Raw genomic sequence first — 55,123 nt, 5'->3', positions numbered from 1 at the left:
CAGCGCCGGATTGAGAATAAAGGCCAGATCCGTGTCTTCTGGCAGCTGCGCCAGTAGGCTGCGAGAGACCGTGGTCTTGCCCGTCCCCACCTCACCGGTGAGCAGGACAAAACCGCCATTTTCACCTAAACCATAGGTCAGGTGCGCCAGCGCCTCCCGGTGACGGGGACTGAGAAACAAAAATGCCGGATTCGGCGCAATAGAAAACGGGCTGTCGTTGAGCCCATAGAAGCCTTTGTACATGCGAGTGAACGTCGTCCTGAGATGTCGGCTCCAAGGTACGGCGATCCCCATGGCTTGTCAAAAGCGCCGCCGGGTATAATGATCCGGTTAAAATCAGAGGATCACAGTGTGAAGATCTACTTAGTCGGCGGCGCCGTGCGCGATGCGCTCTTGGGCCTGCCCATCAAGGATCGCGACCACCTCGTCGTGGGCGCCAGCATCACCCAGATGCAGCAACAGGGGTTTCGCCAGGTCGGCAAGAGTTTCCCGGTCTTCCTGCACCCAGACAGCGGCGAAGAGTACGCACTGGCCCGAACCGAACGCAAAACCGGCTACGGCTACGGCGGGTTTGATTTCGATGCCGCCCCCACCGTCACGCTGGAGCAGGATCTGATCCGGCGCGATCTGACCATCAATGCCATGGCCCGTGATAGCGAAGGCCAGTTGCACGATCCCCATGGTGGCATGGCCGATCTCAATGCCCGCATACTGCGGCACGTCTCCCCTGCGTTTGTCGAGGATCCGCTCCGGGTGCTGCGGGTGGCCCGCTTTGCCGCGCGATTCCACCACCTAGGCTTCACCGTCGCCGCTCAAACCCTGCGCCTGATGCAGCAGCTGAGCGACAGCGGTGAACTGGCGCACCTCAGTGCCGAGCGCGTCTGGCAGGAAACCGAGCGGGCGCTTGCCGAGCCTAACCCGGAGATCTACTTTGAACTCCTGCATCAATGCGGCGCACTGGCCGTACTGTTTCCCGAGCTCGCTGCGTTGCAGGGCGTAGCGCAACCGGAGGCGTATCATGGCGGCCTGGATGCACTGGCGCACACCCTGCTGGCACTGCAGCTTGCCGCCACCGAGCAGGCGCCGCCCAGCGTGCGCTTTGCGGTGCTGCTCCACGATCTGGGCAAGGCCCTCACCCCAAAAAGCGAATGGCCCCGCCATATCGGCCATGAGAGCGCCGGGCTGAAGCCGGTCAAGGCCCTGTGTGAGCGCCTGCGTGTCCCCAATGAGTGGCGCGATCTGGCCCTGCAGGTGTGTGCCCAACACCTCAATGTGCATCGTGCCCTGACGCTGAAACCCAGCACCTTGCTGAAACTGTTTGATCGCTGCGATGTCTGGCGCAAGCCGGAGCGTTTCAGCCACACCCTGGACGCCAGTCGGCTGGATGCCATCGGCCGACCGGATCAGCAACAGGCTGCTTATCCGGCACAGGCTTACCTGCAAGGCGCTCTGGCCGCGGCCAACCGTGTATGCGTCAAAGCCATCGTCGCCGATGGCTTCAAGGGCCCCGCCATCCGGGAGGAGCTGAGCCAGCGCCGCCTGTTGGCCTTAGCCCAATTCAAAGCTCGCGAATCAAATTCATGACCGGGCACCGATTTTAAAGTCGACAGTGCATGTCTGGTTTCCGCGCAATTCACGGTTTTCTATCCACGAAAAAGGGCACCGCGCAGCGGTGCCCTTTTTTCAGATCCCTAAGGCGTTACACGAAAAACGCGAACAGGATGGCCGCCAGTGCCAAGCGATAGACCACGAACGGGAACAAACCCATACGACCAATCGCCTTGAGGAACAGATGGATACAGGCATAGGCGGAGAAGAAGGCCACGATCCCGCCCAACGCCAGCGGGAACCAGTCCACCGGCTCAGGGTTCTTCAACAGACCCAAAGACTCATAGCCGCTGGCCGCCAGAGTGATGGGGATGGACAGCAGGAAGGAGAAACGCGCCGCAGACAGGCGAGTCAAGCCCAGCAACAGGGCCGCGGTGATGGTCGCGCCGGAGCGGGACGTCCCTGGGATCAATGCCAGCGCCTGCGCCAAGCCGATCAGCAGCGCCAACTGCCAGGTCAGATCCTTCATCTCTCGACGCTCACTGGCGGTCGAGTCGGCGTACCACATCAGCAAACCGTACAGCAGCGTGGTGCAGGCGATCACCGTGGTCGAGCGCAGCTCGGTGGAGATAATGTCGCTGAACATCAAGCCCGCCAGGCCGGCCGGGATGGTGGCCAGAATGATCAGCCAGGCCATCCGGCTCTCTTCGTTATGATGACCCGCCAAAGAGCGACCCCAGTTGGTCAGCAGACTCACCACATCCTTACGGAAATAGATGATCACCGCCGCCAGCGTACCGGCGTGGGTGATCATATCGAATGCCAGTCCCTGATCTTCCCAGGCCAGCAGCTGGGCTGGCAGGATCAGGTGGGCTGAGCTGGAGATGGGCAAAAATTCGGTCAGGCCTTGGATAATGGCCAAGACAATAGCCTGGATCGGATCCACGTACTTTATCCTTGTAAAATCAAAAAATTATTCTGGCCAGTGAAAGGCGATTGGCCACAACTTCTGCTGTTTAGGGTGATCCTGCCACAATTGCGCCAGGGTGTCTGTGACACCGGGTAGGATCCCCTCCGGCCATAGCTCCGACAGGGGCCACAGCACAAAATCGTTATGGAAGATCTCCGGGCGCGGCAGCTCAACCGGCTGCTGACACTGATGATCGCCGTACAGCAGCAGATCCAGATCCAGCGTCCGTGAGGCAAACTTCTTCGCCCCCCTTAAACGGCCGTGATCCTGCTCGATTTGCTTAAAACGGGCCACCACCTGCTCGATAGGCAGTTCGGTGTAGGCCTCCGCCACCAGATTGAGAAAGTTATCCCCTTCAAATCCGACCGCTTCGCTTTCAAACACGGTGGAGATCCGCACTCGGTCGAAGTCACGGGCCAGATCATCGAGGCCATTACGGATATGAATGTGGGCATCGATGTTGCTACCCAAACTGATAAAGATCCGATTCATGAGGCCCGTCGCTCGATCCGCACACCCACGGTGCTGGCATTGGCAACAGCCCCCGGCTTGGCCACACGCACCTGCACGCCCGGTGCGCCAAACCGCTCTAGGATCAGCGCCGCGATCTTCTCCGCCACCGTCTCAACCAACTCATGTGGCTGCTGCTCTACCAAGGCCGTCACCGCCTTGGACACGGTGTCGTAGCATAAGGCATGGGCATAATCGTCCGCTGCCGCCGCGGGTCGGTTGTCCCACTGGATAACTAAATCGATCAGCAATCGCTGGCGGATCTGCTTTTCCCACTCGAATACGCCGATCACGGCCTGGCATTCGAGCCCTTCGATAAACACCTGGTCGGTCATGTGCACTCTGGCGCTCCGGCTAAGGGTCAGATACCCTAGGTTGGCTTAAATCACGTGCTCAGCACGCGTTTGGGCGAAGGATCATAGCCTAACTGAACAAGGAAAAACATCGCAGCTCATGGCCTGGTTGACCGTTTTACTCTGTCTCGCCGCCTACCTGCTCGGCTCGGTTTCCAGTGCGATCCTGGTCTGCCGAGTTCTGGGGCTGGGCGATCCGCGCGATCAAGGCAGTGGCAACCCAGGTGCCACCAACGTGTTGCGACTGGGCGGCAAGGGCCCGGCCGCATTGGTGCTGCTGTTTGATATCCTCAAAGGCACCATCCCGGTCTGGGGCAGCTACTTCCTCGGCTTGCCACCGTTGGCGCTGGCCGCCATCGGCGTGGCCGCCTGCCTCGGCCATATCTATCCCTGCTTCTTTCAGTTCCATGGCGGCAAAGGCGTTGCCACCGCACTGGGGGCCGTCGCCCCGATCGGCTGGGACATGATCGGGGCCGTGATCGTCACCTGGCTGCTGATCGCCCTGCTCAGTCGCTACTCTTCACTGGCGTCGATCCTAACCGCCGTACTCACCCCCATCTATGCCTTGGCCTTCAAAGGGCAATACGCCATCGCCGTCGGCGTCCTGTGTGCCCTGATCCTCTGGCGGCACCACGACAACATGCGCCGCCTCTGGCAGGGAACCGAGCCCAAGCTCGGTCAGAAAAAGCCCTCATTGGAATAAAAAAGGCGGTGCCTGAGTTAACGGATGGTCGAGTTTTTCGTCTTCTATTTCAGCCTATTGCATCGACCTCACCCGCTAAGTCGCGTTAGCGCCGGCAAGCCATCTTTGTGAAACCATGGGGGCGAGCCCCTCTGCCGCCCCTAGCGCTGCGTTTCGCTGTGCCCTCGCTTATGCCGGCCTAAAAATGGCGTAAACCTCTAACTTCCCCTTCGGGCTTCGACCGTGATGTAAGCCACCGACAAAAAAAGGGGCAGCGGATGCTGCCCCTTCTTCACTCAAACTTCTGAGTCTCAGTCATTTTGTCCCGGTGGTTGCAGGTTATCCAGTGGCCAACGTGGCACACCTTTTACCGCCAGATCCTGCCCCTCACCGGCTTTGAGCCGCTGCATACCGGCATAGGCGATCATCGCGCCATTGTCGGTACAAAATGCCGGACGCGGGTAGAACACCTCACCGCCGCGCTTGGTCATCAAGGCTCCCAGTTGCGCCCGCAGGTGGCGGTTGGCACTCACGCCACCGGCGATCACCAGCCGATTCAACCCGGTCTGCTCCAGCGCCCGACGACACTTGATCGCCAAGGTATCGACCACCGCATCCTCAAATGCACGGGCAATGTCGGCCAGCGCGCTTTCATCGTGCGCAGCAATGGTGTTGGCCGCAAACGTCTTAAGACCGGAAAAGCTCATATCCAGACCCGGCCGATCGGTCATCGGCCGAGGAAACTTAAAGCGTCCACTGGCGCCCTGCTCAGCCAATTTCGACAGCAGGGGACCGCCGGGATAGTCGAGCCCCATCAACTTCGCCGTCTTATCGAACGCCTCGCCGGCGGCGTCGTCGATCGACTCTCCCAGCAATTGATACTGACCAATGCCATCGACCTGAACGATCTGGGTATGCCCGCCGGAGACCAGCAGTGCAATAAACGGAAACGCCGGTGGCGTCTCCTCCAGCATCGGCGCCAACAGATGCCCTTCCATATGGTGCACCGCGATCGCGGGTACGCCCCAAGCGTAAGCCAAGGCCCGACCGGCACACGCGCCCACCAATAAAGCCCCCACCAACCCCGGGCCTGCGGTATAGGCAACCCCATCGATGTCGTCCGGCGCCAGACCCGCGTTGCCCATCGCCTCACGAACCAAGGGCACCAATTTGCGAACGTGATCGCGCGAAGCCAGCTCCGGCACCACACCACCATAATCCGCATGCAGCTTCACCTGGCTGTACAGGGTATCAGCCAACAAACCTTGCTGGTCGTCGTAGATCGCGACCCCAGTTTCGTCACAGGAGGTTTCGATCCCCAGAATGCGCATGCTAAAATCTCTCGTTATTGCGAAATTGGCGCAATTCTAGCGCTGCTACACTCAACTGACCAGTCTTGCGCTCAGCGGACTTTACAAGTCCTATGTGTACGGAGTAGAATTTCGCACCATTTTGAATTGAGGCTGCTCAAAGATTGACCAGCCCTGAACCGAAAGTATTTCGAGGAAAACCGATGCCGGTAATTAAAGTCCGTGAAAACGAACCTTTCGACGTAGCCCTGCGTCGTTTCAAGCGCTCTTGTGAAAAGGCAGGTATCCTGTCTGAAGTGCGTCGTCGTGAGCACTACGAGAAGCCAACTACCGTTCGTAAGCGCGCCAAGGCTGCTGCTTCCAAGCGTCAAGCTAAGAAGCTGGCTCGCGAAAACGCACGTCGTACTCGCCTGTACTGATCATGACTCTCATCGAGCAACTCAAGGACGCCATGAAAATGGCGATGCGGGCCAAAGAAAAGGCTCGCCTGGGTACCATTCGCCTCGCCTTGGCTGCAATCAAGCAGGTGGAAGTGGACGAAGCGAAAACCCTCAGCGACGATGAGATCACCGTTGTTTTGACCAAAATGGTGAAACAGCGCCGTGACTCCATCAAGCAGTATGAGGACGCAGGTCGTCCAGAACTGGCGGAAGCCGAAGCGGCCGAAGTGGTTGTGTTGCAGGAATTCTTGCCACAACAGCTGAGCGCTGAGGAGATGGAAGCTGCAGTCGCTGACGTGATCGCAGAATCCGGTGCCAGCTCGATGCGTGACATGGGTAAGGTGATGGGCCTGCTGCAAGGCAAGCTCCAGGGTCGCGCCGATATGGCCGAAGTGGGCAAGATCGTTAAAGCTCAACTCGGTTAAGTCGCCGTCCCGATCACAGCAACAAGCCGTGCCTGATGCACGGCTTGTTTGTTTGTGATACATAAAATCGTTCCATTACTATCAAGGTAAGCATTTAGTGGCCGGTCGGATCCCAAGAGATTTTATCGATCAATTGTTGTCGCGCACCGACATCGTCGAGCTGATCGATGGCCGTGTAAAGCTGAAAAAAACAGGCAAAAACTACAGCGCCTGTTGCCCCTTCCATAACGAAAAAAGCCCCTCTTTTACCGTCAGCCAGGATAAGCAGTTCTATCACTGTTTCGGCTGTGGTGCCCATGGCAACGCCATCGACTTTATGATGGAGTACGACCGCCTGGAGTTCCCCGATGCCATCGAGGAGTTGGCCGGTCTGGCCGGAATGGAAGTGGTTCGCGAAGCCCCCGCCGGCGAGCTAGGCAAGCATCGCAATGCCCAGCCTTCGAGTCCACCGCGCGCCAAAGGCAGCGACGACCATTACAGCCTGATGCAATGGGCTGCCCGCTATTTTCAGCAGCAGTTGCGTCAGCACCCGGAGAAAGACCGGGTCATAGACTACATCAAAGGCCGTGGCCTGGACGGCGAGACCGTACAGCGCTTCGGGATCGGCTTTGCCCCCCCTGGCTGGGACAGCCTGCTGGCGCAAAAGCGCGGCGACAACCGTGCTCAGCATCTGCTGGCCGAATGCGGCATGCTGATCGAAAAAGAGGACAGCAACCGCAAATACGATCGCTTTCGCGACCGCCTGATGTTCCCGATCCTAGATCGACGGGGCCGGGTGATCGCCTTCGGTGGCCGGGTACTGGGTGATGGCACGCCCAAATACCTCAATTCGCCGGAAACCCCGATCTTCCATAAGAGCCGCGAACTGTACGGCCTCTATCAGGTGCGTCAGGCCCACCGTTCGGTCGAACGGATCTTGGTGGTCGAGGGCTATATGGACGTGGTGGCATTGGCGCAAAACGGCATCGATTACGCCGTCGCGTCACTGGGCACCTCCACCACCTCGGAGCATATCCAGACCCTGATGCGCACCGCCCAACACGAGGTGGTTTGCTGCTATGACGGCGATCGTGCCGGCCGGGATGCCGCTTGGCGTGCCCTAGAAACCGCGCTGCCCCAGCTCAAAAGCGGCAAGGCGCTTAAATTTATGTTCCTGCCCGATGGCGAGGATCCAGACACCCTGGTTCGACAGGAGGGCAAAACAGCCTTCGAACAGCGGATCGGCGAAGCGATGCCCTTGTCCGACTACCTGTTTAATCATGTCCGTCAGGAAGCGGATCTGTCCAACGATGAGGGCAAGTCCCGCTTCATCGCCCAGATCCGCCCTTTGATCGAACAGATCGCCGACGACGTATTAAAGGAAACCTTGTTGCAGCGGCTGGAAACTGAGCTAGGCTGGGGAGCCCGGCAGCATTTCAGTCAACCGGCCAAGCAAACAGGTCACCGACCGCTGAAACAGGCACAACAAGGGCGAGGCACGCCGGTACGCCAGGCTATCGCACTGCTGCTGAGTGAACCTGGATTGGGGTTCGAGCTCGAACGCCAGATCGCCGTGGAAAACCTGAACGTGAAAGGGATGACACTGCTACGCCAACTGCTCGATCTGTGTCGGGAGCGGACCTTAACCACCGCCCAACTGTTGGAGCGATTCCGCGAGCAACCGGAATATGCGGCACTGCGCAAGCTGGCCGGCACCCAGTTTGAGGTGGATGAAAACAAACAGCAGGTCTTTGTTGATCTGCTAAAAGGCTTTAACAAACAAATCCTTGAGCAGCATGCCGCGTTTCTACAGGCAAAAGGCTCCTTGAGCAAAGAGGAACTTCAGCAGCTCTCTCAGCTCCTAAAAGCATTAAGAACGTTTGAATAACACGCAAAGCTAGCGATGAAAAGCTAACCCCGTTATAATTGGCTATTTGCGCGTCTTCGGCCGCTTAGCCCAAGTTTTTAACCTTAAGTGGATGATATCAATGGATCAAACTCCGCAGTCGCAACTTAAGCTCCTGGTCGCCAAAGGCAAGGAGCAAGGCTACCTGACTTACGCCGAGGTGAATGATCACCTGCCATCGGATATGGTCGATTCCGATCAGATCGAAGATATTATCCAGATGATTAACGACATGGGCATCAAAGTCTTTGAATCCGCTCCGGATAAAGACGAACTGATGATGTCCGAGGACAACACCGACGAAGACGCTGCAGAGGCGGCGGCCGCCGCACTGGCCAGCGTAGAAGGTGAACTCGGTCGTACCACGGATCCTGTCCGCATGTACATGCGTGAGATGGGGACCGTTGAGCTGTTGACCCGTGAAGGTGAGATCGTCATTGCCAAGCGCATTGAAGATGGCATCAATCAGGTTCAATGCTCCATCGCCGAATACCCAGAAGCGATGGGGATCCTGCTGGAGCAGTGGGACCGCTACGAAGCGGAAGAGATCCGTCTGGCTGAGATCATCTCCGGTTTTATTACCGAAGAAGATGAAGCCCCAACCGCCACCCACGTCGGTTCTGAAGTGCCTAAGGAAGAGCAAGACAAGGACGACGAGGAAGAGGACGACGACGAGGAAGAGGAAGAGGGCAACACCGGCCCAGACCCTGTTCAAGCCAAAGAGAAGTTTGACGCACTGCGCCAACACTACGATCTGGCCCGTCAAGCCATCGACGATCACGGCCGTGATTCGCTCGAAGTGGCGATGATCATCACCAAGCTGTCCGAGTTGTTTAAAGAGTTCCGCCTGGTGCCTAAGCAGTTCGACATGCTGGTGAACAGCATGCGCTCCATGATGGATCGTGTTCGGGTTCAAGAACGCCTGATCATGAAGCTGTGTGTCGATCAGGCCAAGATGCCGAAGAAGAACTTTATGAAGGTCTTCGCTGGCAACGAGTCCGACGAAGTCTGGCTGCAAACCGAGATCGATGCCGGTAAATCCTACTCCGCCGCCTTGGCCGGACACCAAGACGAACTGTGCCGCTGCACCCAAAAACTGCAAGCGGTTCAGCAGGAAACGGGTCTGTCGATCGCCAAGATCAAAGACATCAACCGTCGCATGTCCATCGGTGAGGCGAAAGCCCGTCGCGCCAAGAAAGAGATGGTGGAAGCCAACCTACGTCTGGTGATCTCGATCGCCAAGAAGTACACCAACCGTGGTCTGCAGTTCCTGGATCTGATCCAGGAGGGCAACATCGGTCTGATGAAGGCGGTGGATAAGTTCGAATACCGTCGTGGTTATAAGTTCTCGACCTACGCCACTTGGTGGATCCGTCAGGCCATCACCCGCTCAATTGCGGATCAGGCCCGGACCATCCGTATTCCGGTGCACATGATCGAAACCATCAACAAGCTCAACCGGATCTCCCGCCAAATGCTGCAGGAGATGGGTCGCGAGCCGACGCCGGAAGAGCTGGCTGAGCGCATGTTGATGCCAGAAGACAAGATCCGCAAAGTCCTGAAGATCGCCAAAGAGCCGATCTCCATGGAAACGCCGATCGGTGACGATGAAGACTCCCATCTGGGTGACTTTATTGAAGACACCACGCTGGCGCAGCCGATCGACTCAGCCACTTCCGAGAGCCTGAAGATGGCCACCAACGAAGTGCTGGCCGGTCTGACCGCCCGTGAAGCCAAGGTACTGCGCATGCGTTTCGGTATCGAAATGAACACGGACCACACCTTGGAAGAGGTGGGTAAGCAGTTCGATGTAACCCGTGAGCGGATCCGTCAGATCGAAGCGAAGGCACTGCGCAAACTGCGTCACCCTTCTCGCTCCGAGATACTGAAGAGCTTCCTGGACGAATAAGCCCGTCTCAGAGCCCTAAAAAAGCCCCGAACTCTACCGAGTTCGGGGCTTTTTGTTGGCGTATTGGTGACTACCAGCGTCCCCGCGGGCCGTACTCCCGATCGTTGCCCAACGCCTTGCTGGTGGCGATCTTTCGATTACGCCCGACAATGATCCGGCACTGACTCAAGGTCTCAGCAGCCAACATAGCGCCGGGGCGGGGCACCCCATGACGCCGGAACAGTCGCTTGGTGGCCGCCACGGCATCCGGCGAACGGCTGACCAACTGCGCCATCCATGTCTGTGCCAGCTCCATCGGCTCCTCGGACAGTTCGGTCACCAGCCCCAGCTCGTGCGCCTTGCGCCCATCGATCTGCTCTGCCGTCATCGCCAACCACATCGCCTGATCCTGCCTCAGTTGCTCACGTAGGGCCAGGTTTCCGCCCATGTCCGGGATCAGCCCCCAACGCGCCTCCATCACCGACAGATCCGCATCCGGGGTGGCGATGCGAAAATCCGCCCCAAGGGCGATCTGCAACCCCCCACCCCAGATCCGGCCATGCAATACGGCGATCACCGGCACCGGCAGATCGCGCCAGCCGGTGCACACCTTTTGCGCCATGTTGGCTTGACCCGGCCACCACTTCCACAACAAACGCATCGCCAGTGTCGGCTTGGAAAATACCGATCTGGTGTCCAGTCCAGAGCAAAAATCGACCCCGTTACCGGAGAGGATCACACCACGTACCCCCCGCTGCCGCCGCAGCTGCTTCTGCACCGCGATGATCGCCTGAAACATCTTAAAGTCGATGGCGTTATGCTTCTCCTCCCGTGCCAGACGCACATAAGCCACTCCGGCCTCGATCTCACAACTTACTCGGCTTTCCATTGCCCTCTCCTTGTTTACTGCCTTACCGGTCACTTCATGACAACAGTCTGAAACTACAATAGAATCGGATCAAATGTGAGAGTATTTACTCCGGGAGGCAGGACGCTTGACCCAACACGTACTGATCTGTGATGACTCCAGACTCGCCAGCAAGCAGTTGGCACGCAGTTTGCCGGCTGATTGGCAAGCTGAGATCCACTTTGCCGCCCACGGTCGCGAAGCGCTGGCCCATCTGCAGCAGATCCCCACCGATCTGCTCTTTCTCGATCTCAATATGCCAGAGATGGACGGCTATACGGTGCTCAAGCACCTACAACACCAGCCCTTTGCCCCGAAGATCATCGTGGTCTCTGCCGACATACAAGCAGAAGCCCATCGCCGCGTTATGGATCTGGGGGCATTAGACTTTCTACGCAAACCCATCGGCCCGGCCCAATTGCAGGATGCGCTGCAGCGCTATCAGCTATTTGAGCCCGGACAATTGTTCCAACATCGGCTCAGTCAGGTCGGGATCGACGATGCATTGCGGGAGCTGTGCAACGTCGCGATGGGGCAAGCTGCCGCCAGCATGTCACAAGTGTTAGGGGCCTTTATCGAGCTTCCCATTCCCAAATTACGCCGCCTGCACGGCAACGAGCTGGAGATGTTGCTGGCCGCCTCCTTTCGCGATCCTGAGCTGATGATGCTGTCTCAGGGCTTTATCGGCCACGGGATCAGTGGCGAAGCCATCGTCCTGTTACAGCGGGGAAGCTATCAGACGGTGGGAACCCTGCTTGGGATCGATAACCTGGCTCAAGAGCAGGGCCGCCTAGAGGTACAAATGGAGCTGGGCAATCTGCTGTTTTCCGCCTTTCTCAGTGGTCTAGGCGAGCAACTTAATATTCCCTTCTGCCAAAGCCATCCGGTGTTGGTACGCGAGGCGCCCGCCTGCCAGTTCAGCAACTCAACACTGGCGGTGGAGATCAGCTACCGACTGACCGAGCAGGATATCCTGTGCGATCTGCTGCTGTTGCTGCCACAAAGCAGCCTGCCCAGGCTAGAGCAGAGCCTTTCTTTTCTGATGGAGTAACCGTGGATCAACAAGATTTTTCTCAGCTGCATTGGCTGACCCAACTGCTGCACGGGATCGAGGTTGGTTTGGTGGTGATCGACCGCGATTATCAGGTCCAACTCTGGAATGGCTTTATGGAGAACCACTCAGGCCTGAGCAGCAAAGAGGTACAGAGCCGCTCCCTGTTCAGCCTGTTTCCCGATCTGCCTCAGCAATGGCTGATCAGCAAACTGGAAGCGGCCTTCTTGATGGAAAGCCGCTCCTTTACCGTGTGGGAGCAGCGCCCCTGGGTGTTCCCATTCGCCAACCCACGCCCCGTGACCGGTGGTCTGTCGATGATGCACCAAAACATGACCATCCAACCGCTGACCAACAGTCAGGGCACGATCAGCCACGCCGCATTGCTGATCTATGACGTCAGTGTGCAAGCGCAGGATCGACAAAAGTTGAGCCAAGCTAACGATCGACTGGAACAACTCAGTCAGATCGATGCGCTGACAGGATTAGCCAATCGGCGCCAATGGCAGCGATTGCTGGCGCAGGAGTTTGACCGTTGCCGCCGCTACCAGCCTGCCAGTTGCCTGGTGGTGATCGACATCGATCACTTTAAGCAGGTTAACGACACTCTCGGTCACAGCATGGGGGATCAGGTACTCAACCGGCTGGGTGAGCTGCTCAAAGACAGCCTACGCAAAACCGACGTGGTGGCTCGATATGGCGGCGAAGAGTTTGTCCTGCTGCTGACCGAAACCCGACAGGAAGCCAGCATAAAACTGGCGGAGCGGCTGCGTCAGAGCGTCGAACAACTGGTCTTTGCCTTTATGCCCAGCTTGAAGATCACCATCAGCCTTGGGCTGTGCCCCTATCACCATGAGCTGGAGGGCACGGAGCAATGGTTTGAACTGGCGGATCAGGCGCTGTATAAAGCCAAACGACAAGGCCGGAATCGACTGGTCTGTTTCGAGCCCCACAACGGATAGCCCATGATCTTTACCATACGCCGCTACCAAGCGGACGACAGCGCCGCCATTGTGGCGATATACAACCACGCCATCCTGCACCATAACGCCACGTTCGAAGAGCAGCCTCTGAGTGCCGAGCAGATGGCGCAACGCCTCGATGAGATCGCAGCGCAATTTCCCGTGCTGGTCGCGCTCGCGGGGGATGAGCTGATCGGCTACGCCTATGGCAACCACTATAAAACCCGCAGCGCCTATCGCTTCTGCGCCGAAAGCAGTGTCTATCTGGATCCGGCCCATCAGGGCAGAGGCCAAGGCAGTGCGCTTTACCGTGCCTTGCTGGACGCGCTCGCGCAGCAGGGGATCCGTCAGGTACTCGCGGTGATCACCAGCCCCAATCCCGTCAGTGAAACCCTGCATCAACGACTGGGTTTTGAGCGACGCGGGGTACTTGAGGCGGTGGGCTACAAATTCGAGCGATGGCACGATGTGGCATTATGGCAAAAGACACTGGATCAACGGCCAAGCAAGCCAAACTGATCCTCCACACGCCGTCCCAGCCCCTGACGCCGCTGGGTATGGACGCTCTCCCAGCGCAGTAGTGCGCGTCGGTCGGTATGGCGGCGTCGCTGTTGCCCCCGTCGTTCGGTTCGCTCCGTCATATCGGTCTCCACAGAAAGACGCTAACTATAGACCAAGCGCCGGGGGGCACTCGTGCCTAGCCGAGATAAAAGCGGCCCACGCTGGCCACCAGCATCAAACCGATCAAGCCTAGGATCGGCCATTGCCGACCACGCAACACGTAAAGTCCCAAGATCACCAGCCCCATGTCGGCCCCATCCCGCACGGCACTGATAAACACAGGTTGATACAAGGCACTGAGCAATAAGCCCACGACGGCGGCGTTGATCCCCGCTGCCGCCGCGCCGATCCGCGGCCGTGAGGCCAACGCCTCCCAAGCGTGGTAAAACCCCAACATCAGCAGGATCCCAGGCAAGAAGATCGCCAGGGTCGCCACCGTTGCACCGAGCAAGGGACTCTGCGGATGCAGCTCGACGCCTAAGAACGCCGCCAAGGTAAACACTGGCCCGGGCATCGCCTGCGCCGCCGCATAGCCGGTTAGGAAACGATCGGCACTCATGGCCTCGCCCACCGTCTCCTGCAGCAACGGCAACACCACATGGCCCCCACCAAACACCAAGGCACCGGTTTGGAAGAAGTCAGCGAAACTCTGCCGCATCGGGCCCGCCCCCGGCCACAGCGCCAGCAGCAGGAGCAGACCAAACAGGATCAGCGGCCAGCGCAGCAAGGTCCCTTCAACCGGTTGGGCTCCCCCTTGCGGATAGCGGCTGGCGATCGCAGCGGCGATCAGCAACACCACACACTGGATCCACAAACTCGGCCAGGCCAACAGCACTATGGCGCTGAAACAGGCCAGGCCCCATTGCAACCGGTTGGTGCAGAACCGCTGCGCCATGCCCCACACCGCGTCTGCCACGACCACCACGGCCAACAGCTTCAAGCCGTGGATCAGCGTCAAGGTGAACGGCAGATCCATCAGCTCAGCGCTGAAGCGCGCCAGAGCATACATCAGCAGAAACGAAGGCAGCGTAAACCCAAGGAAGGAGGCGGTGGCCCCGACCGCACCGGCCTTGCGGTAACCTATTGCCGCACACACCTGACTGGAGCCCGGCCCCGGCAGAAACTGGCTGAGCGCCACCATACGGGCGAAGCTCTCCTCATCCAACCAACGATCCCGCTCGACAAACTGCTTACGGTAATAGCCGATGTGCGCCGCCGGACCACCAAAACTGACGCAGCCAAACAGGAAAAATCGATAGAAAATGGTCCAGAGGGTGATAATAGATGCGTTCATGATGCTTGCAATGGATTGGATTGCCTTAGATCTTAGGCATTGAGCGCACGCTGTCATGAAAATTATTTTTATCAGGACGTGTGACTGGATCTAGGTCAAAATGACCGCGGCTCAGCCCCATTTCGCATGCTGATTTCGCGCCCATCATGGACACATTACCGCTCTTCAGCATCTATCTCCTCTACGGCATGGCTTTCTTTGCCATGGGGATCGCCATCGGTTTTCGCGATCGAAGGCACAGTCGCCTGGCCATCGCCCCCCTGCTGCCGTTGCTCGGCGCTTTTGGCCTGTTACATGGCCTGCACGAATGGTCTGAGCTGTATCTGATCCTCTTTGCCGACTCGCTAGCGACACTTCCCTACCTGCCAGCCCTGCAAGTGATCAAACTCTGGCTCTCCTTTATTCTGCTGGGCTATTTTGCCTGGCGCATGTTGCCATTGACCGGTTGGCGCTGGTATCCGGCCCTCAAGAAGGGGCTGCTGCTGATCCTACTGCTGTTCGTGTGTGATCTGATCCTGCGTGCCCGCCAACAAGAAAGCGCCCTGTTCCTGGCCCAATCTGCCAGCCAGATCCGCTGGCTCTTCGGCTTGGGCAGCGCAACGCTGGCAGGGGCCGCCATGATCCAATACAGCCGTCACCTGCTGAGTCACGGCCAAGCCGCAGCCAACAGCCTGGCCTTCACCGGCGTGGCCCTGAAGGTAGGCGATCCGAAGATCCACACCTTCGCCATCGATCTGTACAACGAGCGTGGTCAATTCGTTCCCTCAGAAGAGCGTGGCACCGACATGTACCCGTGCCTGCGGCGCGTGTCACTCCGCCGAACAGGGCAAGGTGAAAAACCTGAAGGATAACTTCGACGGCAAGATGCACCCGCAAGGTGATCCCACCCTGCAAGGGCAAGCGGCCCTCCGCTCGCTGGTAATCCCCTGGCCTGCCCCTTGAGTCGGGCCCTTTTCGTCTCTAGCCCCTGATCCGATCCTCACTCCCCAACTGCCACCCGCCACGCACGATGGCGGCTGCACGCGCTCACCACAGTTAAAAAAACGTTACATTACATATGCATGGTTCTGTGATCAAAGTCACATCGAGCCCTGCGCGAGAATGATCCACATCAAAGTTCGGTGCCGTTCTGAGTCGTACTGTGGGGGCGTGATACAGAGGCAGTCGCCTCGGTGTGATCCACGGCTCTGGCCACCTTGAATACAAACCTTAGCCCGGTCGGAGTACAACCTTTTTCACAGGGAGTAGATGTAATGATGCAAACTCGGCGCACTCAATTGGCCACCCTCACCGCAGCGTTGTTGGCTGCTTCATTTGGCGCACAAGCCACCTCCGACGTGGACTTCTACGGCTCAATCCGTATGGGTTTGGACTATGTCGATGCCGGTAGCGACAATGATGCGATCAACGGCCGTGACTTCCTTAGCCGCATTGGTGTCAAAGGCAGCACCGACATCACCGATGGGATCAAAGGGATTGCCGTTGTTGAGTATGGACTAAGGGGTGAGGACAGCATCAACTTCAAGCAAAACGATAAGCCCACCTTCCGCCAACTGTTTGTCGGCTTAGACACCGACTACGGCAAGGTCACCTTCGGCTCGCAAACCGTGCTGTACTACACCTATGTCGGTAGCGGTTACTTCTCCGATGCCTTTGACTCGTTGCGGCTCACCGGAGTACGGGCCGACGATATGCTGCAGTATGAGTATGGCGCGGGCAACTTTAAGATCGCTTCTCAGGTTCAACTGAGTGGCCAAGATGGCGATGATGTCGACCAGTTCCAGTTGGCGGGTCAATATGGTGTCGGGCCATTAAAACTTCAGGCTGCGTTGGTGGCGGACACCAAAGGCGATGACAAAGGCAACAAGTACGGTGTGCGTGGCTGGTATGATGTAACCGACAGCATCACCCTGTCTGCCTTTTTCGACTTCGCCGAGGGCGACTTTGCAGGCGCGATCCAACCGGGCAACCTGAAGACCACAGACAACGATGGTGAAAGCATCAGTGGCGTAACTCAGTGCGAACTCGAAGATCGCCAAACCTCTGGCATTTATGGTGCGTACAGCTTTGGCGCCAGCAAAGTTCACGCCCGTTATGCACTGAGCAGTTGTGATAATTCCGGTGATGTCAGCTCCTATAAGGCGGAGTACACCTACAAGCTGAACAAGCAGATGAATCTGTGGGCCTCTTACGAGATCCTCGACGCCGATAATTCACGTAAAGTGACCAAAGACGACGTTACGTATGATGACTTCTCTCAGCTGCAACTGGGTGTCCGTTACGATTTCTAATCCGAACGTAGAGCGATGACAAACGGAGCGGCCTAGCCGCTCCGTTTTTGATCGGGGCGCTGCCCCTCGATGAAAATAACGCCGGTTGGCGGCGGCAGCGAACCTGCTATAATGCGCTCCCTTTTTTCTTTGGCGCTGGGTGTACATTCATGAACGAGGCTTATCAACAACGTTTCGGCGGCATCGGTCGCCTGTATGGTGCGGATGCCTTGGCCCTGTTTGCTCAGGCCCATGTCTGTGTGGTGGGGATCGGCGGAGTCGGCACCTGGGCAGCAGAAAGCCTGGCACGCTCCGGGATAGGTCAGATCACCCTGATCGATCTGGATGATATCTGCACCACCAACACCAACCGTCAGATCCACGCACTAAAAGGCACCATCGGCCAGTCCAAGGTGGCGATCATGGCCGAGCGCATTCGCGCCATTAACCCCGATTGTGTGGTCAATGAGGTGGAAGAGTTCGTTGATCTGGACAACCTCGATGAGGTCTTGCCAGCGGAGCTCGACTATCTGGTCGACTGCATTGACTCGGTCAAACCCAAGACCGCGCTGATCGCCCACTGCAAGCGTCGCAAGATCCGCATTGTCACGGTCGGGGGCGCCGGGGGCCAGTTGGATCCCACCCGAGTGCAGGTGACCGATCTGGCCAAGACCCATCAAGATCCGCTGGCAGCCAAGGTACGTAATCAGCTGCGGCGCGAATACAACTTCAGCAAAAATCCCAAGCGCCGCTTTCAGGTGGAGTGCGTGTTCTCCGATGAGCCCCTGCGTTATCCAGGCAGTGACGGCACCGTGTGTCTGACCAAAGCCGGCGCAGAAGGGCCAAAGGCGATGGATTGCGCCAGCGGCTTCGGTGCGGTCACCCACGTGACGGGCACCTTCGGTTTTGTCGCTGCCAGCCGCGTCCTACTCAAACTCACCGAAGCGATGCGACGACAGCAGGCACAAGACTCCGCCTAGAGCCTGAGCGCTCATCAAGTCAACGGCGCCCTAATGGGCGCCGTTGTTGTTTGTCGGCAGCCGTCCTGCTGGATATTGCGTTAATGAGGCGTATCATGAAGTTAACCGAGTGCTGCCGTAAGGAATGCGTCTCCCTCTATGTTGCTTTGTGTGCTGCTCAGTACCGCGCTGCTGGCTGGCGACGAGCCATCGCAACCCGTGGACCCCTCTCCCGCGATCGACGAGCCCGTCGAAGCGACCTCACTGCGCTGGTTTGATAAGGCCCATCGTCTGCTGTCGATCTCTGGCCAGGCGTCGGCTCAGTGGTTTGATGGCTTCTTTGGCCCTTCCGATGCCGCCGACAGTGCCGATGCCTGGCTCCGCCTGCGCCTGCAACAACAGCTGTTCGAGCGGGACAGCAATCAATTCAAAGCACGTCTGTCGGCCTCGTTTCATCTGCCGCAAACCAAACGTCGGCTGAAGCTGCTGGTGGAATCGGATCCCGACGGCGATCTGACCGATCTGCGGGATCTCAGCGACAGCAGCGCCAACAGCTCAACCCGTGCCGCTCTGCGCTGGACCCCTTGGGACTATCAAACCTGGGATCTGTCGTTCGATGCCGGGATCACCTTAGATTCGGGGCTGGATCCCTTCATTCGCAGCCGGGCGCGTCATTTCTATGCCTGGGATGAACGCACCGTTATCCGCCTCAGCCAGGAGGTCAAAGGGGAAGCGCAGGACGGCTGGAGCGAAACCACCCGCGTGGTGTGGGAACGCCTGTTCGACGACCATGGCTATCGCTTCAGCAGCCGGGCAAAATTCGGTGAGCAGAGTGCCGGGCTGGAGTGGAATGTCAGCTTACTGCGCGGCTTCAAGCTCAGTGACGTCAGTGGGATCGGCGTGTTCTATACCGTTTCCGGCGCCACGCGGGATCAAGAAGATCAGAGTGAGATCCACCGTCTTGGCCTCAACTATCGCCGTAACTTCTTACGCAGCTGGCTGTTCTATGAGCTTGAGCCGCAGCTCACCTGGCCCCGAAAGTACCAATACCAAACCAACTGGGAGCTGCGCCTTACGCTGGAGGCGCAGTTTGGCCAGCGCCGTTAGCCGCCTCGCTGTAGGATCGCCTCAACCACGGCATTGAGGCCATTCGACCGCGACGGACTGAGGTGATCCGCCAAGCCAAGTTGCGCAAACCACGCCGCCAGATCCAGCTGAGCCAACTGCTCGGCGCTGCGGCCGTTGGCGGCGGCCAGCACCAGCACCAACAGGCCGCGCACAATGCGCGAATCCGAATCGGCCAGAAAGTAGTGCCGCCCCGCCTGCTGATAATGATACAACCAGGTCGCACTTTCGCAGCCCGCAACAGCCGCCGCCGCTTGCTGCAGCTCAGGGGCAAGCTTAGCCATGCGGTTGCCCAGCTTCATCAAGATCCGATAACGCCCCTGCCAGTGCGGCTGCGCCATCAGCTCTTGGCTTAATGTCGCTTGGGTTAACTCGCGCCCGAGGGGGCTGCTGAGAAACAGGGACGGCTCAGGCGTCATCATATAAAAACTCCACATAATCGGTGAGGGCAGCGATAAAGCGATCGATCTCATCCCGGCAATTGTAGGCGGCCACCGACAAGCGGCAGGTGCCTTTGACCGCCAAGGCGGCCATCAGCGGCTGACAGCAGTGATGACCACAGCGGATGGCGATCCCCGCTTGATCCAACCAAACGCCCACATCCTGATGGTGCTCCCCGTCCACATTGAACGCCAGTGCGCCGGCGTTGTCCTCAAAAGCACTGTATAGGGTGATCCCATCCAGCTCACTGAGCCGCAGACGAGCGTACTCGAGCAAGGCGGTCTCATGGGCGATCAGCGCTTGGCGATCTTGGCCTTGCAGCCATTGCGCCGCTGCCGCCAGACCGATCGCCTCAGCGATGGCCGGGGTGCCCGCTTCAAACTTGAACGGCAGTTGATTGAAGCTGCTCTGGTTGAAGCTGACCTGATGGATCATCTCGCCGCCAAACTGGTACGGCGGCATGGCGTCGAGCAGATCCCGCCGCCCCCACAAGACGCCGATCCCGGTCGGGCCATACATCTTATGGCCGGAAAAGGCGAAGAAGTCGCAGCCCAACGCCTGCACATCGATGACATCGTGGGCGACGCTTTGGGCGCCATCGATGATGGTGATGGCCCCCGCCGCTCGGGCCATTGGCAGCCAGGATCCTAGCGGCGCTCGGGCGCCCAACGCATTGGAGATCTGAGTCAACACCACCACCTTGGGCTGATCGGCCAACAGTCGCTCATATGCGGCCAGATCCAGTCGGCCGTCGCGGCCCAGCGGGATGGGCAGCAACGTCGCGCCGGCGCGCAGCGCAGCCTGTTGCCAGGGCACGATGCTGGCGTGATGGGCCCACTCATCCACCAATACCGTGTCGCCGGGGCCCAGCACCATCGCGCCCAAACTGTTGGCCAGCAGATTCATCGCTTCTGTGGTGCCACGGGTGAAAATCAACGCTTCGCTGGCCGGCGCATTGATGAACTTCGCCAAGGTATGCCGCGCGCCTTCAAACGCCCGGGTGGCCCGGGCGGAGAGGCGATGGGCGCCGCGGTGCACATTGGCATTATCCTGGGCATAAAACTGCGCCATTGCGTCCAGCACAACCTGAGGCTTTTGGCTGGTAGCGGCGTTGTCCAGATACACCAGCCCCTCCTGCGCGAGGGCCGGAAACTGGCTACGAAGGGCATCGACGTCAAAGCTCATGGTGGACTCAGATCTCAAGTGATTCGGTGACAGGGCGCGAAGCATGCGACATGGACTCAGCATATGCAAGATCCTGACGCCTAGGTTCTCCGCGTACGCCGCAAGAGCGTGGCTAAGCGTTGCCTAACGCCTCGCCTCGATAAAGCTCCGGGTGTAACCACGGCGCCAACAGCAGACAGAGGGTATCGCGGTAGATCCCGGTGCGATCGACCAGGTGATCGGTCAACGCCCCGATGGCGCCGCCCTTCTGTTTGATATCGTTTTGCTGGAACAATGCGTCCATCAGCGGCCCCAACTCACCGCCCGCCTCAATGGCCCGGGCCACCGACTCCGGCAGCGGCAAGGTGCCGGTTCGCCCCACCTGTGTATGCAGGCCGTCACTGATGGCAATATAAGCAAAGGTGTAGGGCAGGCCCTGGATCCGATCATAGCCGCCTTCGATGGCGACATAGAAATCGGCGTCGACAACGGACTGGCGCAGGGCAGTCAGGCGATTTTCCGCCCCGAGGCGGGTTTCCGCCTCGGTCATCGGCTGCTCTGCCACGCCAGAAGCCACCCCAAGGCCCTCCAACTGCCATTGTGTCTGGCCAAACGCGCGAGCCAATGCACTGTGGGCGGCGTTGAGCTTAACCGGATTGCGGGAGGCGACGGCCAGTTTTTTCAGGGTCATACTTGAATGTCTTCGATCGGAAATGGGCCTGTTATTCTGCCATGCGCGCTGCGACAATGGCGCCAAATTGCAATCGAGTAACAAAAATGCTGACGATTTTGTTGTATCTGGCGCTCGGCGCCGCAGCGGGACTGCTGTCTGGCCTGTTCGGGATCGGCGGCGGCCTGGTGATCGTCCCGGTTCTGATCACCACCTTTGCGGTGCTGGACATGCCCGCCGAAGTGGCCATCCATATGGCGATCGGCACCTCGCTGGCCACCATAGTGATCACCTCGATGAGCGCGGTGTACGCCCATCACCAACGAGGCAACGTGGATTGGGATGTGGTTAAGCGCTTGGTACCCGGCGTCTTGATCGGTGCCTATCTAGGCGGACTGCTGGCCGATCAGTTCCCCGCCTGGCTGCTGGAACGTCTGCTGGCCTTCTTCCTGCTGGCCGTGGCGCTGCAGATGATCTTTGGCTTTAAGCCGGATCCGGATCGACGCCTGCCGGGCCCACTGGGGCTCACCAGCGCCGGCAGCGTGATCGGCGCCCTGTCCGCCCTGTTCGGCATTGGCGGGGCGACGCTGACCGTGCCCTTCCTGCGTTGGTGCTCGGTGCTAATGAACAAGGCCGTCGGCACCTCCGCCACCTTGGCGTTTCCCGTCGCCCTAGGAGGCGTCACCAGCTATATCCTCAACGGCTGGCAACATCCTGCCCTGCCGGAGTGGACCCTCGGCTACATCTATCTACCCGCCTTTCTCGGTATTGTCATCGCCAGCACCCAATGTGTCCGGTTTGGTGCCGCGCTCGGCACCAAGATGTCTCAAACCGTGTTGCAGCGCAGTTTCGCCGGACTGCTTACCCTACTGGGCCTGCGCCTGTTGCTGGGCTAACCCAGCACAAGTCGATCCAACCAACATCCATGCGCTATGTAGAGAGAATGCGCGGGAGTGACTAAGATCACAGATGCAAAACGCCAGAGTGACTCAACTCACGGTTATTTGGTCAGACCAATCGACTGGTTTTACCAGTTGCCGGGCGCAATTGTGATCTCGATCGCGAGTAATCTTTTTCAAGGTGATTCTGGTCACGTTATTTGATGGGGAAATCCCTATTCTTGCACCCGCTAACTCGAACTCTCTCATAGGTGAATTGAAATGCAGAACAACACCACTGCAACTAACGCCACTAAGGCGGTAGGTTTTACCAAGCAAGACTTTACTTGGTCCCTTTCCATGTTCGGCACCGCGGTTGGTGCTGGCGTCCTGTTCCTGCCGATCCGTGCCGGTCTGGAAGGCTTCTGGCCACTGATCCTGATCGCCCTGCTGGTGGGTCCAATGACTTACCTGGCGCACCGCGCTCTAGCTCGCTTCGTTTTGTCCTCTGACAAAAAAGGTTCTGACATCACTGAGGTGGTTGAAGAGCATTTCGGCAAGTCCGCTGGTCTGATGATCACTTTCCTGTACTTCTTTGCGATTTACCCAATCGTACTGATCTACGGTAACGCCATCACCAACACCATTGATTCCGTACTGGTGAATCAGCTGGGCATGGAATCTATGCCACGCTGGTTGCTGTCCGGTGTGCTGGTTGCCGCCATGATGAGCGTGATGATCCTGGGTCAGAAGCTGATGCTGAAGGCTACTGAGATGCTGGTATACCCACTGGTGTTCATTCTGCTGGCGATGTCGGTTTACCTGATCCCACACTGGTCTATGGATGCAATGAGTTTCTCTGCTGCACCGTCCATGAGTGCCTTGCTGATTGCGGTTTACCTGACCATCCCAATGCTGATTTTCTCGTTCAACCACAGCCCAGCGGTTTCCTCCATGGCTCTGGCTCAGCGTGAAGCGCACGGTGAAGACGCCGTTGCGAAGTCTGACATGATCCTGAAGCGCGCCTCTGGCATGCTGCTGGGCTTCGTTATGTTCTTCGTATTCTCTTGTGTACTGGCCCTGTCTCCAGAGCAGCTGGCACAAGCGCAAGAACAGAACCTGCCAATCCTGAGCTACCTGGCCAACGAGATGGAAAGCCCAATCATCTCCGTACTGGGTCCACTGGTTGCCTTCCTGGCTATCTTCTCTTCCTTCTTCGGCCACTACCTGGGCGCGAAAGAAGGCCTGGCCGGTATCGTTAAAAAAGCGGCACCGCAAGCAGTAGAAAGCATGGGTGAGAAGACCTTTGACAAAGCGCTGGTTGCGTTCTTCTTCTTCACCGTATGGGGCGTGGCCATCATCAACCCATCCGTATTGGGCATGATTGAAGATCTGGGCGCACCGTTCATCGCGGCCATCCTGTTCCTGATGCCAATGTACGCCATCAAGAAAGTGCCAAGCATGCAGAAGTACAGTGGCAAGCTGTCCAACGTATTTGTGACCGTGATGGGCCTGATTGCCATCTCTGCCATCGTCCGCGGTCTGCTGTTCTAAGCACGCCCTGACTCCTAAGCCGGGGTCGATGACCCCGGCTTTTTTTGACTCTATATTCCGAGGAATCCCTGATGTTCAGTGTTTTCGATATCTTTAAAATTGGCGTAGGCCCGTCCAGCTCCCACACCGTGGGCCCGATGAAAGCAGCAAAGCAATTCATCGACGAGCTGCGCGCCAAGGAGCAGCTGCGCGACGTCACTCGCATCAGCGTCGATATCTACGGCTCACTGTCTTTGACCGGCAAAGGCCACCACACTGACATCGCCATCATCATGGGTCTGGGCGGTAACAGCCCAGAGAACGTGGACATTGATGGCATTCCTGGGTTTATTGAGCGTGTCGAACAGACCGAGCGCCTGCCCGTTGGCATGCACTGTCATACCGTCGAATTCCCACGCAACGCAGTGACCTTCCATGAGGACACCCTGCCACTGCATGAGAACGGCATGGCCATTCACGCCTATGCTGGCGACGACGTGCTGTACTCCAAGACCTACTACTCCATCGGTGGCGGCGCCATCGTGGAAGAGGAGCAGTTTGGCAAGCCGGATGCCAACCTCAAGCCGCTGCCTTATGCCTTTACCGATGCGGAAAGCCTGCTGGCGCTAACCAAGCAGACCGGCATGAGCATCTCCGCCTTGATGATGGCAAACGAGAAAGCGTACAACTCGGAAGCCAGCATTTACGAGGGCTTCGGTCAGGTTTGGAATGTGATGCAGGAGTGCATCGAGCGCGGTTGCGCTACCGAAGGTCTGCTGGCCGGGCCACTGAAGGTGCCACGCCGTGCGGCGGCGCTGCATCGTCAACTGGTGGCTAACGAGCGCACCAACAACGATCCAATGGCGATCATTGATTGGGTCAACATGTTCGCGCTGGCCGCCTCGGAAGAGAACGCCGCCGGCGGCCGTGTGGTCACCGCACCAACCAATGGTGCCGCAGGGATCATCCCGGCCGTCCTGGCGTACTACGACAAGTTCATCGAGAAGGTGGGCGTCAAACAGTACACTAAGTTCTACCTGGCTGCCGGTGCGGTCGGTGCACTGTACAAGATGAACGCCTCCATCTCCGGTGCTGAGGTCGGCTGTCAGGGTGAAGTGGGCGTGGCCTGCTCCATGGCGGCGGCGGGTCTGGCCGAGCTGATGGGCGCCAGCCCATCCCAGGTGTTCATCGCCGCCGAGATCGCGATGGAGCACCACCTGGGTCTGACCTGCGATCCGGTCGCCGGCCAGGTGCAGGTGCCGTGCATCGAGCGCAACGCCATTGCCTCGGTCAAAGCGATCAACTCCACCCGCATGGCGATGCGTCGTAACTCGGATCCCTGTGTGTCTCTGGACAAGGTGATCGCCACCATGTACGAGACCGGCAAGGACATGCACCCGAAATATCGCGAGACCTCGCGCGGCGGCTTGGCCATCAAGGTGCTCAACGTCTGCTAAGACAGTCAGATATTCTTGACTCAAAAACCGCCGCAAGGCGGTTTTTTTCTGCCCGCTCCCCACCAAGCATTACTCTCCAAAGCGCAATCCACCTTAGAGGTGGATCTATAAATGGTCGCGGCATGCAGCGGGATCGAGCAAAGCCCGGCTCTGGCTGAAACGTGCAGCCGAAGCGGGGGATGTGCAGGCGCAGCGGCGACTGGCGCGTCTGCTGCTCTCTTTGGATGAGGTGGAGGAGAGTAAGGCACTGCGTTGGGCGCTGGCAGGCTTTGATCAGGGCAATGCGGCGGCCGGGCGACTGGCGATGCAGTTGCTGATCGGCGCCGATGACGACGCGCTGCACGATCCCAAGCAGGCGGTGGCGATCGGCAAGAAGCTGGTGAAGCAGGAGAAGAGTCCGGATTCCCAGGCACTGCTGGCCCAGGCCTATTTCGCCAACGGCGATAAGCGCCGGGCGGTTCACACTCAGAAGGACGCCATCAAAGAAGCTAAGACCTTGGAATGGGCATTGGCCCAGTTTGAAGCCGATCTGGCCCGATTTGAGCGGGGATAAGCGGAATGACTCGATGAACACGGCGGCTTGTTTACCTGTTCGTATCTAATCATACGCCAAAAAGAAGTCGCTTTCGCTTGGCACAAGTCTGAGACTTGATATTATCGTTCTACCCCAAAGAGATACCATAAGGAGTTGGAATGAATCGACTTTGGATTTTTGTTGCGACAATGCTCATTAGCCTGCCGCAGCACGCGGACTTGTCTCAGGGCTTAACGGCCTATGCAGAAGACGACTTTGCCACAGCGCGAACCGAGTTCTTGGCGCTGGCACCGCTAGGAAACGAAGCGGCTATCTTCAACCTAGGCGTCATGTCGTTGTATGGGGAGGGCGTCGAGAAGGACGCGGTCGACGCCTACGCATGGTTCAGCCTAGCGGCCCACTGGGGACACCCAGATGCCAAGTCGGCCCAAAAGAAAGTAAAGCAAGTATTGTCCCCCACGGCCCAAAAGCTGGCCCAACAAAAAGCCCTCGAGTATCAAACAGCCTGGGACAAAGCTGCGCTCCAGCAGCGCCTGTTTCCCCAATTACTCACTGCAGAACAGCGAAACTCGCATCAGTCATCAAGCCCAGTGCCCGCTCGACGCCAGAATCCACACTACCCCATTGAGCTTGCTAGAAAGGGTATTGAGGGTTGGGTCGTGATGGAGTTCAGCGTTGCCGCAGATGGCAGCGTACGCGACTTGTTGATCACCGAGAGCGTGCCAGAAAAAGCGTTCGACAAGGCGGCCCTACAAGCGATGAAAAAATGGCGCTATGAATTCCCGGAGGGGGTAGAGCAACGAGACCACCCGGGCCAATCGATACGGTTGGACTTCAGCCTAAGCAATGCCGTCGTTGACGAAAACAAGCTGGACGCCATGCTAACTCAATATCAGACGGGCGACCCTTCAACGGCGCTGCTTTATGCCCGTGTGCTCGATCATCTAAAGATCACGAAAGAGCTGCCGCCAGCACACCAAGATATCGACACCACCGCGCTATATCAAATGGCAGCCCAGGCAGGCTCCCATTATGCCCAGCGTGAACTGGCCCGACGTCTGATGAACGGAGATACGTGCGTACAGGAACGGAAAAAGGGGCTGAATTGGCTGCAGATCGCGGCACAAAATGGCGACCCCCAAGCACAATACGCTTTGGGCAGCCAGCTACTTTGGATCAATGATACCGAGCAAGACCAAAACAAAGCCCACCACTGGCTAATGGCTGCCCATGAGCAAGGGCACCCATACGCCGGTGTACACCTAGTTCGCCTATTTACCCTAGCCGACAGCGAACAATGGCACGACCCCAAGCGCGCCATCGTATTAGGTAAAGAGATGTTGGCGCAGCAGGACACCAACGCCGAACTGCTGTCGGCTCTCGCCGCCGCACACCATCAACTTGGCGAGACAAAGGAAGCGATAAAGTGGCAAAAACGAGCGGTCAAATACGCCAAGCGCTCGGGCTGGGCACTTGAGCCATTTGAACAAGCGCTCACGAAATACCAGTCGTCTTAAGCACGAAACGCTATACCGCGCTCACCGCTTGAGTACAAGAGTAGGAAAACCCGCCCTAGGTCGGTTTTCCTTACTCCATTGCTCGACATTTAACTAGAGTAAAGCGCAACGGATCCGGTCAATAACTCAAGAACCTATATTTCGGAACGGCGCCAAAGAGCACCTTCTCGGTGGGGCCACTTACCTACCCGCCCCCTACAAAATCAAGTGATTGATCCGGCTCAACCTTTTGCCTTTTACTCGCTCGCCACTACATCTCGGCCACCGAATAACGCCCGACATGGTTTCCCTCAAAACTGTGCCTTATCGTCAGTAAGATAAAACTTCTTATCTCCCCATCGCTCATTCCAATAACGAGCTTTATCAGCGATCGCCTCCCCTAGCCGAAAACGGCCTGCGCGCTGTGGAGCACAACCAAACTCAGCAGATCAACCCAGGACAGCGACAAAGACGATATCCTCTCTCTGGTCTGTGCCAGTACCGCTCAAAGGCCGATCCCGCATTGAAGGTGAACACCAGCACTATGATCCTCACGCCTTTATCGGCACGGCGATCATCGACAACACCGTCAGCAATGGCAGGTATTCGGCGGCAAGCGACACCGCTGATCCCAATATCCCTGCAAGTCGAAGCGGCCAATCTGGCCGCTTTTTTTGTCGCTAGGCAATGGGCCAGCCTGACCCCTCTTACTCACGGCCCCCCAACAACAGCAACTCCTGACGCAGCAGCCAATATTCATTGCGCGCCTGCTGCAACTGCTCGTCGCTGGGTTGAACACTGAGCGGAAGCGCCCGATTGGGTTGAGTCACCCGTCGCTCCAGCTCCGCCAGATCTTGCTTTTGCACCACCAGTTGCTGCCGGAGCCAAGCGACTCGGTGCGCCAGTGCATCCATACGCATTGTCGGTGACGATGCCGGTGACAGATCCACTCGAGCTGGCAACGCCAGATGCCAAGCGATCACACCGAAAAAAAACACCAACGCGAACAAGCAAAGACCGACGCATATCGACTTACATTGCCGCCACCAATACAGCCATGGTGAGCCGGGTAATGCGATCACGCGCCGCAATCTCACACCGATATGATGAAACTCCTGCGGCCGCTGCCGACCATACAAGCCAAAGGCACCGGCACCGTGCACACTCACTACTTTTGCCATGGTATAGCCCACTTCCTCGCTTGCGAGCCCTCTTTAATAAGCTTCAAATAAAGGCCAGTCGGCCCAACTTGTCCACTGGCCGCCACGCACTGTCCATCAAGTGGCTCATTATTGGGCACGGACCGATTGCAACAATTTATGTCCTTACAAAGCCCTCTGTGACCGCAAGCGCGGGATCTCATGAGTCAGTCGCGTAATATCGCCGCTCACAGGCCTAGCGAGACACGCTGCTCAGTTCCCCCTGATGCCTCAATAACGTCTTAGAACAAACAACAAAAAGCCCCCGTCTGCCATGCAGTACGGGGGCTTTTAGGGCAACGCCGAGCGCTAGACCGAGAAGGACGCGCCGCAACCACAGGTTGAAGTGGCGTTGGGATTCTTAACATAAAAACGGCTGCCTTCCAGCCCTTCCATGTAATCCACTTCGCCCCCAACCAGATACTGCAGGCTCATGGCGTCGACCAGCAAGGTGACCCCTGCCTTTTCAATGGTAAAGTCGCCTTCGTTCACCTTCTCATCGAAGGTAAACCCGTACTGGAAGCCGGAGCAGCCGCCACCGGTCACGTAGACACGCAGTTTCAGTTGCGGGTTTTCCTCTTCAAGCAGCAACGCGTGCACTTTTTTGGCAGCGGCGTCGGAGAACTCGATCGGCATGGCTTGTTCAACGGCAGCAGTCATGGATACCTCTCAAAAATTGACCTGGCGATTATCCAATACCCGACTAAAGCATTCAAGCTTTCTCCTTCAACCGCGCCAATACCGGTGCGCTAACCAGCTCAGTAAAGCCATAGGTGGTTTCCGCCCGCGCTGCCTTTTGTTCGCTGTTGGCCGGTAAGCGGATCTGCACCCGCAGACGTTCGGGATAGAAGCCTTCCGGCAAGGCGATCAAGGTGTCTATCTGCTGAAAATAGCGGAACGAAAAGTTGGTGCTATTGCTGTCCGCCCCGAGCTCTTCCGCCGTCAGGCTCTTAGAATGTCCGTCGAGACTGCCATCAATACTCCAACTGATCTCGCCCCGAGCAAAACGTTTCTGCAGCTTTTGCTGCGTCAGCACCAGTCGCATGCGAAAACGCTGCGCATTGCCGGTTTCATCCAGAGACAAGTCATGAATAAACACCCCATCGGCGGTCTTCTCCGGCGCCATGATATTGCGATAGAAGGTCAGCTCCCGCTCCAGCTCATCCATCTGGACACGCTGACGCGCCATCAAAGCCAACGTCTCTTGCTGACTCTGCTGCTCCATCCGCAACTCCAGTGCCAACGCCGAACGCTCCCGCTCACAATCGCGCAACGCCGCCTGCTCCTCCACCTGCGCCTGGGCGTACTGAAGCAATTGTTGGCTTTGCGGCAATTGCCGCAGCCACTGTACGCCGGCGCCCAGCCCCATCGCGGCCAACAACAGCAATAACAGGATTACGCCACGGGGGTTCAGTCGTTGTTCCAATTGCTGTAACGCATGAATACGATGTTTTATATATTGCATCATGTTGGTTTTCTTAGAGTTGCAGGTGATAAACTGAGCCGATTGGCCCTACTTGGTTGTCGACATGATCACTGAGCACAAATTCCGTTTGTCCACTGCCCGGATCAGCCTCCAGCTTTGCGTGCTGGCGCTATTGGTTGGTTTGCTGTCCAGTGGCTTCATTGTCCTGTTTCAACTGAGTGTCACTGGCCTGCAAAAACTGGTTTGGGTCGAATCGGACGATTTTACCCAGCTGCCGTTATGGATGCGAGTGGCTTTACCCCTGGTTGGGGCCGCCATCATCCATCAATTGATCCGCCATTCCAAAGCCGCCTACCGCCGAATGGGGATCGCCTACGTCATCCACCGAGTCAAATGCCACTACGGCCGCATCCCACTCGGCTCTGGCGTCAGCCAGTTTCTGCATGCCGTCGTCGCCCTAGCCAGCGGTTTCTCCGTCGGTAAAGAGGGCCCGGCCGTTCACATCGGCGCCACGGCGGCCACCATGGTCGCCAAGAAGTGGTCGTTGCCGGATAACACCATGCGGATCCTCTCCTCTTGCGGCATAGCGGCCGGGATCGCCGCGATCTTTAATACGCCGTTGGCCGGCGTGCTGTTTGTGCTTGAGGTGGTGCTACGCGAATACAAGATCCACTACTTTTTGCCGATCATGATCGCCGCCATCACCGGCGCCGTCACCTACCGCGCGGTCTTTGGCGATACCCACCTGTATGAGCAGCTGGATCTGATCCGCATGCCGCTGGAGCAATACCCTACCCTGTTGCTGTTCGGACTGGTGTTAGGCGCAGTCGCCGCCCTGTTTAATCACGCGCTCTTGGCCACCACGCGGCGCAGTGCGGGCCACCCCCTGTGGCTGAGATTTGGCCTGGCCGGGCTGATCACCGCCCTGATCGGCGTGCTGATCCCCGGGGCACTGGGCGGCGAAAATGCCGTAGTCCTGCTCAGCCACTCCAATGAGATCTCCATCGGCCTGATCTTCGGTCTTTTGATCGGCAAGGTCATTCTGACCATCGCCGCCATTGGCCTCGGCATTCCCGGTGGCCTGATCGGCCCACTCTATGGCATTGGCGCACTGCTCGGCGCCCTACTGGTGCTGATCCTCACCCCCTTACTCCCTCAGATCAGCGAATACCAAAGTCTCTACGCCGCCATCGCCATGACCGCTATGATGGGCGTCTGCCTCAATGCACCGCTGGCCTCCCTGCTGGCACTGGTGGAGCTGACCAATAACGCCAGCGTCATTGTGCCCTTCCTACTGGTGGCATTGCCCGCTTTCTTGCTGGCGCACGAAGGGCTCGGCGCCCGTGCCATCTTCCTGCGTCAGCTCGACATCATGGGCTTGCCCCATAAAGTGCCGCCGCTGGAGGAAGCCCTGCAAAAAACCGGCGTACTGACCTTGATGAGCCAAGATCTGGTCGCCGTCCGCCCCGGCCTCAGCGAAAACGAACAGCTGGCGCTGCTAGCAGAAGCCAAAGGGCATCGATTGCTCAGCCCTGATGGGACGGGTCAGGTGCTGATCACCCTACGCGGAGACTTTACCCAAGAGGAAGATCGAGCTCTGGAACGTACTTTACTGACCGGCTTACCCGATACCGCCACACTGGACAAGGTCTACCGCCTGCTGGAGCCCAAACGCAGCGGCATGGTTTACATCTACCACCGAAGCCCTGATTGCCCAGTGGGACTGATCAGCTGGCCCATGCTGCATCGCTTCTTTCGCGGCCAAGAGAGCGCCTAGGCCCCAGCCTAGCCTGGATCTAATTAGACATAAATATCCGTACCTTGACCCAGAATTATGATATTGCGCAGAACAAAAATGGGCGTATAATTCACCCGAAATTTTTACCTTCGCGAGACCGGACATGAGCCAAAGAGTCGAGTCCCTACATACTCCTCTTGGTCGCCTTACGGCGGCGGTTGACCTGTTATTTTCGCTTCGGTGATCGAAAAGCCTCCTATATAGGGGGCTTTTTTTGAACAAAAATTTGAACGCTACCCTCTCCGATAGGCCACTTGGGAAGACACATTATGGCGAGCTCATTATATAAGAAGCACATTATCTCCATACCGGAACTAAGCCGGTCGGAATTGGAACTCATTGTCGAAACCGCAGGTCAACTCAAGGCAAAGCCTGATCCGACCTTGCTGCAAAACAAAGTGATCGCCAGCTGCTTCTTCGAACCCTCCACCCGCACCCGATTGTCCTTTGAGACCGCTGTTCAGCGGCTCGGTGGCTCAGTGATCGGCTTTGACAGTGGCGGCAATACCTCGCTGGCGAAAAAAGGCGAAACCCTGTCCGACTCGGTTCAGGTGATCGCCTCCTACGTCGACGCCTTTGTGATGCGCCACCCACAAGAGGGCGCCGCCCGCCTGGCCTCTGAATTTTCCGGCAGTGTCCCAGTGATCAACGGCGGCGACGGCGCTAACCAACACCCGTCTCAGACCCTACTAGACCTGTTTTCCATCTATGAAACCCAAGGCACCTTGGACAACCTCAATGTGGCGTTTGTCGGCGATCTCAAGTACGGCCGCACGGTCCACTCGCTGACCCAGGCGCTGTCCAAGTTCAACAACATCAAGTTCTTCTTTATCGCTCCGGAAGTGCTGGCCATGCCGGATTACATCTGCGAAGAGTTGGACGAAGCGGGGATCGGCTACAGCGTGCACACCAGCATGGACGATGTCATTCCAGAACTTGACGTCCTCTATATGACCCGAGTGCAAAAAGAGCGCTTCGACGAGTCCGAATACGCCCACGTCAAATCCGCCTATATCCTTAGCGCCGCCACCCTACAAGGCGCCCGCAGCAACCTCAAGGTGCTGCACCCGCTACCTCGGGTGGATGAGATCACCACCGATGTCGACGCTACCCCTCACGCCTATTACTTCCAACAGGCAGAAAATGGCATTTACGCCCGTCAGGCACTGCTGAGCCTGGTACTGAACGGATAACGGAGTCTAAGATGACCAAAGACAACAAACTGCAAGTGGAAGCGATCAAAAACGGCTCAGTTATCGATCACATCCCCGCCCACTCCGGCATCAAAGTATTACGTCTGTTTCAGCTGCATCAAACCCAGAACCGGGTCACTATCGGCCTCAATCTGCCCTCCTCGGTGCAGGGCCTCAAAGATCTGATCAAGATCGAAAACGTGTTTATTGACGAAGAGTTAGCTAATCAATTGGCGCTGTTGGCGCCCAACGCCACGGTAAATCGTATCGAAGACTACGAAGTCACCAAGAAGCTGACACTGTCCCTGCCCCAAAAGGTTAACCGCGTGTTTCAGTGCCCAAACAGCAACTGCATCACCCACAGTGAGCCGGTGGATACCAGCTTTGCCGTGATCGCCAAAAACGACAGCATCAAGCTCAAGTGCAAGTACTGTGAGAAGGCCTTTTCTCGTGAAAGCGTGGCAGAGCGCCGTTAAGCGCAGCTAAAGCCCCAAGCACGTTAACAAAGCCTCCTAACGGAGGCTTTTTGTTTCCTCACATTTTCCCTCGCTGTGATCCCAGCCCTTGATCACCTTAGTCACAAAATGCCACTCTCCCCTCACTGGAAAACAACCTTCAGTTCGCGCCACAGCAACAGCTAAGGCTGAGAATTGGATGCATTAGCGAAGGACCGGCCCAACGCCCCGCGCCAGGCTGGCCATCAAGGATCAAGGAAAACCGATGAGCCATTCAGAAACCCTGTTTGAACAAGCCCAGCAAACCATCCCGGGCGGTGTTAACTCCCCCGTCCGTGCCTTCAAAGGCGTCGGCGGCACGCCGCTGTTCATCGACAGCGCCGACCAAGCCTACCTGTATGACGTCGACGACAAGCAGTACATCGACTACGTCGGCTCTTGGGGCCCGATGATCCTCGGCCACAACCACCCCAGCATCCGCAACGCGGTGATCGAAGCGACCCACAAGGGTCTGTCCTTCGGCGCGCCAACCGCCGCCGAAGTGGAGATGGCCAACCTAGTATGCAAACTGCTGCCCAGCGTCGACCAAGTCCGTATGGTTAACTCCGGCACCGAAGCCACTATGAGCGCCCTGCGCCTGGCCCGCGGCTTCACCGGCCGTGACAAGTTCATCAAATTTGAAGGCTGCTACCACGGCCACGCCGACTGCCTGTTGGTCAAAGCCGGCTCCGGCATGCTGACCTTTGGCGAGCCCACCAGCCCGGGCGTGCCAGCCGATTTTGCCAAGCACACCCTGACCGCCGACTACAACAATTTAGACAGCGTCAAAGCCCTGTTTGAGTCCAATGCTGGCGAGATCGGCGCCATCATCCTCGAGCCGGTGGCCGGTAACATGAACTGCATCCCGCCAGTAGAAGGCTTTCTCGAAGGCCTGCGCGCCCTGTGCGATCAGCACGGCGCCTTGCTGATCATCGACGAGGTGATGACCGGCTTCCGTGTCTCGCTGACCGGTGCGCATGGTCACTACGGCATCACGCCGGATCTGGTCTGTCTGGGTAAGGTGATCGGCGGCGGCATGCCGGTCGGCGCCTTCGGCGGCCGTGCCGATGTCATGGCACACCTGGCCCCGAACGGCCCTGTCTATCAGGCTGGCACCCTGTCCGGCAACCCGGTGGCCATGGCCGCAGGCCTGGCCCAGCTGGAGATCCTGCAGCTACCGGGTCTGTACGATGAGCTGGCCGCCAAGACCCAGCGCGTCGCCGAAGGGATCAAGGCACAAGCAGACAAAGCTGGCGTGCCGATGGCCATCAACTATGTCGGCGGCATGTTCGGCTTGTTCTTCACCGAGGAGCAGAACATCACCTCGTTTGCCCAAGTGACCCGCTGCAACATGGAGCACTTCAAGGCCTTCTTCCACGGCATGCTGGAGGAGGGGGTGAATCTGGCCCCCTCTGCCTATGAGGCTGGCTTCCTATCGATGGCCCACACCGACGAAGACATCGACGCCACCATCGCCGCCGCAGGCCGAGTGCTGGCCAAGATCGCCGCTCAATAAGCGCGCCCTGCGAGCACTGCGCCCGCACTGAGTCCAACCAAACCCACCTTCGCCGCAGGCCAAGGTGGGTTTTCTGTTTTCTGAGCCCAACTGCGTACTTGGCCCGTTTTTAACGCCGCGCCCTGATAGGGATCAAAACCCAATCAATCGACCCGATATAACCTGACGACAATGACATAAGCCATTGATGTTAAGGAGAACCGAGTGAGCAAAGGCGCAAGAAACTCAGCCACTTCAAAGCCGGAATTGGCCCAGAAACACAACAAGACACCGATCCAATGGCCGCTGGTGGCCACCTTGGTGCTCTACCTGTCGATGATGCTGCTGTACATCATAAAGCAAGCGTGATCCCGCATGCGCATTGCCAAAGCAGCGCCGACCCACACCGCTCTGGCGGTGAGTTAACCTCGCCAGAGCAACCATCAATGATCTGCAAGTCGATAGCAGGCCGTTTTGCGGGCTGCGAGGCATCATGGCGAGTGCATTTTATGTACAATGCCGCAGGCAAACCCGAGATCCATTGTCTTTTGAGCCCCCAGGAGCACTTCGTGTCGAAAAAACACCGTAAAAAAGCCGCTAGCCAGGCGCAACTCACCCCGCCCGCGGCCAGCCAGCAGCACGAGATCGGCCGCGGCACCATTGGCCACAACGCCATGGCGGCAATGGTCACCTCGCCGCTGTTTCAGGCCCGCACCATGACGGCGAAAAAAGGCAAAGGCGCCTACTCGCGCAAGGGCAACAAGCAAGGCCTGGAGCCTTTTCAAAACGCCGCTTAACACGTGCCGTTTTGAAAAGGCTCCACACATGAAAAAGCCAGAGCATCCGCTCTGGCTTTGTGCGCTCTTAACCCCTCAGGGCACGGGTTTACAGCTTCACCAGCATCTTGCCGGTATTGGCGCCGGAAAACAGCCCAAGAAACGCCTCAAACGTGCTGTCTAAGCCTTGATAGACGGTCTCTTGCGCGTGGAGTTGACCTTGGGCCATTGCCCCGCCCACTTCGGCGGCAAACTCACCGAAATCGGCCATATGATCGGTGGCGATAAAGCCTTTGATGGTCAGGCGACGACGGATGATCTCGGTCATATTGCGCGGCCCGCCAATACTGCCATCGCTATTGTAGAGATCGATCATGCCGCAGATCACCAACTGGCCGTTGTCCTGCATATTGCCGATGGCCGCTTCCAGGTGCTCGCCGCCGACGTTATCGAAGTAGAAACTCAGCCCTTCCGGCGCCAACGCCGCCAGCGCCTGACTCAGGTTGTCGCAGGTTTTGTAGTTGATCACCGCGTCCACCCCGAGCTGCTCGGTCAAGAAACGTCCCTTGTCGTCACTGCCCACCGAGCCTATCACCCGCGCGCCCTTGAGCTTGGCCAACTGACAGACAACGGAGCCGACCGCACCGGCGGCGCCGGAGACAAACAGGGTATCCCCCGCCTGCAATTGCCCGACCTTATTCAGCCCGGCCCAGGCGGTTAAACCGGTCAAGCCGAGCACACCCAGATAGGACTGCAGTGGCGCACCAACGGCGGGCAAAGGGGTCAGATCTGAGCCATCGCTCAGCGCATAGTCGCGCCAGCCCTGCATATGCATCACCTGGGTGCCCACCGGAAAGTTCGCATGGTTCGAGGCGATCACCTCACCGACAGCGCCCCCTTCCATCAACTGGTCCAACTCAAACGGCGGCACATAGCTCTTCACCGGGATCATTCGGCCGCGCATATAGGGATCGACCGACAACCAGCGGTTTTCGATCAACACCTGATCCGCCTGCAACGGCGGCAACGCCTGCTCGACCAAAGAGGCGGTCGCCTCGGTCGGCAGCCCTTGCGGGTATTCATTCAGCTTCCAGCCTCGGACGAGTTGGCTCATGGGTTGTCTCCTTGCACAGTAATAACAACGTCGATATTGCCCTTAAGGGCGTATGAGTCAGGGCAGAGCGGGGGCGCTTGAGCGATCCGAACTTCGGCTTGCGACAGCGTGAGTGCCCCTTGCCCCTGCTGGGCTCGGGCCGAACCGTTGCGGCCCGCCGTCGCGGTATACCACGCCATCGCTCACTCCTTATGATTTAGTTTGCGCGCCAAGTAATTGGTTCTTACCCTACGATCACTTTAGTTTGCGCGCAAACTATTTCTTTGAGTATATTGTCCCCAACAGGGCAAACGTCGTTATACTGCCGACCCCTTTTTCGCTTCACCAGCGCGATACCGAGAGACTTCATGAGCACACCCAGCCTCGACAATCAGCTTTGCTTTGCCCTCTACAGTGCCAGCAATGCGGTGATCCGTCTGTACCGACCGGTGTTAGAGCCGTTCGATCTGACCTATCCGCAGTTTCTGGTGATGCTGGCGTTGTGGCAGCAAGATGGCGTGCCACTCAAGACCTTGTCGCAACGGACCCGGCTGGATCCCGGCACCATCACGCCCATCGTCAAACGATTGGAAAGCAAAGCGCTGTTAGAGCGTCGTGTGGATCCCGAGGATGTGCGGGCCAAGCAGGTGGTGTTAACCGAAGCCGGAAAGGCGATCCGTGCGCCTCTGTTTGCGGCCAAAGAGCGGCTGTATGGCGAGTACGATCTGGATAAAGCGGCGTTAGAGCAGCTCCGAGTGCAATGCACGGCACTGCTGGATAATATCAACGACCGGCTCGGAAAGTGAATTCAAATGCCGGCCGCTGCATAAAATAGCGCGAGATTAGAAGGCGTAGCGCACCGCAAAGCCGGCGTCGACGCCAAACTTATCGTTGCGGTCAAAGTCCAGATCGGGCGCCACCTGCAGGTACACGTCCCAGCGCGGAGCAAACGATAGCTCCAACCCCAGCGGCACGCGCACGCCATAGCCTTTGTCCCAACCGACGAAGGCACCGCCACCGACATACCAGTTCAACGGCATCCCTTCGATCTCCGCTGCCCGGCCTCGGGCAAACAGATAATCCGCCGCCACCCCGTCGTTACCAATGAACCCATTGATCCGCTGATTGAACTGCAGCGCCACCCCCAGTCCTTGATCCACCCCAAAGCCCACCTTAACGGCGGCTGGTGCCATCGAGGGCAGTAACAAACCGAGTGCGCCGAGTGTTGTGAGTATCGCTTTTTTCATCATTTCAATCCTCAAAGGGCCCTAGCTAAAGCATAGGCAGGCGACCACAAGATGCAGAATATTCAATCACTCTGTGCTCGCCTTATGCCGCTTGGGTTGCAGATGTCGCTCAAAAAAATCGGCCATCATGGTGTGCCAATGCACCCGAGTCGCCTGACCGCGCAGGCTGTGTTTCTTGCCCGGATAAGTCATCAACTCAAACTGCTTGCCCTCATCCTGCAGCGGCTTGAGCAAACGGGTGGTGTGGGTAAATAGCACATTGTCGTCGGCCATGCCGTGGTAGATCAGCAGCGGCTTATCGAGCCGCTCGGCATAGGGAAACACCGAGGCGCGCTGGTACACCGCCTCATCCTGCCGCGGATCCCCCAGATAACGCTCAGTATAATGGGTGTCATACAAACGCCAGTCGGTGACCGGCGCTCCGGCGATCCCGGCGGCAAAATGATCCCCCGCTTTGAACATGGCCATCAGCGACAGATAGCCGCCATAGCTGTGGCCAAACACGCCGATCCGGGCGCCATCCACGTACGGCAGTTGGCGCAGCATCGCCACGCCGGTGAGCTGATCCGCTAACTCCACCGTCCCCATCTGCTGATACAGCGCGGATTCAAACGCCTTGCCGCGGTAATTCGAGCCGCGGTTATCCAAGCTAAACACCACATAGCCCTGCTGCGCCAGATATTGGTGGAAGGGCTTGTCCCAGCCCCGATTGACCACCTGAGCGTGGGGCCCGCCATAGAGATACACCAACGCCGGATAGCGTTTATCTGGCGAGAAGTCAGCGGGTTTATACAGGCGATAGTGCAAAGTGTGGCCTTCCGGCGCGTGGATCTGGCCAAACTCCGGGTTGATCCAATCCGCCAGGTAGGGAAACAGCGGATGCCCCGCCTCGACCCGGTTCTGCGCGATCCAATAGCGCCGCTTGCCCCGTTCATCGTGCAGCGACACCTGCGGCGGCGTGCGGGGATCGCTGAACCGATCGATGTAGCCCGAGCCATCCTTCGCCATGGTGATCTGGTGCATCCCCGGGCGCTGCGAGATCCGCTCAATTTCGCCCTCGCCGCTCAACGCCACCCGATACAGATGCCGCTCCAGTACGTTGTCCTTACGACCGCTGAAGTACACCATACCGGCGGCTTCATCGATCGCCTCCAGCCGATCCACCACCCAGCGCCCCTGGGTTAACTGACGGATCAGCTTGCCCTCCAGATCGTACAGATACAGATGCTTAAAGCCGTCACGCTCGGAGCTCCAGACCCACTGGGAGGATTGCGTTAAGAAGCGCAGATCGTCGTGCAGATTGATCCAGCTGTCGCTGCGCTCCATCAGCAGGGTACGCGCCTGCGGCGTTGGCTCACTCAGATCGATCAGGCGCAGCGCCAAGTGCTGCTGATCCCGACTCTGCCATTGGTAACTCAGTTGCTCGGCGCTGGCCCAGCGCACCCGCGGCAGATAGAAGTCGGGCTCCTCACCCAGATCCAGCCATTGCACCTCACCGCTGGCCACGCTCACTACGCCCAGCTTAACGGCAACATTGGGCCGACCCGCGGCCGGATAACGCTGCTGGATCAGGCTGATCCGATCGGCGTAGATCTCCGATCGCACCACTTGATCCACCGGGCTTTCGTCGATCTGGATAAAGGCGATGCGGCACTCGTCCGGCGACCACCAATAGCCGGTCATCCGCCCCATCTCCTCCTGAGCCACAAACTCGGCCATGCCGTTTTTGATCGGCCCCGCGCCATCCCGAGTCAGCTGCCGCTCCTCACCGCTGGCCAGATCCACCACAAACAGGTTCTGCTCGCGCACAAAGGAGACATGGCTGCCCTGCGGCGAGACCTTAATGTCGGTCTCAAACGCCGCCGTTTCGGTCAGACGGCGCGCCTGCTGCTCGGCCAGATCGTAATAGAACACATCCCCCGCCAGCGGAAACAACAGCGCCTTGCCATCTTCCGACCACTGATATTCCATGATCCCACTGCCGTAGATCCGCTGGCGCTCACGCCGCGCCTTCTCCTCATCCGACAGCACCTCCTCGCCCTGATGCAGCCGGTCCGCATCCACCAGGCGACGATTCTCGCCATCGGCAATGTGGTATTCCCACAGATCGAACCGCTGCGCATCGTCGGCGCGTCCCTGCAGGTAGGTGATCCGGGCGCCATCCGGCGCATACTGCAGCGCCCGTGGCGCCGTGCCACTGAGCTGAGGATCGGCAAAGATCCGCTCTATGGTCAGGGGTTGAGCGTAGCTAGATAAGCTGACCAGCAACAGCAAGAAAAACAAGGCGGCTTTCATGAGATCCCTCTGCCATTTTATTATTCAAATACCCTGAGTCTACCAAGTCGCCGCCTTGGATACGCCTGCAAAAACAAAGCGGAACCGACAAAGCCGTCAGTATTCCTTTGTCATCTTTTTCGCGTGATATTTGCCATCCATCCTCGGTGGGTGGAAGGCCACCCATCATAAGATGTCAGCCCAATAACCCTACTTATTGTGCGCCATTTTGGTGCTAAATATCCGCCAGTTGCACCGATAACGCGCTGATCTCGTCGCCCACAAGCAAAGATCTCGGCCAAATTCCGCAAAAACACTGTTGGCATCAAGATTGCACCTTCCTTGTTACTCAGATGTATTAAGGAGATCCACCATGTATCAGACACTTAGCTTGGCCGCGCTAGTCAGCCTCCTCCTCTCTCCGCTCGCCCACGCCGAGACCACCGAGTTAAACGGGGTGAAGATCTTGCAGCCCATGGCCGAAGCCCCCATGGTGATGACCTCCGGTGACTACGCCGGCAGCTTATACGTCCCTTCCAACCCTGACACCGTACTGTGGGGCTACCTGCCCAATCGCGACACCCCTGTCGTCGGCCAGATAGCGTCCGGCGACACTGTGGTGTTTGATACCGTCTCTCATGAAGGGATCTTGGAGGATCAGGGCCGAGACCCTTTGAGTTACTTCGGGGGACATGGGTACGCGGCGGAATACATACTCAAAGACGCCATCGAGATCACGACCTCAGACATAGAGCATGACTTTTTCAATGACGGCCCCCACATCGTAACCGGCCCCATTCACGTCAAAGGGGCAAAAGCTGGCGACATTCTTAAAGTCGACGTCGTGAAGCTGGAGCCTCGCGTCCCTTATGGCGTGATCTCCAACCGCCACGGCAAAGGCGCCTTGGTTGGCGAATACCCCAAAACCCCGGCTCAACCCAATCCCAGCGCCGAACACCCGGAGCGCTTTGGCAACGTGTCCATCCTCTCGCCGGTGCATAAAAAGGACGGCAAATACTGGGGCACCCTGCCTGCTGGCGACAAAGAGATCGTCTTTCCGCTCAACCCCTTCATGGGGATCATGGGAGTCGCACCGGACACCAGTGACAAAGTCCACTCCGTGCCACCGTCCCACTTTGGCGGCAATCTCGACGTCAAAGATCTGATCGAAGGGTCCACCGCCTACTACCACGTTAACGTCGACGGGGCGCTGTTCTATACCGGCGACAGCCACTTTGCCCAAGGCGATGGCGAGGTCGCGTTAACCGCGCTGGAGGCCTCGGTTCGCGCCACCTTCCGTTTGACCGTACTCAAGCAAGGGATCGATGCCATTCCTGGCGGCATGATTGATACCCCACTGGGCGAAACCGCCGAGTTTTGGATCCCAGTCGGATTGGATGAAGATCTGAACATCGCCATGCAAAACGCCACCCGGGCCGCCATCCGTTTCTTGGTGAATGAATACGGGATCAGCGAAGAGATCGCACTGGCCTACCTCAGCGCCAACACCGACTTTGCCGTCTCGCAAGTGGTGGATAAAACCAAAGGGATCCACGCCAAGATCCGTAAGGCCGACTTCAAACAGTTCCATTAAGCACGCAATTTGTAAGAGGGAAGGGCAAAAGTAACAGAGCGCGCAAAGCGCCGAACCGCTGCCGTAAAGATGCCCGAAGCCGTTTGGCTTCGGGCTCTTTTTTGCCCAACTGCTAGCCTGTATCTAGATCAGGCAACGCAGGGCAGACACATGGCTAATCGCTACGACAGCATTCTAGGCACCATAGGTAACACCCCGGTGGTGCGCCTCAACAACCTCGATACCCACGGCAGCACCCTGTACGTCAAGATCGAAGCCTTCAACCCGATGGGCTCGGTCAAGGACCGACTGGCACTCGGGGTGATCGAAGACGCCGAGCAACGGTGCGAGCTCAAGCCCGGTCAGACCGTGGTAGAAGCCACCAGTGGCAACACCGGCATCGGTCTGGCCATGGTCTGCGCGCAGAAAGGCTATCCTCTGGTGGTCACCATGGCGGAAAACTTCAGCGTCGAGCGGCGCAAACTGATGCGCTTTCTCGGCGCCAAGGTGGTGCTGACCCCGGCGCACGAAAAGGGCTCAGGCATGGTCGCTAAAGCGCAGGAGCTGGCCGAAACCCACGGCTGGTGGCAGTCGCGTCAGTTTGAAAACCCCGCCAACGCCGACACCCATGCCCGCACCACGGCGGTGGAGATCCTCAATGATTTTGACGACATCCCGTTACACGCCTTTGTCACCGGCTTTGGCACCAGCGGCACCCTCGCCGGGGTTTCCCGCGTGCTCAAAGCGTCGCTGCCCAACACCCGCATCATGGTGTGTGAGCCGGACAATGCCGCCATGCTCGGCAGCGGCGTCGCCCAGCCCCGCGACGCCAAGGGCGATCACAGCCAGAGTCACCCCAACTTCCGCCCTCACCTGATGCAGGGCTGGACCCCGGACTTCATCCCCAAGCTGGCCGAGCCGGTATTGGCCGCCGGGCATATCGACGGCTTCCTGCCCATCAATGGCCACGACGCGCTGAAGTGCTGTCAGGATCTGGCGCAAAAAGAGGGGATCTTCGTCGGCATTTCCGCCGGCGCCACCCTAGCCGGTGCGCTGCAGGTCACCAAGGACGCGCCAGATGGCAGCAACATTCTGTGCATGTTGCCGGACACCGGCGAGCGCTACCTCACCACCCCGCTGTTTTACGACGTCATGGAATCGATGAGCGAGGAGGAGATGACCATCGCCCGCTCGACCCCCAACCACCGTTTCGATGTCAGCCACGCGCCACCGCCCCCGGTCGATGACACGCCGGTCAGCCTGGATCCCATCGCTCAGGCCAAGGTCGAAGCCCTACTGACCGACCGCAAAACCCCGGTGGTGATGTTCGCCTTAGAGTGGTGTGAATTCTGTTGGTCGGTGCGCAAGGCATTGGCCCGCTATGGCATTGATTATCTGTCGATCGATCTCGATGCCGTGGCATACCAGCAGGACGACATCGGCACCAAGATCCGGGCCGTACTCAAGGATACGACCGGCTGGAACACCCTGCCGCAGATCTTCATCCGCGGGGAGTTCATTGGCGGCTGCACCGATCTGTTTGATCAGCTCAAGGCCGGCGAGCTGCAACAGCGCCTCATCGAGCAAGAGATCGACTTTGACCGCAGCGTCGAGCTGGATCCCTATCAGCTGTTACCCAGCTGGCTGCATCCGCGCTAACGCCCAGCAACACCCAACTTGGCTATGCTTACCCCAATGCTCAACAATAGGAATGACCAATGCGAACCGTGCTAAAAGGGTGTCTGTTCATGCTGCTACTGTGGGCACCAGCCACTTGGGCCGATCCGGCCAGCGACGCCATCGCCAAATTCAAACAAGCCTCCGCCACCCACGCCTTCTTCAACGACGCCTTTGGTTATGCCGTCTTCCCCACCATCGGCAAAGGTGGGATCGGCATTGGCGGCGCCTATGGCTCAGGCAAGGTGTTTCGTGGCGGGGTGCATACCGGCAACAGCAAGATGGCGCAGCTCACCTTCGGTTTGCAGCTCGGCGGCCAGGCCTACAGCCAGATCATCTTCTTCCAGAACAAAGACGCCTACACCGAGTTCACCAGTGGCGACTTTGAGTTTGGTGCCCAAGCCAGTGCGGTCGCGCTGACCGTTGGTGCCAGTGCCGGCGCCAATACCAAGGGCACCACCGCAGGGGCTGGCAGTGCCCAGGCGGACAACCGCTACAGTGGCGGCATGGCGATCTTCACCATGGCCAAAGGCGGGCTGATGTACGAAGCCAGCATCGGTGGCCAAGGCTTTAGCTTCGATCCCATCGATTAGCCCACTCCCATCACCGCCTCACCACAAGCAAGGCTGGCGTCCCGACTCGGATCAGCCAGCCCTTGCCCCGCGAGGGAGATAGCAGCAAACCGCATCGCCTAGTTCCCCCGCACAATGGGCTGCGCGGTGCACCCGCGGCGAATTTACCCGATTGAAGCCGCATTCTCCCTACTGAGAACTACAGCTCTGGCCCCCGTGCGCCGCCTCTATGCAAGGATCATTCTGGATCTATGGCGTCGGTCATCCGACTCTGCCCCCCATTCGCCAAAGAGGTACCCCCATGAAGCCGCTGAGCGACAGCTTTGAGCTTGCCCTGCTCAAGGTCATCGATGACAAAGCCGAGGCACTGCAGCGCCTCACTCATCAGCCGCACTTTGCCGGCATGAAACTGTCCGTCGCGCCTTGGCTGCCCGATCTGTGGTGGAATCTCGACTTCCCTGACGATCAGGAAGCCGACGATGAACTGCTCCACGCCCGCTGCGAGTTCTGTCTGTTTCTCGATCACATCCATCATCCCGAAGTGGTGACGTTGATCGATCAGATCCGCCAGCACTACCAACAGAATGACGGCGACCCATTACACAGCGTCAGCCTGCTCAATCTCAGCCTGGCCAAAGCGCTGCTGCGACCTGCGGTGATCGAACGATTCAACGCGGTGATCACCCAGGGACGAGAGTCCTGTCACGTCCCCGACTGCGTGCGCTGCCGCGATCCGCAAGCGATCAGTCAATACACACCGGGACACTGGCCCGATCCCGTTGCAGCAGGCGTACCGGCCCACCACTTTTTCAACGTCACCCGGCCCGATGGGGCCAACAAGGCCAACTACGTCGAGCTGGCCATCATGCTCGATGCCCTTGAGCGCCTGGAGACTGGCGCAACCAACCTGAAAGAGGGGCCGCTCACCGACAAGCTCAAGCAGCAGATGGAGCAACTACTCCGCTTGGGGTGACAGCAAGATCCACGTGCTATGGCCGCGCGCCAGACACACCCCAGCCTCGGAAAACAGCGCAACGCCAGCAAAGCGCTTGCGCCGTTCTTTGCCCAGCGGCCAGGCACAGATCAGGTAACGCTCAGAAACCGAAAGGGAGCGCTGGTGGATCTGCACCGTCAGCGCCCCCAGCAAGCCCGGATTGCCAGGCTCACCCAGCGTGGCGCCAAAATAGCTGGGACAATCCAGCGCCGCCCAGATCTGCTCTATCGCCAATCGATCCGACGACTCGGCCAGATCCGGATAGGGCTGCCACGGCGCCGCCACCATCTCCCGCCCCGCTACCGCACCCGCGAAGATCCTCAACCCATCCCCCTGCGCCCGATCCGGGCCACAGACGTAACAGCGCGGAAAAGGGTGCGCCTGAAAACCGACATAGCCCTGACTGGCCTCGCAGGCTTGCGCCACCGTGCAGGGCGTGGGCAGCGTCAGCGACAGATCGGCAAACGCCACGCTCGCCACCTGCGTCTCACCGTGCCAGATCTGCCCCTGCGCCGCATCACGCCGAAGTTGCAACGCCGTCTCCAGTGGCGGCGGTGCCATCAGGCGCACCGTCACCGCCCGCGTCGTCTCGGCGGCAAACGCCTGGGCAAAGCGTCCGGCGCAATAACCGCCATTGCCACTGCCGTCCGGCCCATTAAATCGTGCATCGATGCTGATCGTCATGCTTTCCCTGCCTCGGTTTAGGACGCTATCCAGTCTAACAAAGCATTACAACCAAGCCAGCCACCATAAAATCCCAGTGGAATTCACAATGACCGAATCTTATTCACTGCTTTGTTATGACAAACGCATTATCCTTCCGCCACGCCAACCAGTGAGTGCCCCATGTTCCGATCTTGCCTACACCACTTTCGATTGCTGCTGCCCGCCCTGCTACTGATCGGCTGCGCCCACAACCCCGCTCAACTCAGCAGCGTCAGCCCGACCTCCGCTGCCACCAATGAGCAGCGGATCACCCAAGCGCTGAGCGCCCAACACCAGGCCTGGGCGGGCGTGCCGCACCGCTGGGGCGGCAACAGCAAACAGGGGATCGACTGTTCGGCCCTGGTGCAACTGACCTACCGAGACCACTTCGCCGTCGCCCTGCCGCGCACCACCGCCGAGCAGGTCCAGATCGGCAGCCCGATCCGCCGCAGCGCCATCGCTCCTGGTGATCTGGTGTTCTTCAAAACCGGCGCCAATGTCCGCCATGTCGGCATGATGCTCGATGAGATCACCTTTTTGCACACCTCCTACAGCCGGGGCGTGATGCTGTCTCGGCTGGATAACCCCTATTGGTCAGCCAACTACTGGCAAGCGCGCCGCGTGTTATAAGACACGGCCAGATCAGCAACGAACCTGGCCAGATCCTCTACACTCGATGCGTCGCAACTCGAAGTCGACGACCGGAGCGCCTATGATAGGCCCCATTCAACAGCAACCATGAGCGAACCCATGGCGAAAAAGTTCTACGTCGTCTGGCAAGGACGCGAAACCGGGATCTTCACCGAATGGCCCAAGGCGCAAGCCGCCGTCAGTGGTTTTGCCGGTGCCAAGTACAAGTCCTACCCCAGTCGGGAGGCGGCCATGGCGGCCCTGAAGATGGGCCATCAAAAAGCCCTTGGCGCGGCCGCGGCGAAGCCCGCCAGCGCCTCAACACGCAAAGCCAGCGCCCCGACCGCGCGCAAAACCAGCGCGGCGCAACCGGACAGCGATGTGCTGATCTACTGCGATGGCGCCTGCGATCCCAACCCCGGCAATGCCGGTACCGGCGTCGCCGTGTATCGCCAAGGACAGCTGACGGAGCTCTGGTACGGGCTGTACAACCCACAGGGCACCAACAACACCGCCGAGCTCAACGGCCTGCACCAGTCGCTGCTCTTGGCTGAGCAAGCCCTGCAAGAGGATCTGAGTATCACCGTGCTGTGTGACTCGGTGTACGCCATCAACTGCGTCAGTGTCTGGGCCGACGGCTGGAAGAAAAAGGGCTGGAAGAAGGCCGGGGGCGAGATCAAAAACCTCGCGCTCATTCAAACCATCCACGCGCTGTGGCAGACGGTGAAGGATCGGATCAGCCTACAACACGTCAAAGGTCACGCCGGGATCGAAGGCAATGAACTGGCCGATCGCATGTCGATGGTCGCGGTGCAACAACGGGAGATCGCCTGGGTGCGCTACCCCGCCCCCTATGAACTCTCCGCCCTGCTGGCCATGCGCGCAGGCTGACACCTAGGTGCTGGCCGCACGCGGCTGGCCCCCACACCCTCCCATAACACCCTGATATTCTGCGTAGATATTCACCAGCGACTAGGGCTAAGATAACCCCATCAAGGCCAAGGAGATGACCTTATGGGACAGTCGCTGCAACAGCGCCACCACCGTCAGCAGGACTTTGAACAATTTGCCGGACGGCTGCAGCAAGATCTGCAGGATCTGGCACAACTGCTCGCCGAGCCGGGCTGGGGCAACGCCCCCGCCACCCTGGGCGCCGAGCTTGAATTCTATCTCACCGACGACCAGCAACGGCCGATGATGGCCAATCAAGCGCTACTCAGCGCCGCCGACGACCCGCTGCTGACCCCAGAGCTGAACCGCTTCAACCTGGAATTCAACTGCCCCTATACCCTCTGCCGCGGCCAACCCTTTCACCAGTTAAGCCAGCTAATCCAGCAAAAACACCAGCAACTGCGGCAACTGGCGGCGCCCATGGGCTGTCAGGTGAGTGCCATCGGCATACTGCCGACCTTAACCCGCGCCGATTTCGGCCTGGACTCCATGACCGACGAGCCGCGCTATCACCGCCTGACCGAGCAGCTATCCCAGCAGCGGGGCGGACCGTTTCAGATCAACATCAACGGCGCCGAGCCGCTGCAGATCACCGCCGACGACATGACCCTAGAGGGGGCAAACACCTCGCTACAGCTGCATCTTCGGGTCGCGCCCAGCGAATTTGCCGCACGCTACAACGCCATCCAGCTGGCCACCCCGTTCGCCTTAGCCCTGGCCGCCAACTCGCCGCTGTTTCTTGGCCATAAGCTGTGGCACGAAACTCGGATCCCCCTGTTCAAACAGTCCATCGACAGCCGCAACCTGTGCAACACCGGCTGGAAGCGCCCCGCCCGCGTCTCCTTCGGCAAGGGCTACGTGCGCCACAGTGCGCTGGAGTTATTCCGTCAAGGGGCCAGCCTGTTCCCCATCCTGCTGCCTGAGCCGGAGTCCAGCCTCCACCGGCCAGATCAAGGCCCAGCCCTGTCGGCACTGCGCCTGCACAATGGCACCGTCTGGAGCTGGAACCGACCCGTGTATGATCCCGCCGATGGCGGCCATCTGCGCATTGAGCTGCGTAGCCTGCCCGCCGGGCCGACGCCACAAGACATGATGGCCAACGCCGCGCTGGTGCTAGGCTTAAGTCAGGCACTGCTGCCTCAGTTGGATCAACTGCTCGACGCCCTGCCGTTTGAGTTTGCCGAATACAACTTCTATCGCGCCGCCCAATTTGGCCTGAACGCCAAGCTGCTTTGGCCCAATGCGCGCGGAACGCTGACGGAAACACCGCTGACGGCGCTGCTGCCTGACATGCTGGCGCGAGCCGGGCTGGGCTTACGCCAGATGGGAATAGACGCAGAGGACAGCGCGCCCTTGCTGGCACTGCTGAGTCAACGTCTGGCAAGCGGCCAAACCGGCGCCGTCTGGCAGACGCGAACACTCGATGCGCTGCAGGCCCAATGTGGCGAGCGCCGTCAAGCCTTGGCACAGATGTTCACCCTGTACCAACAACACGCCGATCGGGCGCAGCCCGTTGGCCTATGGGAGATCCCAACGTCATGAATATGGATCGGCTGCACTTTGTGCCTCTGCCCGAGCCCGCAGAGTTAGAGCGGGGTCTGTGGCATTGGCTGCAACAGCAGCCGGGTCCCGTCTGGCTCACCCAGCCCGGCCGTGATCCTGCGCGTCATCGCGTGGTGATCACCCTGCTGCACGGCAACGAGCCGTCCGGCAGTCACGGGATCTGGCAATGGCTGCAGCGCCAGCAACAACCAGCGGTCACCTGCCATTTCGCCCTGATCAACCTGCCCGCCGCGTTAGCCGACGAAGGGTTCGTCTACCGCCAACTGCCCGACCAGCCAGATCTCAATCGCGGCTTCGGCGCCGCAGGCGAGGCCACCGCCATCGCCCACGCACTGGAGAGCCAGCTGGCCCGACTGCAACCGGAGGCGGTGATCGATCTGCACAACACCTCAGGCTCCGGCCCCAGCTTTGCCGTCAGCACCCGCAACGATCCCCCGCACCGCGCCCTCGCCGCCCTATTCAGTGAACGCATGCTGTATACCGAAGTGACCCTGGGCGCCTTGATGGAATGCAGCAGTCACGACTCGCCGATCGTCACCATCGAGTGTGGCGGCGCGGTGGATCCACAAAGCAACGTGGTGGCCTATGAAGGACTGTGCCGGTTTGCCAGCCAAGCGGAGATCCTGACCGAAACCTCAGGAGACTGGCAGCTGGAGGTGCTGCGCGATCCTATCCGGGTTGAGCTGCAGTCAAACAGCGTGATCCAATACGCCGAAGGCGGCGATCCCAGCGCCGACATCACCCTGCCGCCGGACATTGAACGAATGAATTTTGGCTGGCTTAGCGGGGGCACCCAATTAGGCTGGCTGGGACGCAAAGGACTGAAGAGCCTGCAGCTGACTCAAGGCACCGAGCAGATCCCCGCCGAGCGCCTGTTTCACCAGGCCGGAGAGGCACTGCAGCTGCGTCACGACAGCAAGCTATTTATGATCACCACCAACCCCAAGATCGCGCGCAGCGATTGCCTGTTTTACGCCATCCTCAGCGAGGGGTGAGTGTTAAGCCTCATCGTCATCGCGCACCTCGGTGCACACATGGGCAATGGGCTGCTCCTGACGCAACAACACGTAGCCCTTCACCTGCTGGGTCTGAGCGGCATCGTGCATGCTCTGCCATTGGGCTTCGAACGACCATACCGCGTCGCCGGGCTTTTGCTGCTGCTTAAACTCCAGCCAGTCCGGATTAAGTGGATTGAACCGGCTGTTGGGATCGTCCGTCGCTCGCCGCTCCAAGGTATCGATACTGACCGGCTCACGCAGATATTCCGGTTTCACCACAAACGCCACCGGCTTCGCCGGTGTGGTCAACTGGGTCAACGCATCCAACAGCAGCAGTGGCCACAGCAGCACGCCCAGCGCCAGACTGATGGTCGCTTCCCACAGGGCCAAGCCGGGGCGACGGCGTCGACGCTGCCATTCGCGCTGCAAGACCTGCCAACTGGCGGACGGCGCGAAGCCATGACGCTGCCAGTGATTGCCGACCCAGATCGTCAGAAACACCACCGTGCCCATCAATGCATAACCGGTCAACCACCCCATCGTCTCTCTCCTTGCTCTACCCTATCCGCCAACGGCGTACCCCAAACACGCTGGTAGCAGCCTCTGTCGACGCTGCCGCCAACCAACCGCAGCCATTGGGCATAACCCGCCGCCACGGGTGCCAAGACACTGCCTTTATTGGCCTTAAGTAAAGTCGTCTTTATTCCTAGGCGCAACTGATCCCAGCTCAATCAAAGCCGCCGCAACCGATAAACCGCCTCATTAAGCCAGGTCACGCCCTGGGCCACAAAGCGGGCATTCTCCGGCTCGGCCAGCACATCCTCGCGGCTGAGCAGGGTCAGCTCGAAGCGGCCCTGACACAAGGCCAGCAACGCCTCCTGCGTCAGCGAAAAGGGCGGACCCGCCTTCTGCGCCTGAGGGTACTCTAAGGTGATCAGCAGTCCGCTGGCGCCCACAGGCAGCAACGCCGCCAACTGCTCGATATAGGCTTGGCGCATCTCGGCCGGGAGGGCGATCAGCGCTGCCCGATCATAAAACGCATTACACTCAGGCAGCTGACTCGGTTGAACCGTAAAGAAATCGCCCTGCAGGATCTCGAGCTTAGGCGCACGATAGCGCTGATGCGCGCCACAGGCCTGGGGCTGCACCTGCACGCCCTGCTCGTCGAAGAACTGCTCGACCGCACGGCGATCCAGCTCGATCCCGATCACCGCCCGGCCTTGATCCGCCAACCAGTTGAGATCCAGCGACTTACCGCACATGGGCACCAAGGTGACAGGAGCAGCCGGCGCAACCGCCGACCAATAACGCAATAACAGGGGATTGGGGTGGGGAAGGTGGAAGCCGATCTGACCGGTCTGCCACTTCTGAGTCCAAAATTCGACGTCCATGCACGGGCCCTCTCTAGCAAGAAAGCCCCAGATTACTGACTCACAGACAAAATAAACAGCGTACGCTTAGACCGAGATCGCCAAGACCTGACGCACTTTCACCAGCCAGGCGCAGTTATCGCAGGTACAGGCACGGCGATTGAGGTGGGCGGCGGTCAACTGCGCCTCGACGTAATCCATCGCTTTGGTCAATTCCCGCTGGATATCAGCGGTCGACTTACCCTCAATGGCCACCATCTCATCATTATGATTGAGCCATTTGCATTCGGTATCCTGATGGCAATAGATGCAGCGCTCATCAACCGGGTTATAGAAAGCCGCGTGCGGACAAAAGCGCACATCCATATTGTCGCGCATTTTTCGACGGGGATAGGCCAGCAGCTCAACCAGCTCGGCGCTATCCAATCCAAGATCTTGATATGTCATGTGACCCACCTGCATAGGACACCCAAAGAGATGATCTCAGTGTGTCACAACTCTTCGCCAACTCGATGATTCAGATCAAACGGTTGTGCCTTAGATCACATTCTTCCCACAAGCGTGCAATAAGTTATGCTAGGGCAAGTTCAAGGAGGAGATGGTGGAAAATAGCGCAAACCTACAGCACTTTTACATCGCCGAAGAGCAATCTATTTATCTTTTAAAACAAGATGATGCCAACAAACTTCGGCAATGGCTGCAGCTGTGCAAGCAACAGCTGCATCGACTCGGCTACCAACGGGTCGAGTACATCGGCAAAGGCGTCTTCGGCTTTGTTTTTGCGGGTTATTCCAGCAAAAATGAACAGGTTTTCAAATTCAGTCGATTGACCCTGCCCGACCATCTCAAGATGCGACTGGCGGAGGAGGCGGCGATCCTGGCACGGCTGGATCATCCGCTGATCCCCCGCTATGCCAACTTCGTCCGCGCGTCCGGCCAGCCCATCTTGCAGATGGCACGCGCGCCCGGGCAGGATCTGGCCTGGCGCAGTCGCCAGCTCGGTCCACTGCCCGTCACCGAGTTGGTCCCCATCGCCACCCAACTGGCCGAGATCCTGCTCTATCTGCGCCAACTGCCCCAGCCGATCATCCATGGCGATATCAAGCCCTCCAATCTGATGTACGAGCCGAGCCGGCAGCGACTCTCCTTGGTCGACTGGGGCTCAGCGGTGCCGGCCCAGCAAGATCACCTCGGTCAGCCCATTGCCAGCGGCCTGGGCTTGTATGAAGGGGATCAAGGCTCCAACGCCCATATGGGCGACATCTATTTTATCGGCAAGGATCAACTCGACGGACGCCCCTCCTCACCCCGCTTTGACGAGCAAGGCGCCGCAGCCACCCTCTATGCCCTGGCTTCCGGCCAGATCAGCCGCTTTGGCCATCAGATCCGCCCGGCCCGCTCGCTCGGCCTGCCCGAGCCACTGGCGCAGATCCTCGACGCCATGCTGTCGGACGATCCCACCACCCGCGCCGCCGGTGGCGATCACTTCCTGGCGACCTTGCCTGCCGCCCGTCACTGGCTGCTGTTGCCGCCGCCGCTCCAAGCCCCGGCGCAACAGTTGCCGGTCTGGGTGCATCAGATCGGGCAGGAGATCGACACCGTCTCCTATAGCTCACGCAAATCGTTTCTGCGCGACAATCAGCAGATCCCGCTCTCGCCCCAGCGCGAAGCGGATCTGCAACTGGCCCACTACTACCGCGACTTCCTCAATGGCATGGGCGACAACGAGAAAGCCTTTGTCACCGCCGTCACCCAACTGGGTCACTATCCCCTGCTGGGCGGATTGGCGCTGCACTGGCACAACGACGGCGTCGACATCGACTCCAGCCTGCACCTGCAAGATCCCCAATATCAAAGCGCGTTTCAGTATGCGGTCAACAACCTGGTCAGTCTCGCCCGCGCCCTGCGCCCCCATGCCAGCGACGCCGTGTTCAAGGCCTGCTTCTTCGATGCCCGCGCCACCTTGCACCTGGAGCGTCAGGACGCCCACAGCCGATTTGTTCTCCCCCCCAGCTTGGCGCTGCCGTTTGAGATCAGCGAAACCACCGAGCAGGAACACAAGAGTCGACTGCACTCCTACTTTGAGGATGGCCGCGATCCCGATGAAAACCTGGTTCTGCCGCAGACGATCCTCAATGAGTTGGCCAAGCTCAACCTCATTCACCACACCGGCTGCATCATCTTCGAGGTGCTGCCAGATCACCTCAAGATCCACTCCTACCTGCGCCTACTCAATCCACGCAAACAGGTCGAGTTTCGCGCCTGTCTCGATCGGATCCTCGCCTGCGTGCCGCAGATCGCCGATCTCGGCGTCTCCGGCTTTATGAAGTTGCCCTACAAAAACACCCGCCGGTTTGAGCATGTGGCTTGTCAGCCGGATCGGTTTTACCCCAAGGATCCGCGGCGGCATAACTGGACTTCGTCTTAGTTTTTATGGGTGTTGGCACACGGCCTAAGTAGACGCCTGCGGCGTGGGGCTTAAGTGGGGAATGTGTTGGCACACGGCTTGGGTGATAACGCCTGCGGCGTGCTGGCTTCTGTGAGTAGTGTGTTGGCACACGGCTTGGGTGGTGACGCCTGCGGCGTGCGGGCTTAGGTAGGGAATGTGTTGGCACACGGCTTGAGTGATAACGCCTGCAGCGTGCTGGCTTAGGTGGGGAATGTGTTGGCACACGGCTTGGGTGGTAACGCCTGCGGCGTGCCAAGTTTTGTATTGAACCAAAGATCTTAGTCGCGTTGGCGACGGCAAGGAGAGGGGCTCCGCCCCTCCCCACTCCCCTTTATCTCCCTTCGTCGCTGCGCTCCTCGAAGTCGACGGAGATCAAAAACGGCGTTGCTGGCAGGTTCCGCGTGCCTGCGCCCGGCTTGCTCTTCGCTTACGTCGTGCTCGGGCCGACGCGCTTGGAGTCGCCATTTTCCCAGAGCAAAAGCGGCCAGCCGCTTTCGAAAATCACTCCGCCAAGCTCCCGGTCTGCCCTCACCCAACGACACTCAGCGCCGGTCTTGGGGACAATCATCGAGTAAAACGGCATTTCAATGTCTCTGACCCTGAGGGATCCCCACGAATTTAATTGAGCCATGCATCGCTGTAGCTCCGTGTTTTCGCTCGGAGTTGCTGCATAGCATCTGCCCACTGTTGGGGCGTGAAACTTATCCAGTTGGCTCTCAGCACACGCAGCCCGAGATAGCACAGGCTCAGCACTCGGCGTTTACTAACGGTATTCGCTTGGAACTGGCGGTGCAGTCCGCTGGCCTGCGTCGCTTGCCCGATCAGGCAAAGACCGATGTGGGCGATTGTTCCCAGCATAACCAAGATGGACATGCGTTTTACCACCCGGCTTTTGTGCAGGTTCATTCCCAGGCCGAAACGCTCGGACTTCTGATCGCGAAATGACTCTTCGATCTGCATTCGTGAGGCGTAGATATCAACGATATTCTTGGCTTGCTTCGTCTCGACCGGCAGATTGGTTGCGAGCAGCCATGGCTCGTTGGCTCCTTTCGCCGCCTTTAGGCTTGTCCTGGAACGTCTCACTTGGCCGCGTTGGGTCATGGAATGACGCCCTTTGGGTTTAGCTTTGTACAGCACCAACTTGGGCTTGAAGCGGTGCTTTTTCGTCAGTTCATACGACTTGAGCAGCGTTGGTGTTTCCGTTGCTAAATAACTGATCCTAATTGTGCTCCACTATCTGCAATCCATGACCACCACCCGGGAATGGTGAGGCGTTGTTCATGAAGTACTTCACCCGCCGGATCAGTTGCCACATGTGCTTGCATCGATGAT

At 58.7% G+C, this 55,123-nt stretch carries 57 protein-coding genes (1 of these 57 cut by a window edge); 34 read left to right on the top strand and 23 right to left on the bottom strand.

Annotated features, from left to right (window positions below):
* On the bottom strand, positions 1-243 hold the 5' portion of the coding sequence (locus ABEA08_RS18960) for an AAA family ATPase (protein ID WP_345336976.1). It extends 1,290 nt beyond the left edge of the window; the window shows 243 of its 1,533 coding nt (coding positions 1-243); it begins with the start codon at positions 241-243; its stop codon lies beyond the left edge, outside the window.
* Positions 244-351: 108 nt separating this feature from the next.
* On the opposite strand from ABEA08_RS18960, the gene ABEA08_RS18955 reads away from it, so the two are divergent.
* Positions 352-1,584: a multifunctional CCA addition/repair protein gene (locus ABEA08_RS18955; RefSeq protein ID WP_345336975.1), complete on the top strand. Its 1,233-nt coding sequence runs from the start codon at positions 352-354 to the stop codon at positions 1,582-1,584.
* Between the two features lie 115 nt (positions 1,585-1,699).
* Here ABEA08_RS18955 and ABEA08_RS18950 read toward each other — a convergent pair whose 3' ends face one another.
* Genes ABEA08_RS18950 through folB form a run of 3 tightly spaced genes read right to left on the bottom strand, consistent with a single transcriptional unit; the run spans position 1,700 to position 3,363 of the window.
* Positions 1,700-2,494, bottom strand: a complete 795-nt coding sequence (locus ABEA08_RS18950; protein WP_345336974.1) for an undecaprenyl-diphosphate phosphatase — start codon at positions 2,492-2,494, stop codon at positions 1,700-1,702.
* 27 nt (positions 2,495-2,521) lie between these two features.
* Positions 2,522-3,010 carry a 2-amino-4-hydroxy-6-hydroxymethyldihydropteridine diphosphokinase gene (gene folK, locus ABEA08_RS18945; RefSeq protein ID WP_345336973.1) on the bottom strand — a complete coding sequence of 163 codons (489 nt, stop codon included), beginning with the start codon at positions 3,008-3,010 and terminating at the stop codon, positions 2,522-2,524.
* Positions 3,007-3,363 carry a dihydroneopterin aldolase gene (gene folB, locus ABEA08_RS18940; protein WP_345337020.1) on the bottom strand — a complete coding sequence of 119 codons (357 nt, stop codon included), beginning with the start codon at positions 3,361-3,363 and terminating at the stop codon, positions 3,007-3,009. Before folB ends, folK begins: the two co-directional genes overlap by 4 nt.
* Positions 3,364-3,481: 118 nt before the next feature.
* Between folB and plsY the strand changes: the two genes are divergently transcribed.
* The gene (gene plsY, locus ABEA08_RS18935; protein ID WP_345336972.1) at positions 3,482-4,084 is read left to right on the top strand and encodes a glycerol-3-phosphate 1-O-acyltransferase PlsY; all 603 of its coding nucleotides are present in this window, start codon (positions 3,482-3,484) and stop codon (positions 4,082-4,084) included.
* Between the two features lie 290 nt (positions 4,085-4,374).
* Here the strand turns inward: plsY and tsaD are convergent, their stop codons facing one another.
* Positions 4,375-5,394, bottom strand: a complete 1,020-nt coding sequence (gene tsaD, locus ABEA08_RS18930; RefSeq protein WP_345336971.1) for a tRNA (adenosine(37)-N6)-threonylcarbamoyltransferase complex transferase subunit TsaD — start codon at positions 5,392-5,394, stop codon at positions 4,375-4,377.
* A gap of 182 nt (positions 5,395-5,576) precedes the next feature.
* On the opposite strand from tsaD, the gene rpsU reads away from it, so the two are divergent.
* The 4 genes from rpsU to rpoD all read left to right on the top strand — a co-directional run bounded on the left by rpsU (position 5,577) and on the right by rpoD (position 10,032).
* Positions 5,577-5,792 carry a 30S ribosomal protein S21 gene (gene rpsU / locus ABEA08_RS18925; protein WP_298441470.1) on the top strand — a complete coding sequence of 72 codons (216 nt, stop codon included), beginning with the start codon at positions 5,577-5,579 and terminating at the stop codon, positions 5,790-5,792.
* Between the two features lie 2 nt (positions 5,793-5,794).
* The gene (locus ABEA08_RS18920; RefSeq protein WP_345336970.1) at positions 5,795-6,238 is read left to right on the top strand and encodes a GatB/YqeY domain-containing protein; all 444 of its coding nucleotides are present in this window, start codon (positions 5,795-5,797) and stop codon (positions 6,236-6,238) included.
* 97 nt (positions 6,239-6,335) lie between these two features.
* Positions 6,336-8,105 carry a DNA primase gene (dnaG, locus tag ABEA08_RS18915; protein ID WP_345336969.1) on the top strand — a complete coding sequence of 590 codons (1,770 nt, stop codon included), beginning with the start codon at positions 6,336-6,338 and terminating at the stop codon, positions 8,103-8,105.
* Positions 8,106-8,205: 100 nt separating this feature from the next.
* Complete coding sequence (gene rpoD / locus ABEA08_RS18910) at positions 8,206-10,032, top strand: RNA polymerase sigma factor RpoD (protein WP_345336968.1); 1,827 nt, start codon at positions 8,206-8,208, stop codon at positions 10,030-10,032.
* 70 nt (positions 10,033-10,102) lie between these two features.
* Here the strand turns inward: rpoD and ABEA08_RS18905 are convergent, their stop codons facing one another.
* Positions 10,103-10,900 (bottom strand): crotonase/enoyl-CoA hydratase family protein, encoded by a 798-nt coding sequence (locus tag ABEA08_RS18905; protein ID WP_345336967.1) that lies wholly within the window; start codon positions 10,898-10,900, stop codon positions 10,103-10,105.
* A 106-nt stretch (positions 10,901-11,006) separates the two neighbouring features.
* Between ABEA08_RS18905 and ABEA08_RS18900 the strand changes: the two genes are divergently transcribed.
* Genes ABEA08_RS18900 through ABEA08_RS18890 form a run of 3 tightly spaced genes read left to right on the top strand, consistent with a single transcriptional unit; the run spans position 11,007 to position 13,450 of the window.
* Positions 11,007-11,969 (top strand): response regulator, encoded by a 963-nt coding sequence (locus ABEA08_RS18900; protein WP_345336966.1) that lies wholly within the window; start codon positions 11,007-11,009, stop codon positions 11,967-11,969.
* A gap of 2 nt (positions 11,970-11,971) precedes the next feature.
* Positions 11,972-12,931: a sensor domain-containing diguanylate cyclase gene (locus ABEA08_RS18895; RefSeq protein ID WP_345336964.1), complete on the top strand. Its 960-nt coding sequence runs from the start codon at positions 11,972-11,974 to the stop codon at positions 12,929-12,931.
* Between the two features lie 3 nt (positions 12,932-12,934).
* Positions 12,935-13,450, top strand: coding sequence for a GNAT family N-acetyltransferase (locus tag ABEA08_RS18890; RefSeq protein WP_345336963.1), 516 nt, complete (start codon positions 12,935-12,937; stop codon positions 13,448-13,450).
* On the opposite strand, the gene ABEA08_RS18885 is transcribed toward ABEA08_RS18890, so the two are convergent.
* Together ABEA08_RS18885 and chrA are read right to left on the bottom strand one after the other, a co-directional pair.
* A complete protein-coding gene (locus tag ABEA08_RS18885) occupies positions 13,426-13,572 on the bottom strand; it encodes a hypothetical protein (protein WP_345336962.1) in 147 nt (48 codons plus the stop codon). The genes ABEA08_RS18890 and ABEA08_RS18885 overlap by 25 nt on opposite strands.
* A 56-nt stretch (positions 13,573-13,628) precedes the next feature.
* Positions 13,629-14,786 (bottom strand): chromate efflux transporter, encoded by a 1,158-nt coding sequence (chrA, locus tag ABEA08_RS18880; protein WP_345336961.1) that lies wholly within the window; start codon positions 14,784-14,786, stop codon positions 13,629-13,631.
* Positions 14,787-14,932: 146 nt separating this feature from the next.
* On the opposite strand from chrA, the gene ABEA08_RS18875 reads away from it, so the two are divergent.
* The 4 genes from ABEA08_RS18875 (at position 14,933) to ABEA08_RS18860 (ending at position 19,122) form a co-directional block, all read left to right on the top strand.
* Positions 14,933-15,637 carry a hypothetical protein gene (locus ABEA08_RS18875; RefSeq protein ID WP_345336960.1) on the top strand — a complete coding sequence of 235 codons (705 nt, stop codon included), beginning with the start codon at positions 14,933-14,935 and terminating at the stop codon, positions 15,635-15,637.
* A 402-nt stretch (positions 15,638-16,039) separates the two neighbouring features.
* A complete protein-coding gene (locus ABEA08_RS18870; RefSeq protein ID WP_345336959.1) occupies positions 16,040-17,077 on the top strand; it encodes a porin in 1,038 nt (345 codons plus the stop codon).
* A gap of 149 nt (positions 17,078-17,226) precedes the next feature.
* Positions 17,227-18,036: a tRNA cyclic N6-threonylcarbamoyladenosine(37) synthase TcdA gene (tcdA, locus tag ABEA08_RS18865; protein ID WP_345336958.1), complete on the top strand. Its 810-nt coding sequence runs from the start codon at positions 17,227-17,229 to the stop codon at positions 18,034-18,036.
* Positions 18,037-18,174: 138 nt separating this feature from the next.
* Positions 18,175-19,122 carry a hypothetical protein gene (locus tag ABEA08_RS18860; RefSeq protein WP_345336957.1) on the top strand — a complete coding sequence of 316 codons (948 nt, stop codon included), beginning with the start codon at positions 18,175-18,177 and terminating at the stop codon, positions 19,120-19,122.
* On the opposite strand, the gene ABEA08_RS18855 is transcribed toward ABEA08_RS18860, so the two are convergent.
* The 3 genes from ABEA08_RS18855 to yjjX all read right to left on the bottom strand — a co-directional run bounded on the left by ABEA08_RS18855 (position 19,119) and on the right by yjjX (position 21,436).
* Positions 19,119-19,562: a SufE family protein gene (locus tag ABEA08_RS18855; protein ID WP_345336956.1), complete on the bottom strand. Its 444-nt coding sequence runs from the start codon at positions 19,560-19,562 to the stop codon at positions 19,119-19,121. The genes ABEA08_RS18860 and ABEA08_RS18855 overlap by 4 nt on opposite strands.
* Positions 19,549-20,766 (bottom strand): aminotransferase class V-fold PLP-dependent enzyme, encoded by a 1,218-nt coding sequence (locus ABEA08_RS18850; protein ID WP_345336955.1) that lies wholly within the window; start codon positions 20,764-20,766, stop codon positions 19,549-19,551. Before ABEA08_RS18850 ends, ABEA08_RS18855 begins: the two co-directional genes overlap by 14 nt.
* A gap of 112 nt (positions 20,767-20,878) precedes the next feature.
* A complete protein-coding gene (gene yjjX, locus ABEA08_RS18845; RefSeq protein ID WP_345336954.1) occupies positions 20,879-21,436 on the bottom strand; it encodes an inosine/xanthosine triphosphatase in 558 nt (185 codons plus the stop codon).
* 86 nt (positions 21,437-21,522) lie between these two features.
* Here yjjX and ABEA08_RS18840 point away from each other — a divergent pair, with 86 nt between their 5' ends.
* The 5 genes from ABEA08_RS18840 to ABEA08_RS18820 all read left to right on the top strand — a co-directional run bounded on the left by ABEA08_RS18840 (position 21,523) and on the right by ABEA08_RS18820 (position 27,335).
* Complete coding sequence (locus tag ABEA08_RS18840) at positions 21,523-22,311, top strand: sulfite exporter TauE/SafE family protein (protein ID WP_345336953.1); 789 nt, start codon at positions 21,523-21,525, stop codon at positions 22,309-22,311.
* A 264-nt stretch (positions 22,312-22,575) separates the two neighbouring features.
* Positions 22,576-23,847 (top strand): aromatic amino acid transport family protein, encoded by a 1,272-nt coding sequence (locus tag ABEA08_RS18835; RefSeq protein ID WP_345336952.1) that lies wholly within the window; start codon positions 22,576-22,578, stop codon positions 23,845-23,847.
* Positions 23,848-23,918: 71 nt separating this feature from the next.
* The gene (locus ABEA08_RS18830; RefSeq protein WP_345336951.1) at positions 23,919-25,283 is read left to right on the top strand and encodes an L-serine ammonia-lyase; all 1,365 of its coding nucleotides are present in this window, start codon (positions 23,919-23,921) and stop codon (positions 25,281-25,283) included.
* Positions 25,284-25,464: 181 nt separating this feature from the next.
* A complete protein-coding gene (locus tag ABEA08_RS18825) occupies positions 25,465-25,836 on the top strand; it encodes a CDC27 family protein (RefSeq protein WP_345336950.1) in 372 nt (123 codons plus the stop codon).
* A 140-nt stretch (positions 25,837-25,976) separates the two neighbouring features.
* Entirely contained in the window at positions 25,977-27,335 is a 1,359-nt protein-coding gene (locus ABEA08_RS18820; RefSeq protein WP_345336949.1) for a TonB family protein, read from the top strand.
* A 686-nt stretch (positions 27,336-28,021) separates the two neighbouring features.
* Here ABEA08_RS18820 and ABEA08_RS18815 read toward each other — a convergent pair.
* The 3 genes from ABEA08_RS18815 to ABEA08_RS18805 all read right to left on the bottom strand — a co-directional run bounded on the left by ABEA08_RS18815 (position 28,022) and on the right by ABEA08_RS18805 (position 29,981).
* Complete coding sequence (locus ABEA08_RS18815) at positions 28,022-28,495, bottom strand: hypothetical protein (protein ID WP_345336948.1); 474 nt, start codon at positions 28,493-28,495, stop codon at positions 28,022-28,024.
* A 327-nt stretch (positions 28,496-28,822) separates the two neighbouring features.
* Entirely contained in the window at positions 28,823-29,173 is a 351-nt protein-coding gene (gene erpA / locus ABEA08_RS18810) for an iron-sulfur cluster insertion protein ErpA (protein ID WP_345336947.1), read from the bottom strand.
* A 52-nt stretch (positions 29,174-29,225) separates the two neighbouring features.
* On the bottom strand, positions 29,226-29,981 hold the full coding sequence (locus tag ABEA08_RS18805; RefSeq protein ID WP_345336945.1) for a DUF6776 family protein: 756 nt from the start codon (positions 29,979-29,981) through the stop codon (positions 29,226-29,228).
* A 61-nt stretch (positions 29,982-30,042) separates the two neighbouring features.
* Between ABEA08_RS18805 and ABEA08_RS18800 the strand changes: the two genes are divergently transcribed.
* The 6 genes from ABEA08_RS18800 (at position 30,043) to arfA (ending at position 35,716) form a co-directional block, all read left to right on the top strand.
* Entirely contained in the window at positions 30,043-31,716 is a 1,674-nt protein-coding gene (locus ABEA08_RS18800) for a chloride channel protein (protein WP_345336944.1), read from the top strand.
* Between the two features lie 290 nt (positions 31,717-32,006).
* Positions 32,007-32,930, top strand: coding sequence for an aspartate carbamoyltransferase (pyrB, locus tag ABEA08_RS18795; RefSeq protein ID WP_345336943.1), 924 nt, complete (start codon positions 32,007-32,009; stop codon positions 32,928-32,930).
* 11 nt (positions 32,931-32,941) lie between these two features.
* Positions 32,942-33,406, top strand: a complete 465-nt coding sequence (gene pyrI, locus ABEA08_RS18790) for an aspartate carbamoyltransferase regulatory subunit (RefSeq protein ID WP_345336942.1) — start codon at positions 32,942-32,944, stop codon at positions 33,404-33,406.
* Positions 33,407-33,650: 244 nt separating this feature from the next.
* Positions 33,651-34,940, top strand: a complete 1,290-nt coding sequence (gene hemL / locus ABEA08_RS18785; protein ID WP_345336941.1) for a glutamate-1-semialdehyde 2,1-aminomutase — start codon at positions 33,651-33,653, stop codon at positions 34,938-34,940.
* Positions 34,941-35,144: 204 nt separating this feature from the next.
* Complete coding sequence (locus tag ABEA08_RS18780) at positions 35,145-35,288, top strand: hypothetical protein (RefSeq protein ID WP_345336940.1); 144 nt, start codon at positions 35,145-35,147, stop codon at positions 35,286-35,288.
* A 200-nt stretch (positions 35,289-35,488) separates the two neighbouring features.
* Positions 35,489-35,716, top strand: coding sequence for an alternative ribosome rescue factor ArfA (gene arfA / locus ABEA08_RS18775; protein ID WP_425557388.1), 228 nt, complete (start codon positions 35,489-35,491; stop codon positions 35,714-35,716).
* A gap of 88 nt (positions 35,717-35,804) precedes the next feature.
* Here the strand turns inward: arfA and ABEA08_RS18770 are convergent, their stop codons facing one another.
* Positions 35,805-36,809, bottom strand: coding sequence for an NADP-dependent oxidoreductase (locus ABEA08_RS18770; RefSeq protein ID WP_345336939.1), 1,005 nt, complete (start codon positions 36,807-36,809; stop codon positions 35,805-35,807).
* Complete coding sequence (locus ABEA08_RS18765) at positions 36,806-36,988, bottom strand: OsmC family protein (protein ID WP_345336938.1); 183 nt, start codon at positions 36,986-36,988, stop codon at positions 36,806-36,808. The genes ABEA08_RS18770 and ABEA08_RS18765 overlap by 4 nt, the downstream gene beginning before the upstream one ends.
* Positions 36,989-37,156: 168 nt before the next feature.
* Between ABEA08_RS18765 and ABEA08_RS18760 the strand changes: the two genes are divergently transcribed.
* Positions 37,157-37,594, top strand: coding sequence for a MarR family winged helix-turn-helix transcriptional regulator (locus ABEA08_RS18760; protein WP_345336937.1), 438 nt, complete (start codon positions 37,157-37,159; stop codon positions 37,592-37,594).
* Positions 37,595-37,630: 36 nt separating this feature from the next.
* Here ABEA08_RS18760 and ABEA08_RS18755 read toward each other — a convergent pair whose 3' ends face one another.
* Positions 37,631-38,035 (bottom strand): hypothetical protein, encoded by a 405-nt coding sequence (locus tag ABEA08_RS18755; protein ID WP_345336936.1) that lies wholly within the window; start codon positions 38,033-38,035, stop codon positions 37,631-37,633.
* Between the two features lie 66 nt (positions 38,036-38,101).
* Positions 38,102-40,330: a S9 family peptidase gene (locus ABEA08_RS18750; protein WP_345336935.1), complete on the bottom strand. Its 2,229-nt coding sequence runs from the start codon at positions 40,328-40,330 to the stop codon at positions 38,102-38,104.
* 352 nt (positions 40,331-40,682) lie between these two features.
* On the opposite strand from ABEA08_RS18750, the gene ABEA08_RS18745 reads away from it, so the two are divergent.
* The 4 genes from ABEA08_RS18745 to ABEA08_RS18730 all read left to right on the top strand — a co-directional run bounded on the left by ABEA08_RS18745 (position 40,683) and on the right by ABEA08_RS18730 (position 45,104).
* Entirely contained in the window at positions 40,683-41,903 is a 1,221-nt protein-coding gene (locus tag ABEA08_RS18745) for an acetamidase/formamidase family protein (RefSeq protein WP_345336934.1), read from the top strand.
* A 150-nt stretch (positions 41,904-42,053) separates the two neighbouring features.
* A complete protein-coding gene (locus ABEA08_RS18740) occupies positions 42,054-43,541 on the top strand; it encodes a pyridoxal-phosphate dependent enzyme (RefSeq protein WP_345336933.1) in 1,488 nt (495 codons plus the stop codon).
* A 59-nt stretch (positions 43,542-43,600) separates the two neighbouring features.
* On the top strand, positions 43,601-44,152 hold the full coding sequence (locus ABEA08_RS18735) for a YSC84-related protein (protein WP_345336932.1): 552 nt from the start codon (positions 43,601-43,603) through the stop codon (positions 44,150-44,152).
* 280 nt (positions 44,153-44,432) lie between these two features.
* Positions 44,433-45,104, top strand: a complete 672-nt coding sequence (locus ABEA08_RS18730) for a hypothetical protein (protein ID WP_345336931.1) — start codon at positions 44,433-44,435, stop codon at positions 45,102-45,104.
* On the opposite strand, the gene ABEA08_RS18725 is transcribed toward ABEA08_RS18730, so the two are convergent.
* Positions 45,087-45,809 (bottom strand): hypothetical protein, encoded by a 723-nt coding sequence (locus tag ABEA08_RS18725; protein WP_345336930.1) that lies wholly within the window; start codon positions 45,807-45,809, stop codon positions 45,087-45,089. The two genes, ABEA08_RS18730 and ABEA08_RS18725, sit on opposite strands and share 18 nt — an antisense overlap.
* 162 nt (positions 45,810-45,971) lie before the next feature.
* On the opposite strand from ABEA08_RS18725, the gene ABEA08_RS18720 reads away from it, so the two are divergent.
* From ABEA08_RS18720 to ABEA08_RS18705, 4 genes are all read left to right on the top strand, one after another.
* Positions 45,972-46,460, top strand: a complete 489-nt coding sequence (locus ABEA08_RS18720) for an NlpC/P60 family protein (RefSeq protein ID WP_345336929.1) — start codon at positions 45,972-45,974, stop codon at positions 46,458-46,460.
* A gap of 120 nt (positions 46,461-46,580) precedes the next feature.
* Positions 46,581-47,351 carry a ribonuclease H1 domain-containing protein gene (locus ABEA08_RS18715; protein WP_345336928.1) on the top strand — a complete coding sequence of 257 codons (771 nt, stop codon included), beginning with the start codon at positions 46,581-46,583 and terminating at the stop codon, positions 47,349-47,351.
* Between the two features lie 123 nt (positions 47,352-47,474).
* A complete protein-coding gene (locus ABEA08_RS18710) occupies positions 47,475-48,953 on the top strand; it encodes a glutamate-cysteine ligase family protein (protein ID WP_345336927.1) in 1,479 nt (492 codons plus the stop codon).
* Positions 48,950-49,969 (top strand): M14 family metallopeptidase, encoded by a 1,020-nt coding sequence (locus tag ABEA08_RS18705; RefSeq protein ID WP_345336926.1) that lies wholly within the window; start codon positions 48,950-48,952, stop codon positions 49,967-49,969. The genes ABEA08_RS18710 and ABEA08_RS18705 overlap by 4 nt, the downstream gene beginning before the upstream one ends.
* A gap of 3 nt (positions 49,970-49,972) precedes the next feature.
* Here ABEA08_RS18705 and ABEA08_RS18700 read toward each other — a convergent pair whose 3' ends face one another.
* The 3 genes from ABEA08_RS18700 to ABEA08_RS18690 all read right to left on the bottom strand — a co-directional run bounded on the left by ABEA08_RS18700 (position 49,973) and on the right by ABEA08_RS18690 (position 51,789).
* Positions 49,973-50,512, bottom strand: a complete 540-nt coding sequence (locus tag ABEA08_RS18700) for a hypothetical protein (protein WP_345336924.1) — start codon at positions 50,510-50,512, stop codon at positions 49,973-49,975.
* A 191-nt stretch (positions 50,513-50,703) separates the two neighbouring features.
* Positions 50,704-51,363, bottom strand: coding sequence for a thiopurine S-methyltransferase (locus ABEA08_RS18695; protein ID WP_345336923.1), 660 nt, complete (start codon positions 51,361-51,363; stop codon positions 50,704-50,706).
* 66 nt (positions 51,364-51,429) lie between these two features.
* On the bottom strand, positions 51,430-51,789 hold the full coding sequence (locus ABEA08_RS18690; protein ID WP_345336922.1) for a hypothetical protein: 360 nt from the start codon (positions 51,787-51,789) through the stop codon (positions 51,430-51,432).
* Between the two features lie 151 nt (positions 51,790-51,940).
* Here ABEA08_RS18690 and ABEA08_RS18685 point away from each other — a divergent pair, with 151 nt between their 5' ends.
* Positions 51,941-53,770 (top strand): protein kinase domain-containing protein, encoded by a 1,830-nt coding sequence (locus ABEA08_RS18685; RefSeq protein WP_425557387.1) that lies wholly within the window; start codon positions 51,941-51,943, stop codon positions 53,768-53,770.
* A gap of 639 nt (positions 53,771-54,409) precedes the next feature.
* On the opposite strand, the gene ABEA08_RS18680 is transcribed toward ABEA08_RS18685, so the two are convergent.
* Positions 54,410-54,892, bottom strand: a complete 483-nt coding sequence (locus ABEA08_RS18680; RefSeq protein ID WP_345336920.1) for a transposase — start codon at positions 54,890-54,892, stop codon at positions 54,410-54,412.
* Positions 54,893-55,123 lie beyond the last annotated feature (231 nt).

Origin of the sequence: Ferrimonas pelagia (assembly GCF_039543565.1) — a bacterium.
GTDB lineage: Bacteria > Pseudomonadota > Gammaproteobacteria > Enterobacterales > Shewanellaceae > Ferrimonas > Ferrimonas pelagia.
The sequence above is the reverse complement of the archived record's forward strand: the minus strand, read 5'-3'. Positions and strand labels throughout refer to the sequence as shown.

What these genes read in the sequence shown, in the direction of transcription:
- folK (WP_345336973.1), bottom strand. Translation starts at nt 3,010, where the DNA reads ATGAATCGGATCTTTATCAGTTTGGGTAGCAACATCGATGCCCACATT.
- folB (WP_345337020.1), bottom strand. Translation starts at nt 3,363, where the DNA reads ATGACCGACCAGGTGTTTATCGAAGGGCTCGAATGCCAGGCCGTGATC.
- plsY (WP_345336972.1), top strand. Translation starts at nt 3,482, where the DNA reads ATGGCCTGGTTGACCGTTTTACTCTGTCTCGCCGCCTACCTGCTCGGC.
- tsaD (WP_345336971.1), bottom strand. Translation starts at nt 5,394, where the DNA reads ATGCGCATTCTGGGGATCGAAACCTCCTGTGACGAAACTGGGGTCGCG.
- rpsU (WP_298441470.1), top strand. Translation starts at nt 5,577, where the DNA reads ATGCCGGTAATTAAAGTCCGTGAAAACGAACCTTTCGACGTAGCCCTG.
- ABEA08_RS18920 (WP_345336970.1), top strand. Translation starts at nt 5,795, where the DNA reads ATGACTCTCATCGAGCAACTCAAGGACGCCATGAAAATGGCGATGCGG.
- rpoD (WP_345336968.1), top strand. Translation starts at nt 8,206, where the DNA reads ATGGATCAAACTCCGCAGTCGCAACTTAAGCTCCTGGTCGCCAAAGGC.
- ABEA08_RS18905 (WP_345336967.1), bottom strand. Translation starts at nt 10,900, where the DNA reads ATGGAAAGCCGAGTAAGTTGTGAGATCGAGGCCGGAGTGGCTTATGTG.
- ABEA08_RS18890 (WP_345336963.1), top strand. Translation starts at nt 12,935, where the DNA reads ATGATCTTTACCATACGCCGCTACCAAGCGGACGACAGCGCCGCCATT.
- ABEA08_RS18885 (WP_345336962.1), bottom strand. Translation starts at nt 13,572, where the DNA reads ATGACGGAGCGAACCGAACGACGGGGGCAACAGCGACGCCGCCATACC.
- chrA (WP_345336961.1), bottom strand. Translation starts at nt 14,786, where the DNA reads ATGAACGCATCTATTATCACCCTCTGGACCATTTTCTATCGATTTTTC.
- ABEA08_RS18875 (WP_345336960.1), top strand. Translation starts at nt 14,933, where the DNA reads ATGGACACATTACCGCTCTTCAGCATCTATCTCCTCTACGGCATGGCT.
- ABEA08_RS18870 (WP_345336959.1), top strand. Translation starts at nt 16,040, where the DNA reads ATGATGCAAACTCGGCGCACTCAATTGGCCACCCTCACCGCAGCGTTG.
- tcdA (WP_345336958.1), top strand. Translation starts at nt 17,227, where the DNA reads ATGAACGAGGCTTATCAACAACGTTTCGGCGGCATCGGTCGCCTGTAT.
- ABEA08_RS18860 (WP_345336957.1), top strand. Translation starts at nt 18,175, where the DNA reads ATGTTGCTTTGTGTGCTGCTCAGTACCGCGCTGCTGGCTGGCGACGAG.
- ABEA08_RS18855 (WP_345336956.1), bottom strand. Translation starts at nt 19,562, where the DNA reads ATGATGACGCCTGAGCCGTCCCTGTTTCTCAGCAGCCCCCTCGGGCGC.
- ABEA08_RS18850 (WP_345336955.1), bottom strand. Translation starts at nt 20,766, where the DNA reads ATGAGCTTTGACGTCGATGCCCTTCGTAGCCAGTTTCCGGCCCTCGCG.
- yjjX (WP_345336954.1), bottom strand. Translation starts at nt 21,436, where the DNA reads ATGACCCTGAAAAAACTGGCCGTCGCCTCCCGCAATCCGGTTAAGCTC.
- ABEA08_RS18840 (WP_345336953.1), top strand. Translation starts at nt 21,523, where the DNA reads ATGCTGACGATTTTGTTGTATCTGGCGCTCGGCGCCGCAGCGGGACTG.
- ABEA08_RS18835 (WP_345336952.1), top strand. Translation starts at nt 22,576, where the DNA reads ATGCAGAACAACACCACTGCAACTAACGCCACTAAGGCGGTAGGTTTT.
- ABEA08_RS18830 (WP_345336951.1), top strand. Translation starts at nt 23,919, where the DNA reads ATGTTCAGTGTTTTCGATATCTTTAAAATTGGCGTAGGCCCGTCCAGC.
- ABEA08_RS18820 (WP_345336949.1), top strand. Translation starts at nt 25,977, where the DNA reads ATGAATCGACTTTGGATTTTTGTTGCGACAATGCTCATTAGCCTGCCG.
- ABEA08_RS18815 (WP_345336948.1), bottom strand. Translation starts at nt 28,495, where the DNA reads ATGGCAAAAGTAGTGAGTGTGCACGGTGCCGGTGCCTTTGGCTTGTAT.
- erpA (WP_345336947.1), bottom strand. Translation starts at nt 29,173, where the DNA reads ATGACTGCTGCCGTTGAACAAGCCATGCCGATCGAGTTCTCCGACGCC.
- ABEA08_RS18805 (WP_345336945.1), bottom strand. Translation starts at nt 29,981, where the DNA reads ATGATGCAATATATAAAACATCGTATTCATGCGTTACAGCAATTGGAA.
- ABEA08_RS18800 (WP_345336944.1), top strand. Translation starts at nt 30,043, where the DNA reads ATGATCACTGAGCACAAATTCCGTTTGTCCACTGCCCGGATCAGCCTC.
- pyrB (WP_345336943.1), top strand. Translation starts at nt 32,007, where the DNA reads ATGGCGAGCTCATTATATAAGAAGCACATTATCTCCATACCGGAACTA.
- pyrI (WP_345336942.1), top strand. Translation starts at nt 32,942, where the DNA reads ATGACCAAAGACAACAAACTGCAAGTGGAAGCGATCAAAAACGGCTCA.
- hemL (WP_345336941.1), top strand. Translation starts at nt 33,651, where the DNA reads ATGAGCCATTCAGAAACCCTGTTTGAACAAGCCCAGCAAACCATCCCG.
- ABEA08_RS18770 (WP_345336939.1), bottom strand. Translation starts at nt 36,809, where the DNA reads ATGAGCCAACTCGTCCGAGGCTGGAAGCTGAATGAATACCCGCAAGGG.
- ABEA08_RS18765 (WP_345336938.1), bottom strand. Translation starts at nt 36,988, where the DNA reads ATGGCGTGGTATACCGCGACGGCGGGCCGCAACGGTTCGGCCCGAGCC.
- ABEA08_RS18760 (WP_345336937.1), top strand. Translation starts at nt 37,157, where the DNA reads ATGAGCACACCCAGCCTCGACAATCAGCTTTGCTTTGCCCTCTACAGT.
- ABEA08_RS18755 (WP_345336936.1), bottom strand. Translation starts at nt 38,035, where the DNA reads ATGAAAAAAGCGATACTCACAACACTCGGCGCACTCGGTTTGTTACTG.
- ABEA08_RS18750 (WP_345336935.1), bottom strand. Translation starts at nt 40,330, where the DNA reads ATGAAAGCCGCCTTGTTTTTCTTGCTGTTGCTGGTCAGCTTATCTAGC.
- ABEA08_RS18745 (WP_345336934.1), top strand. Translation starts at nt 40,683, where the DNA reads ATGTATCAGACACTTAGCTTGGCCGCGCTAGTCAGCCTCCTCCTCTCT.
- ABEA08_RS18740 (WP_345336933.1), top strand. Translation starts at nt 42,054, where the DNA reads ATGGCTAATCGCTACGACAGCATTCTAGGCACCATAGGTAACACCCCG.
- ABEA08_RS18735 (WP_345336932.1), top strand. Translation starts at nt 43,601, where the DNA reads ATGCGAACCGTGCTAAAAGGGTGTCTGTTCATGCTGCTACTGTGGGCA.
- ABEA08_RS18730 (WP_345336931.1), top strand. Translation starts at nt 44,433, where the DNA reads ATGAAGCCGCTGAGCGACAGCTTTGAGCTTGCCCTGCTCAAGGTCATC.
- ABEA08_RS18725 (WP_345336930.1), bottom strand. Translation starts at nt 45,809, where the DNA reads ATGACGATCAGCATCGATGCACGATTTAATGGGCCGGACGGCAGTGGC.
- ABEA08_RS18720 (WP_345336929.1), top strand. Translation starts at nt 45,972, where the DNA reads ATGTTCCGATCTTGCCTACACCACTTTCGATTGCTGCTGCCCGCCCTG.
- ABEA08_RS18715 (WP_345336928.1), top strand. Translation starts at nt 46,581, where the DNA reads ATGGCGAAAAAGTTCTACGTCGTCTGGCAAGGACGCGAAACCGGGATC.
- ABEA08_RS18710 (WP_345336927.1), top strand. Translation starts at nt 47,475, where the DNA reads ATGGGACAGTCGCTGCAACAGCGCCACCACCGTCAGCAGGACTTTGAA.
- ABEA08_RS18705 (WP_345336926.1), top strand. Translation starts at nt 48,950, where the DNA reads ATGAATATGGATCGGCTGCACTTTGTGCCTCTGCCCGAGCCCGCAGAG.
- ABEA08_RS18700 (WP_345336924.1), bottom strand. Translation starts at nt 50,512, where the DNA reads ATGGGGTGGTTGACCGGTTATGCATTGATGGGCACGGTGGTGTTTCTG.
- ABEA08_RS18695 (WP_345336923.1), bottom strand. Translation starts at nt 51,363, where the DNA reads ATGGACGTCGAATTTTGGACTCAGAAGTGGCAGACCGGTCAGATCGGC.
- ABEA08_RS18690 (WP_345336922.1), bottom strand. Translation starts at nt 51,789, where the DNA reads ATGACATATCAAGATCTTGGATTGGATAGCGCCGAGCTGGTTGAGCTG.
- ABEA08_RS18685 (WP_425557387.1), top strand. Translation starts at nt 51,941, where the DNA reads ATGGTGGAAAATAGCGCAAACCTACAGCACTTTTACATCGCCGAAGAG.
- ABEA08_RS18680 (WP_345336920.1), bottom strand. Translation starts at nt 54,892, where the DNA reads ATGACCCAACGCGGCCAAGTGAGACGTTCCAGGACAAGCCTAAAGGCG.